The sequence below is a fragment of the Pseudarthrobacter niigatensis genome, assembly GCF_030812615.1.
Lineage (GTDB): Bacteria > Actinomycetota > Actinomycetes > Actinomycetales > Micrococcaceae > Arthrobacter > Arthrobacter niigatensis.
This window is the reverse complement of sequence record NZ_JAUSTB010000003.1, coordinates 341,264-396,052: the sequence shown is the minus strand read 5'-3', so window position 1 is coordinate 396,052 and position 54,789 is coordinate 341,264. Positions and strand designations below refer to the sequence as shown.

General features: G+C 66.3%; 59 protein-coding genes (2 of these 59 only partly in view). 30 read left to right on the top strand and 29 right to left on the bottom strand.

The features are described 5' to 3' along the window. The 3 genes from J2T23_RS07080 to J2T23_RS07070 form a co-directional block, all read right to left on the bottom strand. On the bottom strand, positions 1-378 hold the 5' portion of the coding sequence (locus J2T23_RS07080) for an HAD family hydrolase (RefSeq protein WP_307358414.1). 336 nt of this gene lie to the left of the window's left edge; the window shows 378 of its 714 coding nt (coding positions 1-378); its start codon is at positions 376-378; the stop codon falls past the left edge of the window. Beyond that, the gene (locus J2T23_RS07075; protein ID WP_141159327.1) at positions 378-668 is read right to left on the bottom strand and encodes a ribosomal protein L7/L12; all 291 of its coding nucleotides are present in this window, start codon (positions 666-668) and stop codon (positions 378-380) included. Before J2T23_RS07075 ends, J2T23_RS07080 begins: the two co-directional genes overlap by 1 nt. 113 nt (positions 669-781) lie before the next feature. Next, the gene (locus tag J2T23_RS07070) at positions 782-2,590 is read right to left on the bottom strand and encodes a glycoside hydrolase family 15 protein (RefSeq protein WP_307358412.1); all 1,809 of its coding nucleotides are present in this window, start codon (positions 2,588-2,590) and stop codon (positions 782-784) included. Between the two features lie 63 nt (positions 2,591-2,653). On the opposite strand from J2T23_RS07070, the gene J2T23_RS07065 reads away from it, so the two are divergent. Both J2T23_RS07065 and J2T23_RS07060 read left to right on the top strand, forming a co-directional pair. Then, positions 2,654-3,385 carry a DUF72 domain-containing protein gene (locus J2T23_RS07065; RefSeq protein WP_141159325.1) on the top strand — a complete coding sequence of 244 codons (732 nt, stop codon included), beginning with the start codon at positions 2,654-2,656 and terminating at the stop codon, positions 3,383-3,385. Positions 3,386-3,417: 32 nt separating this feature from the next. Then, on the top strand, positions 3,418-4,530 hold the full coding sequence (locus J2T23_RS07060; protein ID WP_141159324.1) for an App1 family protein phosphatidate phosphatase: 1,113 nt from the start codon (positions 3,418-3,420) through the stop codon (positions 4,528-4,530). Between the two features lie 4 nt (positions 4,531-4,534). On the opposite strand, the gene J2T23_RS07055 is transcribed toward J2T23_RS07060, so the two are convergent. The 4 genes from J2T23_RS07055 to J2T23_RS07040 form a co-directional block, all read right to left on the bottom strand. Next, positions 4,535-6,079 carry a glycoside hydrolase family 1 protein gene (locus J2T23_RS07055; RefSeq protein ID WP_307358408.1) on the bottom strand — a complete coding sequence of 515 codons (1,545 nt, stop codon included), beginning with the start codon at positions 6,077-6,079 and terminating at the stop codon, positions 4,535-4,537. A gap of 97 nt (positions 6,080-6,176) precedes the next feature. Continuing rightward, on the bottom strand, positions 6,177-6,554 hold the full coding sequence (locus J2T23_RS07050) for a hypothetical protein (protein ID WP_141159322.1): 378 nt from the start codon (positions 6,552-6,554) through the stop codon (positions 6,177-6,179). Positions 6,555-6,644: 90 nt separating this feature from the next. Further along, positions 6,645-7,019 (bottom strand): J domain-containing protein, encoded by a 375-nt coding sequence (locus tag J2T23_RS07045; protein ID WP_141182481.1) that lies wholly within the window; start codon positions 7,017-7,019, stop codon positions 6,645-6,647. Positions 7,020-7,078: 59 nt separating this feature from the next. After that, positions 7,079-7,504, bottom strand: a complete 426-nt coding sequence (locus tag J2T23_RS07040) for an Hsp20/alpha crystallin family protein (protein ID WP_141161466.1) — start codon at positions 7,502-7,504, stop codon at positions 7,079-7,081. 146 nt (positions 7,505-7,650) lie between these two features. Between J2T23_RS07040 and J2T23_RS07035 the strand changes: the two genes are divergently transcribed. After that, entirely contained in the window at positions 7,651-7,968 is a 318-nt protein-coding gene (locus J2T23_RS07035) for a MerR family transcriptional regulator (RefSeq protein ID WP_141182482.1), read from the top strand. Positions 7,969-7,987: 19 nt separating this feature from the next. Here the strand turns inward: J2T23_RS07035 and J2T23_RS07030 are convergent, their stop codons facing one another. From J2T23_RS07030 to J2T23_RS07020, 3 genes are all read right to left on the bottom strand, one after another. Then, on the bottom strand, positions 7,988-8,785 hold the full coding sequence (locus J2T23_RS07030) for a phosphatase PAP2 family protein (RefSeq protein WP_141159319.1): 798 nt from the start codon (positions 8,783-8,785) through the stop codon (positions 7,988-7,990). A 255-nt stretch (positions 8,786-9,040) separates the two neighbouring features. Further along, positions 9,041-9,919 (bottom strand): NAD-dependent epimerase/dehydratase family protein, encoded by an 879-nt coding sequence (locus J2T23_RS07025; RefSeq protein ID WP_307358402.1) that lies wholly within the window; start codon positions 9,917-9,919, stop codon positions 9,041-9,043. 45 nt (positions 9,920-9,964) lie between these two features. Beyond that, complete coding sequence (locus J2T23_RS07020; RefSeq protein WP_307358401.1) at positions 9,965-10,558, bottom strand: adenylate kinase; 594 nt, start codon at positions 10,556-10,558, stop codon at positions 9,965-9,967. Positions 10,559-10,848: 290 nt separating this feature from the next. Here J2T23_RS07020 and J2T23_RS07015 point away from each other — a divergent pair, with 290 nt between their 5' ends. From J2T23_RS07015 to J2T23_RS07000, 4 genes are all read left to right on the top strand, one after another. Next, positions 10,849-11,592 (top strand): GAF and ANTAR domain-containing protein, encoded by a 744-nt coding sequence (locus J2T23_RS07015; RefSeq protein WP_141159316.1) that lies wholly within the window; start codon positions 10,849-10,851, stop codon positions 11,590-11,592. Positions 11,593-11,660: 68 nt separating this feature from the next. Then, complete coding sequence (locus J2T23_RS07010) at positions 11,661-12,071, top strand: response regulator transcription factor (protein ID WP_307358399.1); 411 nt, start codon at positions 11,661-11,663, stop codon at positions 12,069-12,071. Positions 12,072-12,224: 153 nt separating this feature from the next. Beyond that, complete coding sequence (locus J2T23_RS07005) at positions 12,225-12,602, top strand: ArsR/SmtB family transcription factor (protein ID WP_307358397.1); 378 nt, start codon at positions 12,225-12,227, stop codon at positions 12,600-12,602. After that, positions 12,599-13,645, top strand: coding sequence for a cation diffusion facilitator family transporter (locus tag J2T23_RS07000; RefSeq protein WP_307358395.1), 1,047 nt, complete (start codon positions 12,599-12,601; stop codon positions 13,643-13,645). The genes J2T23_RS07005 and J2T23_RS07000 overlap by 4 nt, the downstream gene beginning before the upstream one ends. A gap of 61 nt (positions 13,646-13,706) precedes the next feature. On the opposite strand, the gene J2T23_RS06995 is transcribed toward J2T23_RS07000, so the two are convergent. Together J2T23_RS06995 and J2T23_RS06990 are read right to left on the bottom strand one after the other, a co-directional pair. Further along, complete coding sequence (locus tag J2T23_RS06995) at positions 13,707-14,876, bottom strand: fatty acid desaturase family protein (protein WP_141159312.1); 1,170 nt, start codon at positions 14,874-14,876, stop codon at positions 13,707-13,709. Positions 14,877-14,889: 13 nt separating this feature from the next. After that, complete coding sequence (locus tag J2T23_RS06990) at positions 14,890-15,987, bottom strand: ferredoxin reductase (protein WP_141159311.1); 1,098 nt, start codon at positions 15,985-15,987, stop codon at positions 14,890-14,892. 203 nt (positions 15,988-16,190) lie between these two features. On the opposite strand from J2T23_RS06990, the gene J2T23_RS06985 reads away from it, so the two are divergent. The 4 genes from J2T23_RS06985 (at position 16,191) to J2T23_RS06970 (ending at position 18,589) form a co-directional block, all read left to right on the top strand. Then, positions 16,191-16,550: a YnfA family protein gene (locus tag J2T23_RS06985; RefSeq protein ID WP_141182487.1), complete on the top strand. Its 360-nt coding sequence runs from the start codon at positions 16,191-16,193 to the stop codon at positions 16,548-16,550. Positions 16,551-16,608: 58 nt separating this feature from the next. Then, on the top strand, positions 16,609-17,811 hold the full coding sequence (lhgD, locus tag J2T23_RS06980; protein WP_307358392.1) for an L-2-hydroxyglutarate dehydrogenase: 1,203 nt from the start codon (positions 16,609-16,611) through the stop codon (positions 17,809-17,811). A 91-nt stretch (positions 17,812-17,902) separates the two neighbouring features. Then, positions 17,903-18,253, top strand: coding sequence for a YidH family protein (locus J2T23_RS06975; protein WP_141161464.1), 351 nt, complete (start codon positions 17,903-17,905; stop codon positions 18,251-18,253). Positions 18,254-18,256: 3 nt separating this feature from the next. After that, positions 18,257-18,589: a DUF202 domain-containing protein gene (locus J2T23_RS06970; protein WP_307358390.1), complete on the top strand. Its 333-nt coding sequence runs from the start codon at positions 18,257-18,259 to the stop codon at positions 18,587-18,589. Here J2T23_RS06970 and J2T23_RS06965 read toward each other — a convergent pair. After that, the gene (locus J2T23_RS06965) at positions 18,586-18,984 is read right to left on the bottom strand and encodes a hypothetical protein (RefSeq protein ID WP_141182489.1); all 399 of its coding nucleotides are present in this window, start codon (positions 18,982-18,984) and stop codon (positions 18,586-18,588) included. The two genes, J2T23_RS06970 and J2T23_RS06965, sit on opposite strands and share 4 nt — an antisense overlap. An 85-nt stretch (positions 18,985-19,069) precedes the next feature. Here J2T23_RS06965 and J2T23_RS06960 point away from each other — a divergent pair, with 85 nt between their 5' ends. The 3 genes from J2T23_RS06960 (at position 19,070) to J2T23_RS06950 (ending at position 21,744) form a co-directional block, all read left to right on the top strand. After that, positions 19,070-19,306, top strand: a complete 237-nt coding sequence (locus J2T23_RS06960; RefSeq protein ID WP_141159307.1) for a DUF2630 family protein — start codon at positions 19,070-19,072, stop codon at positions 19,304-19,306. Then, positions 19,306-20,100 (top strand): carbon-nitrogen hydrolase family protein, encoded by a 795-nt coding sequence (locus J2T23_RS06955; protein ID WP_141182491.1) that lies wholly within the window; start codon positions 19,306-19,308, stop codon positions 20,098-20,100. Before J2T23_RS06960 ends, J2T23_RS06955 begins: the two co-directional genes overlap by 1 nt. A gap of 324 nt (positions 20,101-20,424) precedes the next feature. Continuing rightward, positions 20,425-21,744 (top strand): ammonium transporter, encoded by a 1,320-nt coding sequence (locus tag J2T23_RS06950; protein WP_141159305.1) that lies wholly within the window; start codon positions 20,425-20,427, stop codon positions 21,742-21,744. Positions 21,745-21,752: 8 nt separating this feature from the next. Here J2T23_RS06950 and J2T23_RS06945 read toward each other — a convergent pair whose 3' ends face one another. After that, positions 21,753-22,367, bottom strand: coding sequence for a PadR family transcriptional regulator (locus tag J2T23_RS06945; protein ID WP_141159304.1), 615 nt, complete (start codon positions 22,365-22,367; stop codon positions 21,753-21,755). Positions 22,368-22,546: 179 nt separating this feature from the next. On the opposite strand from J2T23_RS06945, the gene J2T23_RS06940 reads away from it, so the two are divergent. After that, complete coding sequence (locus J2T23_RS06940; protein WP_307358383.1) at positions 22,547-24,718, top strand: transglycosylase domain-containing protein; 2,172 nt, start codon at positions 22,547-22,549, stop codon at positions 24,716-24,718. 35 nt (positions 24,719-24,753) lie between these two features. Here the strand turns inward: J2T23_RS06940 and J2T23_RS06935 are convergent, their stop codons facing one another. The 3 genes from J2T23_RS06935 to J2T23_RS06925 all read right to left on the bottom strand — a co-directional run bounded on the left by J2T23_RS06935 (position 24,754) and on the right by J2T23_RS06925 (position 26,341). Then, on the bottom strand, positions 24,754-25,347 hold the full coding sequence (locus tag J2T23_RS06935; protein WP_307358442.1) for a DnaJ family domain-containing protein: 594 nt from the start codon (positions 25,345-25,347) through the stop codon (positions 24,754-24,756). A 151-nt stretch (positions 25,348-25,498) separates the two neighbouring features. Next, entirely contained in the window at positions 25,499-25,996 is a 498-nt protein-coding gene (locus J2T23_RS06930) for an SRPBCC family protein (RefSeq protein WP_141159301.1), read from the bottom strand. A gap of 12 nt (positions 25,997-26,008) precedes the next feature. Beyond that, a complete protein-coding gene (locus J2T23_RS06925; protein ID WP_307358440.1) occupies positions 26,009-26,341 on the bottom strand; it encodes an ArsR/SmtB family transcription factor in 333 nt (110 codons plus the stop codon). Positions 26,342-26,431: 90 nt separating this feature from the next. Here J2T23_RS06925 and J2T23_RS06920 point away from each other — a divergent pair, with 90 nt between their 5' ends. Beyond that, positions 26,432-27,160 (top strand): Type 1 glutamine amidotransferase-like domain-containing protein, encoded by a 729-nt coding sequence (locus J2T23_RS06920; protein ID WP_307358380.1) that lies wholly within the window; start codon positions 26,432-26,434, stop codon positions 27,158-27,160. 33 nt (positions 27,161-27,193) lie between these two features. On the opposite strand, the gene J2T23_RS06915 is transcribed toward J2T23_RS06920, so the two are convergent. Then, entirely contained in the window at positions 27,194-27,928 is a 735-nt protein-coding gene (locus J2T23_RS06915) for a GAF and ANTAR domain-containing protein (RefSeq protein ID WP_307358378.1), read from the bottom strand. A gap of 279 nt (positions 27,929-28,207) precedes the next feature. On the opposite strand from J2T23_RS06915, the gene J2T23_RS06910 reads away from it, so the two are divergent. From J2T23_RS06910 to J2T23_RS06890, 5 genes are all read left to right on the top strand, one after another. Next, entirely contained in the window at positions 28,208-28,417 is a 210-nt protein-coding gene (locus tag J2T23_RS06910; RefSeq protein ID WP_307358376.1) for a hypothetical protein, read from the top strand. Further along, positions 28,414-28,662, top strand: coding sequence for a hypothetical protein (locus tag J2T23_RS06905; protein WP_307358374.1), 249 nt, complete (start codon positions 28,414-28,416; stop codon positions 28,660-28,662). Before J2T23_RS06910 ends, J2T23_RS06905 begins: the two co-directional genes overlap by 4 nt. Then, entirely contained in the window at positions 28,662-29,429 is a 768-nt protein-coding gene (locus tag J2T23_RS06900) for a GAF and ANTAR domain-containing protein (RefSeq protein WP_307358373.1), read from the top strand. Before J2T23_RS06905 ends, J2T23_RS06900 begins: the two co-directional genes overlap by 1 nt. Positions 29,430-29,655: 226 nt before the next feature. Then, positions 29,656-29,850 carry a hypothetical protein gene (locus tag J2T23_RS06895; RefSeq protein WP_141159295.1) on the top strand — a complete coding sequence of 65 codons (195 nt, stop codon included), beginning with the start codon at positions 29,656-29,658 and terminating at the stop codon, positions 29,848-29,850. A 169-nt stretch (positions 29,851-30,019) separates the two neighbouring features. Then, complete coding sequence (locus tag J2T23_RS06890) at positions 30,020-31,057, top strand: nitronate monooxygenase (protein WP_307358372.1); 1,038 nt, start codon at positions 30,020-30,022, stop codon at positions 31,055-31,057. 15 nt (positions 31,058-31,072) lie between these two features. Here J2T23_RS06890 and J2T23_RS06885 read toward each other — a convergent pair whose 3' ends face one another. Next, positions 31,073-32,113 carry an NAD(P)-dependent alcohol dehydrogenase gene (locus J2T23_RS06885; RefSeq protein ID WP_307358371.1) on the bottom strand — a complete coding sequence of 347 codons (1,041 nt, stop codon included), beginning with the start codon at positions 32,111-32,113 and terminating at the stop codon, positions 31,073-31,075. Between the two features lie 144 nt (positions 32,114-32,257). Next, entirely contained in the window at positions 32,258-33,274 is a 1,017-nt protein-coding gene (locus J2T23_RS06880; protein ID WP_307358369.1) for a zinc-dependent alcohol dehydrogenase family protein, read from the bottom strand. A gap of 139 nt (positions 33,275-33,413) precedes the next feature. On the opposite strand from J2T23_RS06880, the gene J2T23_RS06875 reads away from it, so the two are divergent. The 6 genes from J2T23_RS06875 to J2T23_RS06850 all read left to right on the top strand — a co-directional run bounded on the left by J2T23_RS06875 (position 33,414) and on the right by J2T23_RS06850 (position 39,330). Then, entirely contained in the window at positions 33,414-34,307 is an 894-nt protein-coding gene (locus tag J2T23_RS06875; RefSeq protein WP_141159291.1) for a helix-turn-helix transcriptional regulator, read from the top strand. Positions 34,308-34,696: 389 nt separating this feature from the next. Then, positions 34,697-35,812, top strand: coding sequence for an ABC transporter substrate-binding protein (locus J2T23_RS06870; protein WP_307358366.1), 1,116 nt, complete (start codon positions 34,697-34,699; stop codon positions 35,810-35,812). Further along, positions 35,809-36,663 carry an ABC transporter permease gene (locus J2T23_RS06865; RefSeq protein ID WP_141159289.1) on the top strand — a complete coding sequence of 285 codons (855 nt, stop codon included), beginning with the start codon at positions 35,809-35,811 and terminating at the stop codon, positions 36,661-36,663. Before J2T23_RS06870 ends, J2T23_RS06865 begins: the two co-directional genes overlap by 4 nt. Continuing rightward, entirely contained in the window at positions 36,639-37,430 is a 792-nt protein-coding gene (locus J2T23_RS06860; RefSeq protein WP_307358364.1) for an ABC transporter ATP-binding protein, read from the top strand. The genes J2T23_RS06865 and J2T23_RS06860 overlap by 25 nt, the downstream gene beginning before the upstream one ends. A 19-nt stretch (positions 37,431-37,449) precedes the next feature. Continuing rightward, positions 37,450-38,817, top strand: a complete 1,368-nt coding sequence (locus tag J2T23_RS06855) for an LLM class flavin-dependent oxidoreductase (protein ID WP_307358361.1) — start codon at positions 37,450-37,452, stop codon at positions 38,815-38,817. Positions 38,818-38,907: 90 nt separating this feature from the next. Next, positions 38,908-39,330 (top strand): universal stress protein, encoded by a 423-nt coding sequence (locus tag J2T23_RS06850; protein WP_307358359.1) that lies wholly within the window; start codon positions 38,908-38,910, stop codon positions 39,328-39,330. Positions 39,331-39,401: 71 nt separating this feature from the next. On the opposite strand, the gene J2T23_RS06845 is transcribed toward J2T23_RS06850, so the two are convergent. The 5 genes from J2T23_RS06845 to ilvD all read right to left on the bottom strand — a co-directional run bounded on the left by J2T23_RS06845 (position 39,402) and on the right by ilvD (position 44,823). Continuing rightward, the gene (locus J2T23_RS06845; RefSeq protein WP_141159286.1) at positions 39,402-39,797 is read right to left on the bottom strand and encodes a (R)-mandelonitrile lyase; all 396 of its coding nucleotides are present in this window, start codon (positions 39,795-39,797) and stop codon (positions 39,402-39,404) included. Between the two features lie 43 nt (positions 39,798-39,840). After that, positions 39,841-41,058 carry an MFS transporter gene (locus J2T23_RS06840; protein ID WP_141159285.1) on the bottom strand — a complete coding sequence of 406 codons (1,218 nt, stop codon included), beginning with the start codon at positions 41,056-41,058 and terminating at the stop codon, positions 39,841-39,843. Positions 41,059-41,128: 70 nt separating this feature from the next. Beyond that, positions 41,129-42,025: a DUF817 domain-containing protein gene (locus tag J2T23_RS06835; RefSeq protein WP_307358355.1), complete on the bottom strand. Its 897-nt coding sequence runs from the start codon at positions 42,023-42,025 to the stop codon at positions 41,129-41,131. Continuing rightward, a complete protein-coding gene (locus J2T23_RS06830) occupies positions 42,018-42,836 on the bottom strand; it encodes an oxygenase MpaB family protein (protein WP_307358353.1) in 819 nt (272 codons plus the stop codon). The genes J2T23_RS06835 and J2T23_RS06830 overlap by 8 nt, the downstream gene beginning before the upstream one ends. A 127-nt stretch (positions 42,837-42,963) precedes the next feature. Further along, the gene (ilvD, locus tag J2T23_RS06825; RefSeq protein WP_307358351.1) at positions 42,964-44,823 is read right to left on the bottom strand and encodes a dihydroxy-acid dehydratase; all 1,860 of its coding nucleotides are present in this window, start codon (positions 44,821-44,823) and stop codon (positions 42,964-42,966) included. An 85-nt stretch (positions 44,824-44,908) separates the two neighbouring features. Between ilvD and J2T23_RS06820 the strand changes: the two genes are divergently transcribed. Next, on the top strand, positions 44,909-45,742 hold the full coding sequence (locus J2T23_RS06820; RefSeq protein WP_141182505.1) for a helix-turn-helix transcriptional regulator: 834 nt from the start codon (positions 44,909-44,911) through the stop codon (positions 45,740-45,742). Here J2T23_RS06820 and J2T23_RS06815 read toward each other — a convergent pair. The 3 genes from J2T23_RS06815 to J2T23_RS06805 all read right to left on the bottom strand — a co-directional run bounded on the left by J2T23_RS06815 (position 45,739) and on the right by J2T23_RS06805 (position 49,682). Further along, on the bottom strand, positions 45,739-46,974 hold the full coding sequence (locus J2T23_RS06815) for an amidohydrolase (protein WP_307358348.1): 1,236 nt from the start codon (positions 46,972-46,974) through the stop codon (positions 45,739-45,741). The genes J2T23_RS06820 and J2T23_RS06815 overlap by 4 nt on opposite strands. A 136-nt stretch (positions 46,975-47,110) precedes the next feature. After that, a complete protein-coding gene (locus J2T23_RS06810; protein WP_141182507.1) occupies positions 47,111-48,058 on the bottom strand; it encodes a polysaccharide deacetylase family protein in 948 nt (315 codons plus the stop codon). Between the two features lie 55 nt (positions 48,059-48,113). Continuing rightward, a complete protein-coding gene (locus J2T23_RS06805) occupies positions 48,114-49,682 on the bottom strand; it encodes a purine-cytosine permease family protein (RefSeq protein WP_307358343.1) in 1,569 nt (522 codons plus the stop codon). Between the two features lie 107 nt (positions 49,683-49,789). On the opposite strand from J2T23_RS06805, the gene J2T23_RS06800 reads away from it, so the two are divergent. Beyond that, a complete protein-coding gene (locus J2T23_RS06800) occupies positions 49,790-51,391 on the top strand; it encodes a PucR family transcriptional regulator (RefSeq protein ID WP_307358340.1) in 1,602 nt (533 codons plus the stop codon). A gap of 220 nt (positions 51,392-51,611) precedes the next feature. Beyond that, complete coding sequence (locus J2T23_RS06795; protein WP_307358338.1) at positions 51,612-54,011, top strand: Ig-like domain-containing protein; 2,400 nt, start codon at positions 51,612-51,614, stop codon at positions 54,009-54,011. A 21-nt stretch (positions 54,012-54,032) separates the two neighbouring features. Here the strand turns inward: J2T23_RS06795 and J2T23_RS06790 are convergent, their stop codons facing one another. Then, positions 54,033-54,789, bottom strand: the 3' portion of a protein-coding gene (locus tag J2T23_RS06790) for an IclR family transcriptional regulator (protein ID WP_307358337.1). Its footprint extends 80 nt past the window's final position; the window shows 757 of its 837 coding nt (coding positions 81-837); the start codon falls outside the window, past its right edge — the gene reads right to left on this strand; the stop codon is at positions 54,033-54,035.

The following is a 54,789-nucleotide window of genomic DNA, read 5'->3' as shown; positions in this document are numbered from 1 at the left end:
GACTTCCAGGTCCCGCTGCCGCGCAGAGGAGGCCAGCGCCACGGCAACGCCGCCGGTATGGCACCGGCCCAACAGGTCCTTGGCCCCGTCCAGGGCGCGCAGCGTTGGCCAGTGCGAGGCGTAGAGTGCGCCGTGGCTGGCCATGATGTCTTCGTCTTCCTCCCGGTCGCGGCCGGACGGCAGGAGTTGATCCACCAAACGGGCGCCACCCATGCCCACGAGCCGATGGATGGCCGCCATGGGGACGTCGTGGCCGTACTGGCGGAACGCACCCCACCAGGCGACGGTGTGGATGTACGACGAGTCGATCAGCGTCCCGTCGACGTCAAACAGGACCCCCCGGCGGGAGCCGCCAGGGGGTGTGGTGGATTCGGCCATCAGCCCACCGCCGCCCGTCGGGCGCCGGGAGCCTTTTTCAGTTTGGCCGCTTCTTCCTTGGGTGAACTGACGGGCCGCACGCGTTCACGGATGACGGACCCGGCGCCGTCCAGGCTCTTGTCCCGGATCAGGCCCGTACCGGCAATTTCCCGGGCCATGGCAACGCCTGCCACCGCGGCCCGCTTGGTGGGGAAGGTAACCGAGATGGCCATCAGGTTCCCGCTTCCGTCCATCATCCTGATCCGGTAACCACCGTCAGGGGCATCCACGAGTTCAAAAAATCCGGCCATAACTATCACTCCTCCGTCAATCACGGCACTGTGCTTGGGAGCACTCCATGAGGTGTTAGTAAGTATACTTATCTATCCTGCGAAGGAGAAGTTCCAGCCCCGTCCGCGCCGCCTCAGCGCGTATCCGCATTGTCGTGCGGAAAGGGAGTGTCACTGCGGCGAACCGTATCCTGATGGAGCTCCAGGGCGCTAGTCACAAGCGCAAAGTGGCTGAAGGCCTGTGGCGTATTGCCCAGCTGCCGCCCGGCTTTTACGGCCCATTCCTCGCTCAGCAGCCCCACGTCGTTGCGCAGTTCCAGCAGCCGCTCGAAAAGTTCGCGCGATTCCTCGTGGCGCCCCGCCCCCAGCAGCGCCTCCACCAGCCAGAACGAGCAGGCCAGGAAGACCCCTTCATCCCCCGGCAGGCCGTCGTCGCTCTCTTCCGGCTTGTAGCGCAGCACAAATCCGTCCTGGGTCAATTCCCGTTGGATCGCTTCGATGGTGCCCACTACCCGGGGGTCGTCGGGAGGAAGGAATCCCACGCGGGGAATCAGCAGCAGGCTGGCATCCAGTTCCGGGCGGCCATAGGACTGCACGAACGTGTTTCGCTGGGCATCGAACCCATTGGCCATGATATCGGCGTGGATCTGGTCCCGAAGGGCCTCCCAGCGTTCCACCGGGCCCGGCAGCCCCGATTCACGCACGCCCTTCACCATGCGGTCGGCGGCAACCCACGCCATGACTTTGGAGTGGGTGAAATGCCGGCGTGGTCCCCGCATCTCCCAGAGTCCGTTGTCCGGCTGGTCCCAGATGGTTTCCAGGTGCTCCATCAGGGCGATCTGCACATCCCATGCTTCGTCCGTGTGCTTCAGCAGCGAGTTCCGGGTCAGGGCCAGGCAGTCAAGGACCTCGCCCCAGACATCCAGCTGGAACTGCTCCGCCGCGGCATTTCCGATCCGAACCGGGGTGGAGTTCTCGTAGCCCTTCAGCCACGGCAGTTCCATCTCCGGCAACCGCCGCTCGCCGTGGATCCCGTACATGATCTGCAGGTCGGCGGGGTCGCCTGCGACCGCCCGGAGCAGCCAGTCCCGCCAGGCGGCAGCCTCCGCGGTGTAGCCGGCGGCCAGCAGGGCCTGCAGGGTCATGGCGGCATCCCGCAGCCAGCAGTATCGGTAGTCCCAGTTCCGCTGGCCCCCGGGCTGCTCGGGGAGGGACGTGGTGACGGCCGCGACGATGCCCCCTGTGGGTGCGTAGGTCAGTGCCTTGAGCGTCACCAGGGAGCGGACCACCGCGTCCTGGTATTTCCCCTTGACGGTGCACTGCGAGGACCAGCCCCGCCAGAATTCGAAAGTGCTGTCCAGGACGTGCTCGGCCTCAACGCTGACCGGACGTCCCACGTGGCTTGGCGCCCAAGTCAGCACGAACGGTACCTTCTCGCCGGCACTCACCGTAAAGTCGCTGACCGTGCGCATATTTTCGCCATGCAGCGGCGCCGGCGTCACCAGGTAGACGGCATCCGGGCCGGCGATGGCATGCAGCCCCCGCTTGTCCTTCCGCACCCATGGCACGATATGGCCGTAGTCGAACCGCATGACCAGCTCTCCGTGCATCTTGACGGTGCCGCTGACGCCCTCCACGATGCGGACGATGTCGGCAACGGAATCCCTGGGCGGCATGAAGTCGGTGACCCGGACCGTTCCGTCAGGCGTCTCCCACTCGGTGTCCAGCACCAGGCTGCCGTCCCGGTAGCTGCGGCGCGTGCAGGTTCCCCCTCCCTCAGGCGCCAGCAGCCAGCGTCCCGCGTCAGGGGTGTCCAGCAGCGCATTGAAGCAGGCAGGGGAATCGAACCGCGGGAGGCAGAGCCAGTCGATCGAGCCTTCCTTGCTGACCAGGGCCCCGGTGTGAAGGTCGCCAACCACCGCATAATCTTCAATTCGCGCCATGACAACACCCTGCCACACAGAGCTCCGAACGGAAGGGGAATATCCAGGTGTAGCGTGAGGCAAATGGCGATCCATATCGGCACCTCCGGCTGGAGCTATGACCACTGGGAGAACGTCCTGTACCCGCCCGGACTGCCCGTCCGGGACAGGCTCCAAAGCTACGTCTCCAGGTTCAACACGGTTGAGTTGAACGCCAGCTTCTACCGGTGGCCCCGGGACACCACCTTTGCCGGCTGGAACCGGCGGCTGCCGCCCGGTTTCACCATGTCCGTCAAGGCGCCCCGCGGCCTGACCCACGCACGCAAGCTCTATTCACCGGAGGTCTGGATTGAGCGCATTGCCCGGTGCTGGCATGAGCTGGGGGACAAGCGGGCGGTGCTCCTGGTCCAACTGCCCCCGCAACTGGAGCGCGACGACGCACGGCTGGACTATTTCCTTGCCGCGCTTCCGTCCTGGATCAGGGTGGCCGTGGAGTTCCGGCACGCCAGCTGGGACTCGCCCGAGGTGTACGCCTTGCTGGAGCGGCACCAGGCGGCTTACTGCGTCATGAGCGGCGCCAACCTTCCATGCATCCTGCGGACCACCGCGCCTTTCGCTTACGTCCGGCTGCATGGGCCGGACCACGAGCACCTGTACGGGGGTTCCTATTCGGATGCGGACATGCACTGGTGGGCGGACCGCATCCGCGAGTGGGACAGTGCGGGCATCGACGTTTTCGCGTACTTCAACAACGACGGCGGCGGGAACGCTGTACGGAACGCCTGGACCCTGCGCGGGATCCTGGGCGCAGGCTGAAGGCTGCCGCCGCCCTGTGGCAGAGTTAGGGCATGGACACGGCTCCGCAGAACCCAGCCCGGGACAACGCCCACGCGCCACGGCAGGACAAGATAGGCCAGTACGCGTTGTCCGGAAGCCGCTTCTTCCGTTTGGCGCACTGGGTGTCCGACTCGGTCAACGATGTCCGGATCACGCTGGCCAAGCGGTGGAAGTTCGTGCCGCAGACCATCGCCTACCAGGGCTACGGTTCCACCACGCGGGTCAGGGTGCTGGGGCGCGTGCTGCTGACCCACAAACCGCTGCCGGGGAGCAAAGCCGAGCACGAGGCTAAAAACGGAAACCAGAACATCCGCGGCTGGCGCGCCTTCACCGGGGTGCCGCTGCAGTTTACCGACGTCGAGATCACCATCGGGGACGTCGTCACCCACGTCACGGCGGACCGGGGCGGACTGGTCGACACCGAGGTGGATGTACAACTGTCCCCCGGCTGGCACACCGCAATCCTGCGCGCGGAGGGGACCGACCCGGCGGAGGCTTTGATCCAGGTGATCGCACCCGGTGTGGAATTCGGCATCGTGTCCGACATCGACGACACCGTCATGGTGACCGCCCTGCCCCGTCCCTTCCTGGCGCTGTGGAACACCTTCGTGCTCAGCGAACGGGCACGCATGGCCACGCCCGGCATGGCCGTGCTGCTGGACCGCCTGACACTTGAACATCCCGACGCCCCGGTCATCTACCTCTCCACCGGCCCCTGGAACGCAGCCCCCACGCTGGGACGCTTCCTGACCCGCAACATGTACCCCAAGGGCACGCTGCTGCTGACGGACTGGGGCCTTACCCAGGACCGCTGGTTCCGCAGCGGCCAGGACCACAAGCACCGCAACCTGGAGCGGCTCGCCCAGGAGTTCCCGGACATGCGGTGGCTCCTGATCGGCGACAACGGCCAGCATGACGAAGCCATCTACTCGGCTTTCGCCGCCGAAAACCCGGAAAAGGTCGCGGCAATCGCGATCAGGCAGCTGTCCGTCAGTGAATCGGTATTCGCCGGCGGCCACTCCGAGGACGGGGACCACACTACTTCCCGCGTGCCGTGGATCTACTCCCCCGACGGCGCCGGCATCGCCAAGCAGCTGGCCTTGCTGGACCTGCTGCGCGGCTGACTACTCAGGGGTTGGCCAACAGGTCATCGGCGCCGGGGAGGTCGTCGCTGGGCAGCATGTCCGGAACCACCGCCTGGGCGATTGCGGCCTCGGCAGCGGCTGCCAGGTCGCGTTCTTCGATGAGTTCCTGGAACCAGAAGTAGGAGGCCTTGGGCGTGCGCTCCAGTGTTTCGAAGTCAACGTGCAGCAGCCCGAACGGCTGCTTGTAGCCGGCGGACCATTCGAAGTTGTCCAGGAACGACCACACATAGTAGCCGCGCAGGTCCACGGACTCGGCGACCCCACCGGGGGCGGTGGCCCGCAACGCCGTTTCAAGGTGGTCGGAAATGTACTTCAGCCGGCGTTCATCCGGGATGAACCGGGTGTTGGTGGACTTGTCCCGGACAATGATGTCCTCGAAACTGGCACCGCCTTCGGTGATGATCACCGGCGGCAGGTTGGGGTACCGGTCCGCCATCTCCTTCAGGGCCACCGCCATGTACTCCGGTTTGACCGGCCAGCCGTACGCCGTGATGTCCGCCTCCGGCCACGTCTCCACGTGGAACGGTGTTGCCCCGCTGCCTGTTGCGCTGAGGTCGCTGCCCATGGCTTCCGCCATGCTTGACGGCACGGTGCCGCCGCCGGGTCCAGCCGCCACCTTGGTAGGCATGTAGTAGTTGAGCCCGTAGAAGTCCAGGGGCTGGGAGATGATCTCCATGTCTTCGTCCGGGTGCTCGAAGGAACTGAAGAACTTGGCCGCACGGATCAGGTCCGGGTATTTGCCTGTCAGGACCGGGTCCGCGTACAGCCGGTTCTGGCCAAGGTCCATGACCCCGGCGCTGATCTTGTCCAGCGGATTGATCGAGTTCGGCACCATGGGTGAGTACACATTGGTCATCCCGATCTCGCCCGGCACCTTCGCTGCGCGCAGCGCCTGCACGGCGAGCCCATGGCCCAGCAGCTGGTGGTGGACGGTGGGAAACGCGCCCAGGGCCAGTTCCTTGCCGGGCGAGTGCAGGCCGAAGGCGTAGCCGTTCGCGCTGACCGTTGCCGGTTCGTTGATGGTGACCCAGCGGGCCACCCTGTCCCCGAACGCCTCGGCCAACAGGGCGGCATATTCGCCCAGCCGGTAGGCCGTATCGCGGTTCATCCAGCCGCCCGCTTCGTCCAGCTCCAGGGGCGTGTCCCAGTGGTAGATGGTGGCCATGGGCGAGATCCCGTTGGCCAGGAGCTCGTCCAGGAGCCGGTCGTAGAAGGCCAACCCCGCGCGGTTGGCCGGGCCGGTTCCGCCGGGCTGGATGCGCGGCCAGGAGAAGGAGAACCGGTAGGAGTCCACGCCAAGCTGCTTCAGCAGGGCCACGTCCTGCGGCATCCGGTGGTAGTGGTCAGTGGCCACCACCGGGCTGTGGTCCTCCACGATGGCACCCGGTTTGGCGGCGAACCTGTCCCAGCCGGAAGGTCCACGGCCGTCTTCGTCCAGGGCTCCCTCGATCTGGAATGCAGCGGTTGCGACGCCAAGCGTGAACCCCGGGGGGATGAGCGCTGCGAGGTCCTTGGCGGTGATGTGCATGGGGGTCCAGCCTTTTGGTCACGGAAGTTTGGTACGTCCCAGAATGTCACAGCGCAGGACCGCTGACGAGCAGCAACTCCGCGCCGGGCACCGGCGCCTACTGTGACCCGAAGAGGAACTCCTTGGCGTGCGCCACCGCCTTGCGGAAGGCGTCATTGCGCAGGGTCACCAGGTGCTCGGAGTCGCCGTCGGTCGGTTCAAGATACCCGGTATAGCCGGGCCGCAGGACCCAGATGTCTCCCGCCGGCGGCAGGTAGAACACGCCAAAGGACCGCTGCTGACTCTCGTCGGCCGTCCAGACCGGGACCACCGCCAGGGCAGCTCCCGTGGCCGGATTGATCCATTGCGCCCGCGGCAGCGGCTGTTCGTGCGCCTCGGGATCCAGGAAGGGTGCGGTTCCCGGGCCCCAGCGCTGTTCAAAGCGCTCATGGAATGCGGGAATGAGGTGTGAATCGTAGCGCCGCCAGTCGCTCATACAGCTTTGCGCCTCCTTGGATGATGGGGACTGCTTTTGATTGGTTCCCCGGTTCAGGGCCGGGGCCGAGTTCAGGCGCACTGCCCGGCGTCAGGCCCACGGCCCGCTTTCCCACCGCACCGGGGTGATGCGGATGACAGGTCCGGGCCCGCGGCCGGGACTGCGGACTTTTCGGACCGGAACCACGGTGGGTGCCCCCGCAGCCAATCGCCTGTCGTAGTCCGCACGGCGCCCGGGATCACTGAGCACGTAAAACGCCTGCATGATTCCCAGGAGTTCGTCACGCTGCGCCGGGGCGCCGTCCGTTACCGGGTTTCCCGGTGGCCGTTCGTGCACGTCCTTGCGCCCGCCGCCCATGTCGGGATGGTGGCTGCGCATGAGGACCCGGTACGCGTGGGAGATCTCCTGCCGGGTGGCTTCCCGGCCTACGCCCAGGACGGCGTAGTAGTCGGGGACATCCGTCATCCCAGCCTCCTGTTCCACCGGCGCCCCTGCCGGGATGGGCAGGGGCCCGCGGGAAGAACCTACGTATTGATCTCCTGCATCCCGCCCTGCTGGGTCTGGATCTCGATCTTGCGCGGCTTGGCCTGTTCGGCAACCGGAATCCGCAGGGTGAGGACACCTTGGTCGTAGCTGGCCTTGATCTTCTCGGTATCCAGGGTGTCACCCAGGATCAACTGGCGGCTGAATACGCCGCGGGGACGTTCCGAGGCCACGAGCTCCACATTGGGCTGCGTGGGGTCCTGCCGCTCGGCCCGCACGGTCAGGACGTTCCGTTCAACGTTCAGGTCAAGCGAGTCCACCTTCACGCCGGGAAGGTCGAACGCCACGACGAATTCGCCGTCCTCCTGCCAGGCGTCCATGGGCATCGCGGCCGGACGCGCGGCGGTTCCGAAGACCTGCTGCGTGAGCCGGTCCAGCTCACGGAACGGGTCGGTACGCATCAACATCATTTCCCACTCCTTCAGCTTCCAAGGTGATGGATCTGCGTCTTCTGTCCATTGCCACCTAATCTATGGCAGTGAATATAGATTTTTTATAGCACTCGTGGAAAACTGAAGCAAGGCACCGGCCGGAACGAATTTTGGGAGTACAGATGGCAGATCCTGGGGCGGGGCGGCCCGCGCGTCCACCCGGTTCGCGGGCCCTTTACGCCATTTCGGTGGCCGCGGAGCTCACGGGCACCGGGCAGCAGAACATCAGGCTTTACGAGACACGGGGGCTGTTGACGCCCTCCAGGACGGCCGGCGGTACCCGGCAGTACAGCGACGACGATATCGCCGTCCTGCAGCGGATCGGGGAACTCCTTGAGGAGGGGCTTAACCTGGCAGGCATTGCCAAGGTCCTGGAACTGGAGGCAGCGAATGTGGAACTGCACCGGGCCCTGAAGCGGGCAAGGTCCCGGCCGCAGTGACGCGGCTCCGCGGGCGGTCTTAGTCCAGGCCGGATTCTTCCTTGGAGAGCTCCCCCGTTACCGGTTCGCCCGGAATCCTTGCCGTCCGCCAGGTATCCAGGGCGATGACTCCGCCCAGGATGAGCAGCGACAGCGAGAAGGATGCCAGGGTGTCGGTGGGCCAGTGGTAGCCCAGGTAGAGCCGGCTGACGATGGCAAGGATGATCCCGATCCCGGCCCCGATGAATCCGAACACCGCTGCCCGGGGGTTCCGGCGCCGGGAGAAGATCAGGTAGGCGCCCACCAGCAGGAAATCGCAGGCCCCCAGGACGTGCCCGGACGGGTAGGAGAAGGTCTGGTCCGCGCCGAACAGCATTTGGTCCACCGGCGGCCGCGAGCGCTGGACGATGTGCAGGATGATCTGGGAGACGATCACCCCTGCCAGCATCGCGGACGCCAGCAGGATGGGGCGCCAGGCATGCTTGGCTGCGAATCCCCAGATAAGGATCACCACCAGCACGATGATGGGCAGCGCGATGGGGCCGAAGAATATGGCCAGGAAGATCATGAAGGCGGTAAGTGCGGCTGAGCGGGTTGTGAGCAGCCAGTCATGCACCGGGTGGTCCGCGACGGTGAGGCCGTCCGCCTGCAGCACGCTGACCAGTGTGGCAATGAAGAGCGCCAGCCCCACGACGGCCAGGATGACCGATGCCCGGTAAAGTCGGCGCCGGTCGGCGGCATCGACGTAGCGTTCCTCCACGACGAACTTTTCATGGAAGGCGTGCCACCTGCCGGACTTAGCCCCCGCGGCTGCGGAACCTGCTGATTTCTGTGCCAATGTGCTGCCCGTCCCTGCGCCCTGGTGAGTGCACGCCGGATGGGCGTGCTGTGTGAATGCCTAGCCTGAAGATTATCCCCATGTAAGGCCGTTCGCTCCATCACCGGGCCGGAAGGACGGCCGGCGGCCACGGCGGCGGCCAGTAGGAGCCGGCAGTGGACCGGACAGGAGCCGGAAGCTCACGGCTTCCGGCTCCTTGGACGATCCCGTGCCAACCCCTGGCTGGCCTTCGGACCGTTTGCTGCGTACCTGGTCCTAGGCCTGGTCCTCCCCGGCGCCCGGGCCGCCTGCTGCGTGGTTCCGCCAGCTGTGCTCGGGCTCGTAGCCCAGCAGCCGGCGCGCCTTGTCGATGGAAAGCATCGTTTCGTGCTCGCCCAGTTCCTTGGTGACCTTGACGCCGGGAAACACCTCGGCGGCGAGGCCGGCGCTGGAACGGCTCATCACGGTGTCGGCATTGGCGATGATGAAGGCCTCGAACCCCGGCTTGGCGTTCTCCAGCGCCCGGGCTACGGCCTGGGCGCCGTCCCGGCCGTCGATGTAGCCCCACAGGTTCCACTTCCGCAGCGTCGGGTCGGCATCGAAGGAGGGGAACTTTTCGTAGTCGGCTTCATCCATGACGTTGGAGAACCGCAGGCCCGTGATGCTCAGCTCCGGGTCCCACCGCGTCATTTCCACGGCCATCCGCTCCTCGAGGGTCTTCACCAGGGAGTACGTGCTTTCCGGACGCGGCGGGTATTCCTCATCCACGGGAATGTAGGGCGGGTCGATGTCGAACGGAAGCCCCAGCACGGTCTCGCTGGAGGCGTAGACCACCTTCTTGATCCCGGCTCGCCGCGCGGCCTGGAAGACGTTGTAGGTGGACAGCATATTGTTCTCGAACGTTGCTGCGTCCGGAAGGATGCCCGGGGCGGGAATGGCACCCAGGTGCACCACGGCGTCGAACCCCTCATGCCGGTCGTCCACCCCCAGCAGGGCGTCAACAACATGCCCGTAGTTGCGCAGGTCCACCACCAGGAGTTCGGGGCTGCGTTCACCTGCCCGGTCCAGGGTGAGGACCTGGTGGCCGTCGTCGGTGAGCCGGCGCACCACGTGCCGTCCCAGTTTTCCGGTTCCGCCTGTAACGGCAATTCTCATCAGTGTTTCCTTCTGTTGGAGTGCGTTCACCGTGCGGTGTTTCGGTCAGGACGGAGGGCGCGGGGCTGCAAGGAACTGTTCGACGGCGGCAATTGCCGCTGCGGTAATCCCGCCCGGATCGCCGCTGCCGTTGACGGACACCAGGATGCCCCGCCCCGCGTACACCGAGACTACTTCATGGGTCTGCCGGCGGTAGAGATCCAGCCTGCGCCGAAAAACGTCGATCGTGTCATCGGTGCGGCCCTGCTCCAGGGCACGCCGCTGCATCCGCTCCTCCAGTTCAGCGTCCGGCGCCGTCAGTTCGATGACAGCGTCCAGCACGTGGCCGTGGTCCGCGAGCATGCTATCCAGTTCCAATGCCTGCGGGGCGGTGCGTGGATAGCCGTCCAGCAGGAATCCTTTCCTCGCATCGCTTTCCAGGAGCCGGTCCTTCACCAGCGCGTTGGTGAGGTGGTCCGGGACGAAATGGCCGTCATCGAGGTACCGGGCGGCCTGGTTCCCCAAGTGCGTCTTCCGCCTGACGTTGCTCCTGAAGATGTCCCCGGTGGACACGGCCGGGACCTGGAAATGCCGCGCCAGGTGCTCGGCCTGCGTTCCCTTGCCGGAGCCCGGTGGGCCGATGATAAGGAGCCTGCTCATGTTCCTGTCCTTCCGCAGCGGGAGCACGGTCTATGGTCCAGTCGGAGGCAGCACCGGATCCCGCTTCATTGTGCCGGTTGGCCCCTGTCCGGCGCCAGCAACCGGTGTTACGGCTGGCGCGGGAATGGGATTCGCCCCACCGGGGAATGTATATACTCTGGTTATCGGTTTAGCAGCAGGCCGTTGGAAAGTTCGTCGATCCAGCGACCATCACCGGCTCCCCGCCCAACTGTGGGGCCGCCTATGTGTTGCAGGCTCGTTTTGACCTGAACGAATGGCACCAAGAAACCGTGGCCGGCGAGTCAACAGCAAAAACCGATACATCCATCACCGAACACCTGCATGAACTGGTCCTCAACAGCTCCGACGTTGAGGACTTCCTCAACGAACTGGCACAGGTGTCCGCACGTAACCTTTCCGAGCCCGGCGACGAGATGCTGTGCGCCATTACCCTGCTCCGGCAGCGGAAGACAGCGACGATAGCCAGCAGCAGCCCCGAGGCAAAGTCCATCGGACGGCTCGAGCACAGGTTCGCCGAGACTCCGAGCCTGACCGCATTCACGGCGCAGGAGACTGTCCACGCGCCGGACCTCGACGACGACGGGCGCTGGCCAGACTACTCCCCTGCCGTCCTGGCGAAGGGGGTCCGGTCGGTTGCCGCCCTTCCCTTCCGGCTCGAAGGTGAAACCAAGGCAGCACTGCTGCTGTACTCCCGCCGAGCCCATCGCTTCGGGGGCCGGGTACTGAAGTTCGCCGAGGATTTCGTCAGCCAAACATCCCTGGCGCTCCGCCTTGCAGTGCGCTTTGCGCATTACAGCGAGACGGCGGCAAACCTCCGCGCCACCCTGGAGTCCCGCACCGTAATCGACATGGCGGTGGGCATCATCATGGCCCAGAACCGGTGCAGCCAGGAGGACGCTTTCGCCATCCTGAAGACCGCGTCGAGCACCCGCAACACCAAGCTCCACGATGTGGCCGCGGCCGTGGTGAACGCCCTGGGCCAAGGGCCTGCGCGCACCCATTACGACGGCTAGGCCCCGCGGCCTGCTGCATCCCCGCCCGCCCAGTAGAATGGTGCCAACTTTTCGCCGGGGGGCTCAATTTGGAACAGCAGCGTGTTTGCCTTGTCGTAGAAGATGACGACGATATCCGGGGCCTGATCTCCGTGGTCCTTGCCCATGCGGGCTTCAAGGTCACCGCCGTGGCCACAGGCGCGGAGGGCATCGCCGCAGCGGCCGATCCCGCCATCGCCCTGGTCACCCTGGACCTTGGCCTTCCGGATATGGACGGGCACGTGGTGGCGCAAGCCATCGGAAACCTCACCACCGCGCCCCTGCTGTTCCTCACCGCCCGCTCCGAGGAGGACGACGTCCTCGCCGGCATGGCGTCCGGGGCCGCCGGCTACCTCACCAAACCCTTCCATCCGAAGGAACTGAAGGAGCTCGCCGCGCAGCTGTGCCCGGCGGCGGCCGCCTCAGGGGAGCCGCACCTACCCGGCAAATCGCACTGCTGAGCCCGCCGGCCGCGCGGCAGAACGCCTCGGCGGCGGGACGGCGACCGACGGCGGCGCGTTGCCGCCGTCGGACGCGCGCCCTTCCTACTGCCGGCCGCCCAGGGGGCCGAGGATCCGTGTGCACCACGGCCGAAGATATGACACTATATGCGCATGAATGCAGATAAGAATGCTTGCGCCCTGGGCACCGACAGCCAGTACGTGGAGCTGGCCGTGGAGGTGTTCGCCATGCTGGCGGATGCCACCAGGGTGCGCATAGTCCTTGCGCTCCGCGAGGGGGAGATGGCGGTGGGCGCCCTTGCGGACGTTGTGGGCAAATCTCCCGCCGCCGTATCCCAGCACCTGGCAAAAATGAGGCTGGCACGAATGGTGTCTACCCGCCAGGACGGAACCCGGGTGATGTACCGGCTGGAGAACGAACACGCCCGGCAGCTGGTGGCCGACGCGATTTTCCAGGCCGAGCATGCCCTCGGCGGGGAACCGGCCCACCACCGGGTCGCCAACCACACCGCGCAACGGAGTGCCTCATGAGCCGGCCGCACCAGGAGTCAACACACACCCACGGGCACGGGCATGACCACGACCATGACCACCATCACGACCACGACCACGACCACCACCATCACGACCACCATCACCATTCCGGGTTCAAGGGCTGGCTGTTCGAACTGTTCGTGCCGCACACGCACGACGCCGCAGATTCCATTGACGACGCGATGGAAGCCAGCACCGAGGGCATCCGTGCGCTGAAGATCAGCATGTTCGTGCTGCTGGCCACCACCGTGCTGCAGTTCCTGGTGGTCCTGTTCAGCAGCTCGGTGGCCTTGCTGGCGGACACCATCCACAACTTCTCCGATGCCCTGACCGCGGTGCCCCTGTGGGTTGCCTTCATCCTCGGGCGCAGGGCCGCCAACCGCCGGTACACCTACGGCTACGGCCGGGCAGAGGACCTGGCCGGCCTGTTCATCGTGGCTGTGGTGGCGCTCTCCGCCGTCGTGGCCGGTTGGCAGTCGGTGGACCGGCTGATCCATCCCCAGCCGCTCCAGAACCTGGGCTGGGTCATGGCCGCGGGCCTTATAGGGTTTGCAGGAAACGAGGCCGTAGCCATTTACCGCATCCGGGTCGGCCGCAGGATCGGTTCCGCAGCGCTGGTGGCCGACGGCGTGCACGCCCGGACCGACGGTTTCACCTCGTTGGCTGTGGTGATCGGCGCCGTCGGCGTCATGCTCGGCTTTCCGCTGGCGGACCCCATCGTTGGCTTGGTCATTTCAGCAGCCATCATGGTGCTGCTCTGGGGCACCGTCCGGAGCATCGGCCGGCGGCTCATGGATGGCATCGAACCAGACCTGGTTTCGCGCGCACAGCTGGCACTGGAGGAGACGCCGGGCGTCCTCGCGGTAGGAAACCTGCAGCTGCGGTGGTCCGGCCACCGCCTCCAGGGTTCGGCACGGATCGAACTCGCTGACACGGAGTTGTCGCAGGCCGAAGAGATCCTTGACCGCGCCGGCCACCGGCTCCGGCACGCACTGCCCAAGCTTGACCATATGCTCCTGGCTCCCGCCACCCGGCGGTAGCAGGCACAAAACGCAGAAGTGGCCCTGCCAGACGGCGGGCCACTTCTGCGTCAATGGGAATCTAGGCCCGGGCAGGCTTTCCAGGCAGCGCCAGTTTGAAGACCTTGGCCCAGGACGAGCCCACCTGCTTCAGCAGCGGACCGGTGGTGTACTTCAGGCCGTAGCGCTGGCAGATCTCACGGACCCTCGGCGCCACCTCCGCGTACCGGTTGGAGGGCAGGTCCGGGAAGAGGTGGTGCTCAATCTGGTGCGAGAGGTTGCCCGTCATAAGGTGCATGAATTTCGAGCCTGAGATGTTGGCTGAGCCAATCATCTGCCGGACATACCAGTCACCGCGGGTTTCGCCGTCCACCATCTCTTCGGTGAAGGTGTCGGTTCCTTCCGGGAAGTGGCCGCAGAAGATGACCGCGTGGGCCCAGACATTGCGGATGGCGTTGGCAGTGATCGTGCCGAACAGCGCCTGCTTGGCGGATCCGGTCAGCATGGCGACGGCAGGAGTGGCCGCGTAGTCCTTGGTGAACTGGGTTACGACCTTCTTGCCCAGCGCCTTGAGGTCCTTGAGCAGGGCTTCCTTGGACTTGGTGCCTTCCTTGTACTCGGTCAGCTCGAGGTCGTAGATGGCGATGCCCCACTCGAAAACCGGCGCCAGGATGGCGTTGAACAACGGGTTGGCCAGGTTGATGGGCTTCCACGGCTGGTTCTCGTCCATGCGCAGGAGGTTGTATCCGACGTCGTTGTCCTTGCCCACCACGTTGGTCCACCGGTGGTGCAGGTCGTTGTGGGTGTGCTGCCAGGACCGCGAGGGGGTGACGAAGTCCCATTCCCAGGTGGTGGAGTGGATGTCCGGGTCCCGCATCCAGTCCCACTGGCCGTGCAGGATGTTGTGGCCCAGCTCCATGTTTTCCAGGATCTTGGCCAGGCTGAGCAGGGTGGTCCCCGCGACCCAGGCGGCTTTGTTCTTGCTGACCAGGAGGGCGGCGCGGCCGGAAATCTCCAGTCCACGCTGGATCTTGATCATCCGGCGGATGTAGGCGGCGTCCTCCGCCCCGCGCTTGCCCAGGATCTCGTCCCGGATGGCGTCGAGCTCACGGCCCAGCTCCGCTACCTGCTCATCGCTGAGGTGTGCGGCTGCGGGGGGCCGGACGGCGGGGCTGCCGGATTCGGCAAGCTTCCCGGGCCGGGTTCTCGAGCTTCCCGCGGGGGTGACCTTGCTTGGTGTGATTACAGACATTCCGTGGTGCTCCTCAGATTTCGAGGTTGACGGGTCCGGCGGCTGCCGAGACACACGTTTGGATGAGTTGGCCTGGTTCCCCGTGGATTTCCCCGGTCCGCAGGTCGCGGACCTGCCCCGCCAGGAGCGGTGTGAGGCAGCTGTGGCAGATGCCCATCCGGCAGCCACTGGGCATCAGCACCCCGGCGTCCTCGCCGATGTCCAGGATGGGGGTGTCGCCGTCGGCTTCCACCTCCCGGTCGGATGCTTCGAAGGTGACCAGGCCGCCGTCGTGCCCTACGCCGGCGTTGAAGGTGGTGTTGAAGCGTTCGATCATGAGGTTGCCGGCGTCTCCGGCAACGGCGACGTCGGTTCCGGGTGCCCTGGTGGTCAGGGCGGCGCGCTTCCAGAGGGCCTCGGCGTCGTCCAGGAAGCTGTCCGGGCCGCAGGCGTAGGCCGCCCGTTCCTTCCAGTCGGGGCAGATCTCGTCCAACTCTTTGGTGCTGGAGAAGTCCATGCGGCCCTGTTCACCGGTGTACCAGTGCGCCAGGCGGAAGTTGGGGAACTGGTCCGCGAGCTCGGCCAGCTCTTCACGGAACAGGCTGTCACCCGGGGTGCGTGCGGAGTGGACCAGCACGACGTCGGCATCCGGACGCCGCGGCACAAGGGTACGGATCATGGACATCACCGGAGTGATGCCACTGCCGGCGGTGACCATGAGAAGGGGGCGGGGGTGCTCCGGAAGGACGAAGTCGCCCTGCGGCGGAGCCAGAAACAGGACATCGCCGGGCTTGGTGGTGCGCACCAGCGTGCCGGACACTGCGCCGACGTCGGTGACGGTGATGGCAGGATCCTTGCCTGCGGGAGCGCTAAGGGAGTAGGAACGCCAGTGCCGCACGCCGTCGAGCTCGACGCCGATGCGGGCCCACTGCCCCGCCAGGTGCGCCTTCCACCCGCGGCCGGGGCGGAAAAAGATGGTTGCCGACTGCGCGGTTTCCTGCACCACGCGGGTGACCACGCCCCGAAGCTGGCGAGCCGAGTAGACAGGGTTGAACAGGGCCAGAATGTCTTCCGGCGCCAAGGGGGTGGTAAGCACTGAGGCCGCCTGGGCCAGCTGACGTAGCCGGATCATACGGTTAAGCCTAGAGCGGTGTGAGCCATATTTCTCTCTCTCCGTCATATGACCGTTCCGCAGTCACACGCTAGTTATCGGCGCGAAGCCCCCACGTCGCCCTCTAAGAGTAACGGTTAGGTATCAAGGAAGGTTCCCGCCGTCCATTCGGCTCCCTCCCAGGGCCCCCGCCGGGCCGCATTCCCGGCTGGCATGATGGCTTCGTGGGTATCCCTGGCGAGTCTGTCAATGTTTTCAAGACCATCGTGCTGTTCGTGCTGGCCGCCGCCGCGGAAATAGGTGGGGCCTGGCTGGTGTGGCAGGCCGTGCGCGAAGGCAGGGACTGGTGGTGGGCCGGGCTTGGCGTGATCGCGCTGGGAGCTTACGGTTTCGTGGCCACGCTCCAGCCAGATGCCCATTTCGGCCGGATCCTTGCGGCCTACGGCGGCGTGTTCGTGGCCGGTTCCCTGGCCTGGGGCATGGCCTTTGACGGCTTCCGCCCGGACCGGTGGGACATCACCGGGTCCCTGGTGTGCCTCCTGGGGGTTGCCGTGATCATGTTTGCTCCCCGCAGCGGCGGATAGCAGGAGCGCGTGGGCAGCGGCGGTGGCTAAGATCTACCCACGACGAAAGGCGGGCCCTGTGGACCGGGTGGACTACTGCGTTATCGGCGGCGGAATCATAGGCCTGGCAACCGCCTACCAGCTGCTGCAGAAGCAACCGGGAGCTTCGCTGGTCCTGCTGGAGGCCGCGGAGTCCCTGGCATCACACCAGACCGGACACAACAGCGGCGTCATCCACTCCGGGATCTACTACGCCCCGGACAGCCTCAAGGCACGGTTCAGCAAGGCGGGGTCGCAGCAGACCAAGGAGTTCTGCCGGGAACACGGCATCAGGTACGCCGAGCCGGGCAAACTGCTGGTGGCAACGTCCGCGGTGGAATTAGACAGGCTGGACCGCCTGGAAGAACGCGCGGCCGTCCATGGGCTGCCCTGCGAGCGCATTGGCCAAGGCGAACTCAACCGGCGCGAGCCCAACGTTTCGGGCCTGGGCGCCCTGTTCATTCCCAGCACCGGAATCGTGGACTACCGGGACGTGGCGCGGAAACTGGCTGACCTCATCTCCGCTGCCGGCGGCCGGCTCATCACCGGAGCCAGGGTGGACTCCATCGTGGAGCATTCAGACCGGGTGGACGTTGGCACAGCCCACGCCCTCTATTCCTGCCGCCGCCTGGTGGCCTGTGCGGGCCTGCAGTCGGACCGCCTGGCGGAAATGGCCGGAATGAACATCGACGTGCAGATCATTCCCTTCCGCGGAGAATATTTTGAGTTGCCGGACGCCAAGTCGGATTACGTTACGCACCTCATCTACCCGGTACCGGACCCGGACCTGCCTTTCCTGGGGGTACATCTCACCCCCACCATCCACGGCAGCATCACGGTGGGACCCAACGCGGTGCTGGGCCTGGCCCGGGAGGGCTATCCCAAATTCTCGGTGGACCTCAGGGATGTGGGCCGCTACGTGCGCTTTCCGGGGCTGTGGCGTGTGGCCCGGTCCAACGCAGCCACCGCGGTGCGCGAGGTCCGCAACTCGCTGTTCAAGGGAAGCTACCTGCAGGAATGCCGCAAATACGCTCCGGGCCTGGCCAAAGCGGACCTGCTGCCGTATGAGGCAGGCATCCGTGCACAGGCTGTACGCCGGGATGGAACGCTCCTCCACGACTTCCTGCTGGCGGAGACAGAGCGGATGATCCACGTCCTGAACGCCCCTTCCCCCGCCGCAACAGCCGCCCTGCCCATTGGGGATCACCTTGCCGGCAAAGCCGCGCTCCGCCATATTTCCTGACCGGCAGCCCCTCACCCGCCGCGGCTAAACTGGCCCGGTGATCAACAGTGAGCAGCCCCCCAGGCCCACCGTCCCGCCATCGCGCGGAAGGATGGCCGAACGGCTGCTCCCCGGCGGCGAGGAACCGGACCCGCGCTTCACGCTGGCGAACGAACGCACCTTCCTGGCCTGGATCCGGACGTCGCTGGCGCTGCTGGCAGGGGGCATCGCCATCGAGGCATTCACCTCCGGCCTCTTCATCGAACCTGTCCGGAAAGGCCTGGCCATCCTGTTGCTGCTGCTGGGCATGATGCTCAGCGGTGGCGCCGCCCTTCGGTGGCTTCGGGTGGAACGGAGCATGCGCAATAAGGCGCCGCTGCCGCTGCCGCTTTTTGTGCCCCTGTTGGCCGGCGCAGGCGCGCTGGCCGCCGCCGTCGTACTGGTCTTCATCCTCTGGCGCTGAACTGTGGCAGCCCATGCTCCCAGCCCCCACGGCGATCCCGGCCTCCAGCCCGAGCGGACCGCCCTGGCATGGGGCCGCACCATGCTGGCGTTGGTGACGGCGAGCGCCTTCTTCCTGCGCTGGCTACCCGTCTACGGGTTACCCATCCTGATGCTGCCGGCGATTTCCGGCGGCGCCGCCCTTGCCATCTACCTCACGCAGCGCCGCCGGTACCGGGCCAGGTCCCGTGGCCTGGCAGGCGAAAGCATCGAGGCCGACCTGCCCGCCGTCCTTTGGACTGCCTTTGCGGGCGTCGCCCTGGGGTGCCTGGGAATAGTGGTGGTCCTGGTCAGCTAGAACATCGGCAGGACGAAGCCGGCCAGCAGCGCCACGGCGCCGATTGCCGTGAGGCAGCGGCCCAGGACCGAGGCCGTCCTGCCGGCCTCTTCCGGCCTGGTGGTCTGCCACTGCGTGGGGCGCTTGGGGTGGTAATAGATGGGCAGGGTGTCCCCCGCGGCCATGTCCCGGATGTCGTAAGGGGACATTGGGGCGTGGTGCACCTGGTGCTTCCGGTCGAGCCAGCGGAAGCCCACACCGGTGGAATCCGAGTACACCACGCCCTCGGCAACATCCCAGGGGTGCACGAAGCGGCGGAGGAACCCGGTGTAGAAGAGCAGCCCCAACCCTGCGGGCAGGCACAACCAGGTGAGCACTTCCAGGATGGGACCTGCCATATCGAGCGCAGTGGGCATGAAGTTGATGGTACCGCTCAGGGGCTGGCTCCTTCAGCACCGGGTACGTACGCTGAAGGGGACCGGAGCAGAGTTAGGGGAAGCCATGAATGATCAGGATATTTTGTCGCACATCCAGGCCCTGGTGGAGGAGGAGCACTCGCTGCGCGAAGGCTCGGGTGACGGGCAGGCGCCGGACCAGGCACGGCTCAAGTATGTGGAAGAAAGCCTGGACCAGTGCTGGGACCTGCTGCGCCAACGGCGGGCCAAGAAGGATTCGGGCGAGAACCCGAACGACGCCGAGGCCCGCCCGATCAGCGAAGTGGAGGGTTACAGGCAGTAATGCGGATTGCAGTAGCGCAGATCATCAGCGGCGCCGACCCCACGGCAAACCTGGAACTCGTTTGGGAGTATGCCGCCCAGGCCAAGAACGCCGGCGCCCAACTGGTGGTCTTTCCCGAGGCGACCATGCGCGCCTTTGGCCATTCCCTGAAAGACATTGCCGAGCCCGTGGACGGGCCGTGGGCCGGCGAGGTCCGCAGGATGGCTGCCGAGCTGGACCTGGCGATCGTGGCCGGCATGTTCACGCCGGGGAAAGACGGCCGGGTCCGTAACACCCTCCTGGTCACCGGGCCCGGGCTGGAGGCGGCGTACGACAAGGTCCACCTTTTTGACGCTTTTGGCTTCACGGAGTCCAGGACGGTGGACGCCGGGGAAGCCCCGGTGACGTTCGAGCTCGATGGGACCGTGTTTGGCCTGGCCACCTGCTACGACGTCCGCTTTCCAGGGCTGTTCACGGCAAACGCCAATGCAGGCGCCCAGGTGAATATCGTGTGCGCCTCGTGGGGCGCCGGTGAAGGCAAGGCGGAGCAGTGGGACCTGCTGGTGCGCGCCCGGGCTCTGGACAGCACCACATTTGTGGTTGCGTGCGGACAGGGCGATCCCCAAACGGTGGGTGCCGGCCCGGCGGGCACAGCACCCACGGGCATCGGGCACAGCGCGGTGATCACACCCCTGGGGAAGCCTGTGGTTGCCCTGGGCGGGAAACCTGAACTCGCCGTCGTCGACATCGACCCGTCAACCGTGGAGGACGTCCGGGCCACACTGCCGGTCCTCGCCAACGCCCGCACCTTCTGACGGGGTGAGGTGCCGTTCACGGCTTCGAAACAGCCGGCACAGGGGCGGACGACGGCGGAGCTCACCTGCCGCAGGCCCCTCCAGCCTGCGGTTGCAGGGAACGGGCCGGGTGAAGGGATGTCGAAGCAGCCGCCGGAGGAGAGGCCGTTTACACGCCCGAAACATAGTTGATACGTGAACTTCACGCACGGGCAATTTGTGTAACGTGGCCGCAACTTTAGGCGGCATTGATTGAAACACACGCCGCGAAAAATGGATCCCGGGGGAAATGCCGCGGGGCCACACGGGTCCCGCACCACGTTCACATCGCGAAGGGACCCACCGGTGGAAATCACTGCCCAACACGTCTGGCTGATGATTTCGGCCGCAATGGTCCTCCTGATGACCCCCGGGCTTGGCCTCTTCTACGGCGGCATGACCCGCGCCAAGGCTGCCCTGAACATGATCATGATGAGCTTCATCTCGGCGGGGATTGTCGGGGTGGTCTGGGTCCTCTGGGGCTACTCCATGACCACCGGGAACGGCATCCTGGGACTGTTCGGCAACCCCTTTACCAGCTTTGGCCTGCAGGACCTGATGGGTTCACCGGACCTCCTCAAAGCCGGCTACAGCGCTACCTTCGCCATTGTCACCGTCGCCCTGATCAGTGGCGCCATCGCCGACCGTGCCAAGTTCAGCGCCTGGGTCCTGTTCGTGCCCGTATGGATCACCCTGATCTACTGCCCCCTCGCCTACATGATCTGGGGTGGCGGACTGATGAGCGCTGGCGGGGCCGTCACGGAAATCTTCGGCCAGGTCATTGATTTCGCCGGCGGCGCCGTGGTGGAAATCAGTTCGGGAACTGCAGCCCTGGTGCTCGCCGTTATTGTTGGCCAGCGCCACGGATTCGCGAAGGACCCCAACCACCGCCCCCACAACCTGCCTTTCATCATGCTCGGCGCCGCAATCCTGTGGTTTGGCTGGTTCGGCTTCAACGGCGGAGCTGCCACCAGCGTGGAACAGGCCGGCCTCATCTGGATCAACACCCTTGTGGCTCCTGCCGCGGCCATGCTGAGCTGGCTGGTCACCGAAAAGATCCGCCACGGACACCCGACCTCCCTGGGTGCAGCCTCCGGCGTGGTCGCCGGGCTGGTGGCCATCACCCCGTCCTGCGCCAACATCAGCCCGGTGGCCGCCATCGGCCTGGGCCTGGTGGCGGGAGCCGCCTGCTGCGTGTTCGTGGACCTCAAGTACCGGTTTGGCCTTGATGACTCCCTGGACGTGGTGGGTGTCCACCTGGGCGCAGGCCTTATCGGCACCCTTTCGCTGGGGTTCATCGCCCTCCCGGTGAACGGCCAGGGCGGCGGTCTCTTCTACGGCGGCGGAGTCCAGCAGCTCATCGCCCAGGTGGCCGCGGTAGTCATCACGCTCCTGCTGTCCGGCGCAGGAACCGCGGTCATCGGCCGGGTGATCCACAAGACTGTTGGCTTCCGTGTCAGCCACGAGGCTGAGACCGCCGGCGTGGACCTGGCTGAGCACGCCGAGACGGCCTACGCCTTCGGCGAGATCGGAGCGGGCTTCAATCCCCTGCGCCACGCCGCGGCCCACATTCCAACGGCCCCGGCTCCCGCTGAACGGCACGCCAAGGAAGACTCCTTCGCGTAAGTCCTGCCCTAGTCCGCAAGGATCTTGTAGAGCGCGCGGCGAAGTTCGTCCATCTTTTCCATCGCGGCGGCCCGCTGCTCCTCGCTCACCCCGGTGCGGAACTGATGGATGGCGCCCATGAGCTTGGCAATGCTCTGGTGGAAGTCCCTGTCGGCACTGTCCGGTTCAGCGTTCCAGGCGTTCTCCATCTCCTCAGCGTGTTCGGCGACGTAGGCCTTCCCGGCGTCCGTCAGCGCAAACTCTGTTCCCCGGCCCTCGCCCACGGCCTCGATCAGCCCCTCGTCCACCAACTGCTGGAGCGTGGGATAGATGGATCCCGGGCTGGGCCGCCACATTCCGCCGGTCTTTGCGGCGATGGTTTTGATCAGTCCGTAACCATTGGACGGGGCCTCCGCCAGCAGCGACAGGATGGCTGAGCGGACGTCACCCCGGCTGGCACGCCGGCCGCCCCGTCCGAAACCCGGGCCAAAGCCCGGCCCAAACCCAGCTCCGAATCCGGGGCCAAAACCAGGCCCGAAGCCGGGACCCCGGTGCCCGTGCGGCCCCCTGTGGCCCCTCCCCCGCTCGAAGCGTCCCTTGCCGAATTCCGGGCCGGGATTCTTGTCATCAAATATGCCTTTCATGGTGGCATCGCCCTTTCATTTTTCAGGTGCTCGCTGCGTCTTCAGCGATAGTTAACGATATGTCGGTAACTATCGCTAGGTCAAGGGTTCAGCGTGACCAAATCCTGACCCTCCACCCCCTGTTTCACCTCTTTGCAGGGGCGTATTCTGATCCCACCTTCGAGGACGAGGGCCGAGGAATGGTGAAGAAGCGGAAGCGCAGGCGCGGCTTTGGCTTAGCCCTGGGAAGGCTCCTGGGTTTCCTTGCTGCGAGTGTTATGTGCGGAGTGCTGGCGGCCAGCCTGGTGGTTCCTGCCGTGGCAGCCGCTGGGATGGGCGTCAGTTCCTCCATTGGTTTCTTCGAAAGCCTGCCCACGGAGCTGACCGTCCAGCCGCCGTCGCAGGCCACCAGAGTCGTCACCTCCGACGGGCAGGTTATTGCCACTTTCTACGCGGAAAACCGCGTCAGGGTTCCACTGGACCAGATGTCCCCCTTCATCAAGGACGGCATCATTGCCATCGAGGACAGCCGGTTTTACACCCACGCCGGCGTGGATCCGCAGGGCATCCTGCGCGCACTGGTGTCCAACCTGACCAAGGGCGGCGAGCAGGGTGCGTCCACCATCACGCAGCAGTACGTCACCAACGTCCTGAACGAGGCGCAGCTCTCGCAGGACCGGCCGGACGCGGTGGTGCTGAACGGGCAGAAGGACTTCGGTGACAAGCTGCGTGAAATGAAGCTCGCCATCGCGCTGGAGAAGAAGTACACCAAGGACCAGATCCTTGAGGGCTATCTCAACATCGTGTTTTTCAGCAGCAACGCCTACGGGATAGAAGCCGCGGCGCGCTACTTCTTCAGCACGACCGCGAAGGACCTCACCCTGCCCCAGGCCGCGTTGCTGGCCGGGCTGGTCAACAGCCCCACCCTGTACAACCCGGCCACCAATCCGGACAAGTCGATCGTGCGCCGGAACCAGGTCCTGTCCGAGATGCTCCGCCTGCGAAGGATCACGCAGGCCCAGTACGACGCCGCAGTGGCCACCCCTATCGAGCTGAAGATCACGCCGCAACAGCAGGGCTGCGCCAATGCCGCAATGGCGCCCTACTTCTGCGACTACATCTCCCACCTGATCCTGAACAATCCTGCCTACGGCGCCACCGAAGTGGAGCGCGAGCGCAGGCTGTACCGCGGCGGCCTCACTATCGTCACCACCCTGGACAGCAGGCTCCAGGCGGCCGCCCAGGCCCAGGTGGACGGTACAGCGGGTGCAAATCCGGACCGGTGGGCAGCCTCGCTCCTGACCCTGCAGCCAGGCAGCGGCAAGATCCTGGCCATGGCCCAGAACACGGTATTCCTCCCCCAGCCTGGCAAGTTTGATACCAACCTGAACTTCAACGTGGACGCCAGGGACGCCCAGGGCAATGACCTGAATGGCGCCGGCGGGTTCCAGCCGGGCTCCACCATGAAGCCCTTCACCTTCGCGGAGTGGTTGAACGAGGGCAAGCCGCTGACCGCGGAAGTGGATGCCTCACGCCGGGTCTATCCCCTGGGGTTCCCGTGGAAGGACAGCTGCGGGAAGGTGCTGGGCGCGTACAGCACGGCGCAGGCCAACCCGGCCCTTGGCGCTGCCGATGACCTGCAGAACGCCGAGGACGGCTTCTACCGGCCGATGCCCGTCAACTACGGCCTGTACAACTCCATCAACACCGCTACCTTCGCCTCGGCCGCCCAGCTCGACTTTTGCGGCATCCAGAAGATGGTGGACTCCGTGGGCCTGCACAGTGGTTTGGACAGCACCCCGGTCAACATGCATCAGCTGGGCAACCTGCTGGGCGGCACGGGCGTGGCTCCGCTTACCCTGGCAAACGCCTTCGCCACCTTCGCCACGGAGGGCCGCTACTGCGCGCCGATCGCCCTGGCCGAGGTGACCGATGCGGCAGGGGCGAAGCTGCCCGCCCAGGCCCCCGACTGCCACGACGCCGTCAAGCCCGACGTGGCCCGGGGCGTCAATTCAGTGCTCCAGGACGTCCTGAAGAAGGGGTCCGGTGTCTGGATCAACCCGAAAGTACAGGACACGGTGCCCAGCGCCGCCAAGACTGGAACCTCCAACAACAACGGTTCCACGTGGGTGGTGGGTTACACCACCGGCCTTGTCACGGCTTCCTTCTTCGGCGATGCACTGGAAGGCCAAAAGCGGGCCGGGCAGAACGTGACCATCAACGGGACCTTCTATCCCCGCCTCGACGGGTACATGATTGCCGGGCCGCAGTGGGCCAACTACATGCTCAAGGTGGCGCCGCTGTATCCCGCAACCCCGTTCGCGCCACCGCCCGCTTCGATGATCGGCCCTAACCCCAACTACAGGCCGTAGGCACTTGGCGCATCCATGGTGGATCTGGATGCCGCCTAACCCGTCCCCTTCCACAGCCGCTTCCACCACGGGCGTTCCGGCTCCGGCGTGGCCGGCGCCTCGTCCACCTGCACAGCACGCCGGCTGCGCCAACGCTCCACTTCCCCATCCACGTCACGGGTCTTGGTGACTACCGGTGGGCCGCCCTGCAACTGGCGGCGGGCATCAACCACCCTCCGGTTGAAATCCGCCACGACATCGCGGACCTGCTGCTCGGTGTATTGGGCGTCCAGTTTCGCGTCGAGCTCGGCGTCCTCAGCGCGGAGGAGGATGGCCGCCGGCCCCAGGCCGCTGATGTTCTCCCGCTGGATCAGCCCCTTCACCCACCAGTCGGGATCGTACGACTCGCCCAGGCCGGGAATTGGTTTTCCCGCATACTTCAGGTTGTCGAACTTGCCCTGCGCCATGGCGTCGCGGACCAGGTATTCCGCGCGGGCGGCATCGCTGACTTTCCTGCGCTTCTCCCGCTCCTGCGCGTCGAGGGCATCCAGCGCGGCTTCCTCCTCGGCGCTGATGCCGGCGCCACGGTATGACCGCACCTCGGCCGCACGCTCCAGGCGCTTGCGGAATTCCCCTGCGCCGCCGCTCATTGCTGCCACCGCCTTCCCTTGCCGGGTCCCAACCTCCAGTATTCAGCGGCGGGCCTGGGCGTTCAACGCCCAGGGTTGGCGGACGACGACGGAACGTCCCGCCGTCGTCCGCCCACCTGGCGCCGTGGCAAGGGAAGTGGCTGTTGCGCTGTCAGGCGTTGGCGTGCTCGGCAAGGAGGCCGTCGATCTGGCCGACCGCTGCCTTGAGGCCCTCCTCCATGCCCATCTTGATCATCTCTTCCAGCTGTTCTTCAGACTCGAAGGCGGACAGCATGGTCATCCGGGTGCGCTCCCCCACCGGTTCCAGCGTCACTGTGGCATGGCTGACGCCATGGTCACCGGTGGGGTTGCCGTCGCTGTCCGCGAAACCGTCGTTGAATTCAAGCTGGCGCGGCGATTCGATGCTGGTGAATTCCCACCAGCCGTGGAACTTCTCCCCATCCGGGCTTGTCATGTAGTAGCTGGCGCGGCCGCCCGGAACGAAGTCGTGCTTGTAGAAGGTAGCCGGATACGTGGGCGGACCCCACCAGCGCTCCAGCTGCCGCGGGTCCTCAAAGAGCTGCCAGACGCGTTGCATGCCGGCGTCGAACTCGGCAACGAGGGTGAGGCTCAGGGCCTCGGGGTTTTTATCCGTACTGATGACTGTCATGGCCGTGCCTTCCTAACCTTCAGTGAGAATGTCTGCCATCCGGGCGGCGCGCTGCCGCCAGAATTGTTCATATTCGTCGAGCAGCCGCCGGGCTTTCAGCAGACCTTCATGATTGCCCCGCACGATCTGCTCCCTTCCGCGCTTTTCCTTGGTGACAAGGGAGGCGCGCTCCAATATCGCCACATGTTTCTGTACGCCGGCGAAGCTCATGGCGTAGAGGGCAGCGAGACCGGAAACTGAAAACTCCTCGACGGTCACCCTGCGGACAATGTCGCGGCGGGTGGAATCGGCGAACGCCTGGAAGAGGCGGTCCAGTTCGGCCTCGCGAAGCTGATGTACAACCATTTGGTTGTACATTATCCCTTTAGGCAGCCCGGGTCAATGGCTTTTTCCGTCGTCCCCGCCAGGCAAGTTCTGGCCGGTATCTTGAAGCTCATGAGCATCTTCCTTGCCGGGGCGGGCCCTGATCCACTGGGCTTTCCGGATGTCTTTGACCAGTTTGCGGATGCAGTCCGCCGGCATGCGGCACCTGGCCGGGCTGTCCGGATTGCCGTGGCCGTACACCATCGAGGAGGAAGCCCGGAGGAACTCATTGAGACCTGCTCGGCGCCCCTCCAAGCCAGGCTTGACTGTGGGATCGTGGCCATCCCGCTGCGCGGGGACAAGCCGGCGGACCCTGCCGCCTTCGATGGCGTGGATGGCGTGGTGGTGGGCGGCGGGTTGACGCCGGCCTATTGGGAAGGCCTGCTCCCCGCGGCCGCCGCCATTTCCCGCCTGGTGGCCGCCGGCAGCCCCTACCTGGGGTTTTCCGCCGGGGCCATGGTGGCGCCGAACCGTGCACTGATCGGCGGCCACCGTATCAACGGGGTGGACGTGTGCGGGGAGGAATGCTCGGAAGGCCTGGAGGCAGTGGAGATCCGGCAGGGCCTGGGACTGGTCCCGTTCGCGGTGGATGTCCACGCGGCGCAAGCGGGAACGGTAAGCCGCGCAGTGGGGGCCGTAGCGGCCGGCCAGGTGGATTGGGCGGTCGCCATTGATGAGAACACGGCAGTGGTGCTGGAACCGGCAGGCGCCAATGGATACAGGGTTATCGGCAGCGGCAACGCCTGGGATATCCGCAACGCAGGGGGCGGCACTGTCGTCTCGATCCGCGCCGGCGCCTGACGGGGCCTGGACAGTTTGTGGTCCAGGCGCAGGCTAGGAGTCGAAGTGCGTCTGGACACTGCCTCCGGCGAGCTGTTCAATCAATTCCTTGGCCACGTCCCTCAGCTTCTTGTTGCGGTTGCTGGAGACCCTGGTGAGGATCTCCATCGCGTCTTCCTGGGAACAACGGTTTTGCGCCATGATGACGCCGCAGGCCAGGTTGATGGCGGTCCTGCTTTCCAGGGCGGCTTCCAGGTCATCAGCCCTGTTCTGCGCCGTGCTGATGCGGACCGAAAGGTGCAAGGTGTTGTGGGCAGCGGCGGCGAAGCCCACCGCTTTGTCATAAACCTCCGCCGTGAACACTCCCGGCCTCGTGGCGAAAAAGTTCAGTGCGGCACTGGCCTCGCCGCTGATCTCCAAAGGAACACCCAGGGTGCTGTGCACGCCCAGCCTCACCAGCTCCTGGTTGTATGTGGTCCACCGGCCGTCCTGCCCGACGTCGTCAATCAGCACGGGCGCCATCTCGCGCAGCGCCTTGATGCAGGGACCGTCCCCCAGCGCCTGCTCGATAAGGTCCAGTTCCAGCGCCCTGGCACTGCTGCCCGCAGCAGTGGTGGGGCGCCGGCGGAGCTTCATGGTCACCGCGCACTCAATGTCATCACCGGCTGCCTTGGAGACAGCCGCTGCCGCCAGTCCCGAGAGTCCGGAAAGGAACTCAACGGCATTCTCGGCCCCGACCAGGACCTCTTGGAGGTGCTCGACTGTCACACTGTTGGCAGGATTCAGCATGGGGTTCATCTTACGGTTACCGGCCCCTGCGCGGCAGCGGAGGCGAGGGCCCGGGCAGTCCAGCGGAGGCAGAACGGGACAACGACGGCGGCAGCGAACCGGGGACGACGACGGCGGACCCGTTAGGGGCCAAGCTCCGGGCCGAAGGAGCCGCTGTATCAGATCCATCACCAAGGGCGTAGTGTCAAAGGTAGGAGATTTCGGGATGGTGTCACTATCCGGAAGTTGAATAAACGGGCCCACCGTGCGAAGAGCGGCGGCCGCCAGCCAGGACAGGCAATGACTGGCGCAACTATGGATCGAGGCCCGATGGCCGGGAAAAACGCTCTGGCCGCCGCAGACGAATACCAGGACCTGCTGCGGGAATGCCCCGGAATCCCTGGGTTCCTCCTCGCGCTGGGCACCAGCTCTGCTTCGGGGCTCCGTACGGATGCCAGCACCCTGGACGGCGGGGAATTGTCCGCACCGCCGGTTGGACCGCGCGGATGAACGCCGACTGGACCGGCGGCCCCGACAAACTGCTGGAGGCCGACCAGCAGCGGAAGGACGTGGCCCGGCGGTTCCGCAACACCCAGGTCCCGATGATAAAACTGTGGACTTACTACTACGGCCTTGGCGGCGACGCCGACGAGATGTCGCTTGACGCCTACCTCAACGAAGCGCTCCATCTTCCAGCTGCCCAGGTGGGCCTGATTGCGACGGCCATGAGGGAATTGTCCGAGGGCGAGGATTAATGACCGCCGGCGAAGGGCAGCCGTTCCAGGAACCCGACGGGCAGCCCCTGGAAGATGTGGAACAGTCCCTGCAGCAGCTGGTGCTGGAAAGCCCGGACATCAAGGGTTTCCTCACCGAACTGGCAATCCTGGCCAGTTCGCGGCTGTCCACCCCGGGCAACTCCATCCACAGCGGCGTCACCGTAATGAGGCACAAAAGACCCAAGGCCGTAGCAGCAAGCGATGCTGCGGCAAAGGCCCTTGACGAACTGCAGAACGGATTTGGCCAGGGCCCCTGCCTTACGGCGCTCCGGCAGGGAACCACCCTCCTGGTGCCGGAGCTTGCCGCCGAAACCCGCTGGGGAGCCTACGCCCGGGCCGCAGCCCGGCACGGCGTCTCCTCCATCCTCGCCGTCCCGCTGGATCTTGCGGGCGAGGCGGAGGCGGTATTGAATCTCTACTCGGGCAGGAGCAACGGGTTTTCCGCCGAGGACATCGCCACCGTTGAGGCGTTCGCAGCCCAGGCCGCCAGTTCGCTGAGGCTGATACTGCGGATATCCCAGCTCAGCGAAGCCAGGGATGACCTGGCCGCCGCCATGCACTCACGCACCGTGATCGACATGGCCGTGGGGGCGGTCATGGCCCAGAACCGGTGCGACCGGGAGACGGCCTTCAGCATTCTTACCCGCGCGTCGAACACCCGCAACATCAAGCTCCGCGAGGTTGCAGGAACCGTTATCACCTCGATTTCGGGCGAGCAGAAGATCACCGCCTACTTCGACGAGTAGCTGTGCTGTGCATCACACGTGATGAGATTCACTCGCAATAAATGAGCGATTTGGTTGAGTCGGTTGATCAGCCACGGGCACTATGGATAGGCAGGGCCGGACCATCCGCCCTTGACATCCTGGTGACGCAACGAGGCCCACCGGTGAGCGCAGGCCACCGGCCCTCCGAGCGCGGACAGGCCACTGCCGGACGCTGCGCCGGCTTGACACAGGAAAGTACTGAACAATGACGTTTAACACTGCCGAATCCGTGACGCTGAAGATCTGGGACCGGGCTTCCCTCCACGAGACCCTCGACTCCGCGGTCTCCGACCTCTCCGCGCGCCACAACACCACCACCTGCCGCATCGCCGTCACCTGCAGCGGACCCAACACCTTCACGCTGAGCGTGCGCGGGAACGAGCCGGCACTGGCCCTCTAAGCGGCCCACCACCAAAGGGGCGTGGACGACGGCGGGACTTACCCGGCGTCGTCCGCGCCCCTTTTCCGTCCAGTCAATCGTGCGGCACGACCGCACCTGCTCCCGTCCCAACTACCCCTGCAGGCCGGCGTAGCATTCGTCAGGGATACCCAAACGACGGGAAGGGCTCATGGCAACGCAGCAGAGGCACGCACGGTTCAAGTTCGAATCGCTGGAGCTCCCCGTCATCCAGGCACCGATGGCCGGCGGACCTTCCACCCCGCAACTGGCCGCGGCGGTGAGCGCAGGCGGCGGACTGGGCTTCGTAGCGGCGGGCTACAAAACCGCCGCGGCCATGCGGGCCGAGATCGCGGCTGTGAGGGAACAGACGGACAAGCCCTTCGGCGTGAACCTGTTCGTGCCCCAGGCCTCGGTCGTCAGCCCTTCCGCCCTGCAGCAATACGCCGGCGCGCTGGCCCCGGATGCCGAACGCTTCGGGGTGGCCTTGGGCGAGCCGAGGCATGACGACGACGGCTGGGAACCAAAGCTCGAAGCACTGCTGGACCTTGCGCCCGCGGTCGCGTCGTTCACCTTCGACTTCCCCGAAGCCAGCGTGGTGGAAGCCCTCCACCAGCGAGGGATTTATGTGATCGCCACCGTCACTGCACGCGGCGAAGCGCTGCAGGCGCTCGCCGCCGGCGCCGACGCCCTCTGTGTCCAGGGCCCCGAAGCCGGCGGCCACCGGGGCACGTTCAAAGCGGATGCGCCTCCTCCCCTGGTGCCCCTCCACGGGATCCTTGGCGAACTCGCCGACCTGGAGGTGCCCCTGGTGGCAGCGGGCGGTATTGCCACGGCGGATCACACCCGTGCCGCGCTGGCCCTCGGTGCGGTGGCAGTCCAGGCAGGAACTGCGTTCCTCTGCGCGGACGAAGCAGGCACCAAGGCCGCGCACCGGGCCGCGTTGGCAGCACCGGACCGTTTCACCACCACGGCCGTCACCCGGGCTTTCTCGGGCCGCAATGCCAGGGGCCTGGACAACGAGTTCATGCGCCGCCATGACGGCGAGGCGCCCTACGGATACCCGGAAATCCACCATCTCACTACGCCCTTGCGCGCCGCCGCGGCGGCAGCAGGAGAGCCTGACTGGCTGAACCTATGGGCTGGCATCAACTACCGGAACACGGTGGAAGGCCCCGCAGTATCCATACTGCGGAGCCTTCAGCCTTAGAGGATCGCCCGTGCCTTAGAGGGTGGCGGTGTCGATTACGAAGCGGTATCTCACATCCGATGCCAGCACGCGTTCGTAGGCGTCGTTGATCTTCTCAGCCGGGATGACCTCGATCTCGGCGCCCAGGCCGTGCTCGGCGCAGAAGTTGAGCATTTCCTGGGTCTCGCGGATGCCGCCGATCATGGATCCGGCAAAGGAACGGCGTCCGCCGATCAGCGCGAAGGCATTGACGGGAAGCGGTTCCGCGGGGGCGCCGACGTTGACCAGGGCGCCATCGAGCTTCAGCAGGCCCAGGTAGGCGCTGATGTCGATCGAGGCGCTGACCGTGTTGATGATCAGGTCGAACGAGCCGGCGAGATCGGCGAAGGTGTTCTCGTCGCTGGTGGCGTAGTAGTGGTCGGCGCCGAGCTTCAGGCCGTCCTCCTGCTTCTTCAGCGACTGGGACAGCACGGTTACTTCGGCGCCCATGGCGTGGGCCTGCTTGACGGCCATGTGGCCCAGGCCGCCAAGGCCGACCACTGCAACGTTCTTGCCGGGCCCTGCGCCCCAGTGCCGCAGCGGTGAGTAGGTGGTGATGCCTGCGCACAGCAGCGGTGCGGCGACGTCCAGGTCGATGCCCTCGGGGATGGTGACAACGAAGTCTTCGGTCACCACAACGTGGGTGGAGTAACCGCCCTGGGTGATGGTGCCGTCCCGGTCAACAGCGCCGTAGGTGCCGATGTTGCCCTTGAGGCAGTACTGCTCCTCGCCCTTCTGGCAGTTGACGCACTCCTTGCAGGAGTTGACCATGCAGCCAACGCCAACACGGTCGCCCACTGCGTGCTTGGTGACGGCGGAACCTACCTCGGTGACAATGCCGGCGATCTCGTGGCCGGGAACCAGCGGGTACTGCTGCGGGCCCCAGTCACCGCGGACAGTGTGGATGTCCGAGTGGCAGATGCCGGCGAACTTGATGTCGATCAGGACGTCGTGGGGACCCACTTGGCGGCGCTCGATGGTGGTTGCCACCAGGTCCTCCGTGGCGGACGGGGATGCATAAGCCTTGACGGTAGTCATGGTTCTCCTGTGATCTGTTGGGGGATATTCACGATGCTACCGGGGTTGTTCGGAGCAAACCCCGGAAAAGGACGGGCCAGCGTGGCCCTGCTGAAACTGGTCTTGGGAGTCCTACCCTTGGCGATGTTCCTGGACGGAACCTGGTCACGGGCGGAGGAGCACCTTGATGGCGCGGCGTTCGTCCATGGCCTTGTACGCCTCCGCAGCTTGTTCCAGCGGCAGTTCAAGGTCGAACACTTTGCCGGGGTTAATGTCGCCGCGGAGGATCAGGTCGATCAGGTCCGGCAGATATTGCCGCACCGGGGCAGGGCCGCCGTGCAGGTGGACGTGCGAGGAGAACAGGTCGCGGCCGGGCAGCGAGACGTCATGGGAGACGCCCACGAAACCCACATGCCCGCCGGCCCGTGTGGCGTGGATGGCTTGCAGCATCGACTCCTGCGTTCCCACGGCTTCGAGGACGGAATGCGCGCCGAGGCCGCCGGTAAGTTCCTTGATCTTCTTCACGCCCGCGTCACCGCGCTCCACCACAATATCGGTGGCACCAAACTCGCGCGCCAGTGCCTGCCGGTCCGTGTGGCGCGACATGGCGATGATCCGCTCGGCGCCCATTTGCCTGGCTGCCAGGACCCCCAAAAGTCCGACGGCGCCGTCGCCCACCACTGCCACTGTCTTCCCGGGGCCCACCTGGGCCGCCTTCGCGGCAAACCATCCCGTGCCCAGGACATCGGAGGCGGCCAGCAGCGACGGAACCTTGTCGGCGTCGGGTATGCCGGGCGTGGCCACCAACGTGCCATCCGCCAGCGGGACGCGGAGGTACTCCGCCTGCGAACCGCTGACGCCCTGGCGGTGGACGCATCCGCTCTGGTAGCCGGAACGGCAGATCTCGCAGGTGTTGTCCGATGCGATGAAGGACCCCACGACGAACTGGCCGGGCGTAACGTTCTTCACGTCGGCTCCGACTTCCTCGACGACCCCCACGTACTCGTGGCCCATGGGAACGGGCCTGGAGATTTTGTCGGCGCCGCGGTAGGGCCAGAGATCGGACCCGCACACACAGGCGGCCGCGAGTTTGATAACTGCGTCCGTCGGCTTCTGGATGGTGGGCTTGTCACGATCCTCGACGCGGACGTCTCCGGGCGCGTGCATGATGGTTGCGCGCATGCTGGTCCTTCCAAGAATGAAACGGCTGAACGGGACATCTCCATCAAACCCGGCCCCGGCATTCAAAGCGAGGGTCCTGCTGTAACTGGTTCTGGCAGAACCTCCTTACGGTCCCGCCATTCGTCGTAACGTGTTCCCTATGGATAACCGAGCCGAGGTCCGGCAGTTCCTCTCCTCACGCCGTGGACGGATCACCCCGGAGCAGGCAGGCATCGAACCCTACGGCGGCCGCCGGCGCGTGCCGGGGCTGCGCCGCGAGGAAGTGGCCCGGCTGGCAGGCGTCAGCGTGGACTACTACACGCGGCTGGAACGGGGAAACCTCCACGGTGTTTCGGACAGCGTCCTGGACGCCATCGCCGGTGCCCTTGAACTGGACCGCGCCGAGCATGACCACCTCTACGACCTCGCCCGGGCGGCCAACACGTCGGGCCGCAAGCGTGCCGCAGGCGCCGGAGGTTCCGCGCCGTCGAAGGTCCGGCCCGAACTGCAGTACCTGCTGGACGCCATCACGGAAGCGCCGGCCTTCATTGGCAACAACCGCCTGGACATCGTTGCCGCCAACACGCTGGGTTATGCGCTGTATTCGGACATGTACCGCAACCCGTCACGGCCGGCCAACCACTCGCGGTTCATTTTCCTCGACCCCCGCGCCCACAACTTCTACACGGACTGGGACCGGGCTGCCCACACCAACGTAGCCATCCTCCGCCGGGAGGCCGGCCGCAACCCCCATGACAAGGGCATCGCCGAACTCATCGGTGAACTCTCCATGCGCAGCGACGTGTTCCGCACGCTCTGGGCGGCCCACAACGTCCGCCGCCACTACGCGGGCACCAAGTTCTTCCAGCATCCCGTGGTGGGGCTCCTTGAGCTGAACTACCAGGTGCTTGGGCTCGAAGAAGATCCGGGGCACACCCTCACGGTCTATCCCGCTACGCCCGGCAGCACGTCGGCGGAAGCCCTCAAGCTCCTCGCCTCCTGGGCGGTCACCGAGAACATCGTGGAAACGGCGCAGGCAAAGGTCGGCAGCTAAGAAGGCTGCCCTGTCCTGGGCGCCGGCCGGGCTCGCAGCCGACGAGCCAGTGGAGTCCGTACATGAAGCGGCGTTGCAGTCCCCTTAACCCAGGTTTCGGTTCGTGGCGCCGCGTTGCCTGCTTTGTCTCCAGGATGGCGCCATGAGTAGCGCCGTTGCGCAGGGTTTAGCGTCCGTTTCATACCGGTGGCCAACGCACCGCGAGCCGTGTTTAGGTGTTTCCACGGCACCGGCCACGCCGCAGGCACCACCCCACAGTCCCGCCAGTACGCATCATCCCGCAGCACCCTGATCCCGCCGTTTGGGCGGACCAACCACCCCTTCACGCCCGCCCGGGCACACACCCCGGGTGCCGTCGTCGTACCCGGATCCTCCTCGAAAGGAACACCATGACCTTCCCAGCACCCCCACCCCAAACGAGCCATCGTGCTGCCTTTAGCCGGCGCCGTGCGCTGGGCGCACTCCTGGCTGTTCCCGCCGTCGGCCTGCTGTCCGCCTGCGGCGGGACCGCCACCGCAGGCGGAGCCCGCATCAGCCAGGGCGCCCTTGAACCGCTGGCGGCCTCGGTGCCTGCCGGCACCTCCATTAAGGTGGGCGATCCCAGCATCAAAGTGGCGCTGGAACTGTCCGGCCTGGTCAAGGACCTGGACGGCTTTACGGTGGAGTTCGCCAACATCTCCGGCGGCCCCCAGACCACCGAGGCCTTCCGCGCCAACGCCCTGGACGTCGGGTCAGTGGCGGACATTCCGCCCATCCACGCCACCTGGACCGGGCTGGACGTCCGCATCATCGCCGCCGGCTACCGGCAGGACGCGGTGAACCATCCCATCTACGAGCTCGGTGTGGCACCGGGAGCCGGCATCGGCAAGCTCGAGGAGTTGCGCGGGAAGAAAGTGGCCTACTCCCCCGGCCAGGCACAGGGCGCCCTGGTGCTGCGCATCCTGGACAAAGCCGGCCTCAAGCAGGAAGACGTCAAGCTCGTGGAGCTCCCCAGCACCGGGGACGCCTACGCCACCGCGCTGGCCAGCAAGCAGGTGGACGCGGCTCCGCTGGGTGGCGTCCAGATCAAGCGCTACCTGGCCAAATACAAGGCCGACGGCGCCACCACCCTCCGCCACGGGCTCCGCGATGATCCCAGCCTCCTCTACTCCCCCGCCAAAGTCCTGGCCGATCCCGCCAAGGCAGCCGCCCTTGCCGCCTACGCAAAGGTCTGGGGCAAGGCGCAGCGCTGGATCGAGGACCACCCGGCCGAGTGGCTGGACGGCTACTACGTCAAGGACCAGGGCCTGTCCCGCGAGGACGGCCAGTACCTGATCGATGCCACCGGCAAGCGCGACCTGCCGACGTCCTGGACGGAGGCCATCGCACGGCACCAGGAAACGATCGACCTGCTGTCCCGCGAGCAGAAGAAACCTCAGTTGAAGGCAGCGGACCTCTACGACACCCGCTTCGAGGCGATCGCCGGCACGGCGTTCGCCTCCGCCGCCAAGGGTGGCGCGGCATGAGCGCGGTACTGGACCGTCCCGTCGTCGCACCCCACCAGGACCCGGCGCAGGCTGGCCGTCCGGACGTGCGGCCCGCGGGCAGGAGGCTGGGGCCCGGACGACGACGGCGGCTCGCCTGGGTGGGTCCGTCCGCTTTGCTGCTGCTGTGGACAGCCGCGTCCGCCACCGGGGCGCTGGATCCGCGCATCCTCTCCGAACCCTGGACCGTCGTGGCCACCGCCGGTGAGCTCATCGCCGACGGCCGGCTCCAGGAGAACCTGGCGATCTCCGCCCAGCGCGCCGGCCTGGGAATGTTCTTCGGCATCCTGGTGGGAGCGGTGCTGGCCCTGCTGTCCGGGCTGAGCCGGATCGGTGAAGCACTGATTGACGGTCCGGTGCAGATCAAGCGCGCCATTCCCGGCCTGGCCCTGATCCCGCTGCTCATCCTGTGGTTCGGCATCGACGAGACCATGAAGGTCCTCACCATCACCCTGGGCGTCTTTGTCCCCGTCTACCTGCAGACCCATGCCGGGCTGCGCGGCATCGACCTGCGGTTCGTCGAACTTGCCCGGACGGTGGGCCTGGGCCGGGCCGGCTTCATCCGCAAGGTGGTCCTCCCCGGCGCCCTGCCCGGCTTCTTCCTGGGCCTGCGCTTCGCGGTGACCGGCGCCTGGGTGTCCCTGGTGGTGGTGGAACAGATCAACGCCACCAGCGGGATCGGCTACATGATGGAGCTCGCCCGCACCTACGGCCAGACCAACATCATCATCCTGGGCCTGGCCGTCTACGGCATCCTTGGCCTCCTCTCCGACGGAATTGTCCGTTTCATCGAACGAAAGGCCCTCTCATGGCAGCGCACCCTGGCGGGCTGACCGCCGTCGCCCCCTCCCCCGCCGGCACCAAGTCCGGCGCCGCCGTTTCAGTCCGCGGGCTTATCCGCAGCTTCGGTACCAAGAGCGTCCTGGACGGCGTGGACCTGGACATCGCGCCCGGCGAATTCGTGGCCCTGCTGGGACCCAGCGGCTGTGGCAAAAGCACCCTGCTGCGCGCCCTGGCCGGCCTGGACCACGAGGTCCGCGGCAGCGGCGTGATCAGCGTCCCGGACCGCGTCTCCGTGGTCTTCCAGGATTCCCGGCTGCTGCCGTGGGACACCGTGCTGGGCAACGTCACGCTGGGCGTCCGGGAGCACGACGCCGATGCCCGGGCCCGCAAGGCACTCGCCGAAGTGGGACTCGCCGGACGTGAAAAAGCTTGGCCGCACCAGCTTTCCGGCGGTGAGCAGCAACGCGTGGCGCTGGCGCGGTCCCTGGTCCGGGAACCGCAGCTGCTGCTGGCCGACGAGCCGTTCGGCGCGCTGGACGCCCTGACCCGGATCAGGATGCACGGGCTCCTCCAGGACCTGGTGGCGGCCCACCGGCCAGCCGTCCTGCTGGTCACCCACGACGTGGACGAGGCCATCGCACTGGCCGACCGGATCGTGGTCCTGGACCGCGGCCGCATCGCCACCGTCCGCCCGGTGCCACCCGCAATCCGATCTTCCGCCGATGCTGCGGGGCACGAAGCCCTGCGCCGCGACCTCCTCACGGCGCTGGGCGTCGAACCCGTCCACACACCTGAACCGGCCGCCGTCGGCCGCTAACTTCCAAAGGAGCAAACCCTTGACTACCCGGAACCCATCCCTACGCCAACTCCACCTCAACGCCTTCCTCATGAGCACCGGCCACCACGAGGCCTCATGGCGGCTGCCGGAAAGCGATCCCCATGCGGGAACCAAGGTGGAGCATTACCAGCAGCTCGCCCGGACTGCAGAGCGCGGCAAGCTGGACTCCATTTTCTTCGCCGACTCCCCTGTCCTGTTCGGCGAGGTGGGGCGCCGTCCTGCCGGGAAGCTGGAGCCCACCGTGCTGCTCACGGCCATCGCCGGCGCCACCGAGCGGATCGGGCTGATCGCCACCGCTTCCACCACCTACAATGAACCGTTCAACCTGGCCCGCCGCTTCGCGTCCGTCGACTGGGCCAGCGGCGGACGGGCCGGCTGGAATGTGGTGACTACGGCAGGCCCGGACGCGGCGCGCAACTTCGGCGTGGACGACCAGCCCGCCCACGCCGTCCGGTACGAACGCGCCGCCGAGTTCATCGAGGTGGCGCAGAAGCTCTGGGACAGCTGGCAGGACGACGCCGTCCTCGCGGACAAGGCGGAGGGCGTGTGGGGCGATGCGGACAGGATCCGCACCGTCGACCACGAAGGCAAGCATTTCAAGGTTCGCGGGCCGCTCAATGTTCCGCGGTCACCCCAGGGACACCCCCTGATAGTCCAGGCAGGTTCGTCCGAGGACGGCAAGGGCCTGGCCGCGAAGTACGCCGACGCCGTCTTCACCGCGCACCAGACCTTGGCCGACGCGCAGGAGTTCTACCGCGACTTGAAGGCCCGCACCACTGCCGCCGGCCGCGATCCGGAATCCATCAAGATCCTTCCGGGCATTGTCCCGGTCATCGGTGCCACCGAGGAGGAAGCCCTGGAACTGGAACGCGAACTCGACCGGCTGATCAAGCCCGAGTACGCCCGGATCCAACTGGCCAGGACCCTGCGCGTGGACCCGGAGGACCTGCCGCTGGACCGGCAGCTGCCGGACAACCTGCCCAGCGAGGATGAGATCGAGGGGGCAAAGAGCCGCTACACCCTGATCGTCCAGCTGGCGCGCCGGGAGCAGCTCACCGTGCGGCAGCTGATCGGCCGCCTGGGCGGCGGCCGCGGGCACCGCACCTTCACCGGCACGCCCGTACAGGTGGCGGACGCCATCCAGGAATGGTTCGACGGCGGGGCCGCGGACGGCTTCAACATCATGCCGCCGGTGCTTCCCTCCGGGTTGGAGGCGTTCGTGGACCAGGTGGTGCCGATCCTGCAGGAACGCGGGCTTTTCCGGACAGAGTACGCCGGAAAGACGCTGCGGGAGCACTACGGGTTGGCCCGGCCCGGCAACAGGTATGCGGATGCTGCCGTACCCGGGCTGGCTGGGATCGGTTAAACCAAAGGCCGTGATACCCGTACTCCGCGCGGGTAGTCCCTAAACTGGCAGATGGATTTGAATGCCAGGACTATACGAAGGAGCGAGTGAATGGCCAATGTAGTGGTTGTAGGGGTGGACGCCAGCCCGTCCGCGCGGAAGGCAGCGGAAGTCGCGCTGGACCTGGCCGGGTCGCTGGGGGCCTCACTGCACGTAGTGACCGCCTTCGAGATGGAGAACGCCGAAACCTTTGGTGTGGGCTCGGACAAGGTGAGGATTTCCAACGCCGACAGCTCCGAGATCGTGGCGAAGTCCCTGGGCGCATCCCGGCCGGGAGTGGACATCACCCACTTCGCAGCCCGTGGCAAGCCGGCGGATTCGCTGATCAAGGAAGCCATCCGCCTGGACGCCCGGGTGATCGTGGTGGGCAACCGCAGGATGCGCGGGATTGGCCGGCTGCTGGGCAGCGTCGCCAACAGCGTGGCGCACAACGCCCCGTGCGATGTCTACATCGCGAACACGTACGAGGACTGACCTGCCTCACGCACAAGGAGGGCGGACGACGGCGGACCTTCCCGCCGTCGTCCGCCCTCCTTTTTGTGTGGTCAGGCGCTGTATTCCTCGTCAGTGACGTGATCGAGCCAGGTGACGACCTGCCCCTCAGCATCCGCTTCCTGCATGGCGACGTGCGCCATGAAGCGCTCCGGGGTTGCCCCGTGCCAGTGTTCTTCCCCGGGTTCGATGTAGACCACGTCACCGGGACGGATTTCCTGGATCTCCCCGCCCCGGCGCGCTACCAGCCCCACGCCGTCGGTGACATAGAGGGTCTGGCCCTTGGGGTGGTGGTGCCACGCGGTCCGGGCACCGGGGGCGAACCGGACGTGCGCGCAACCGATGGCTGACTGTTCGTCAGGATTCCGGATCCCGTCGATCTGCACGGTCCCGGTGAACCATTCCTTAGGGCCGGCCGCCGTCTGGCCGCCGCTCTTGGTGTACTTCATGTTCTCCTCCTGTTGGGTGGGCTGGATTGAAATCTTCAGACGGTCAGGCGGTCCGGCCCGTGACCCTGGCAGTCAGGTACGCGAGGACCGACGAAACCGCAAGGATGGCTGCGGCCGCCAGGAAAGCCCCGCCATAGCCGGCGGAGTCGAAAAGCACGCCGCCCAACGTTGAGCCGACCGCGATCGAGGTCTGGACCACGGCCACCATCAGGCCTCCGCCGGCCTCGGCGTCGTGCGGCATGGCCTCGGCGATCCAGCTCCACCAGCCCACCGGGGCGGACGTGGACATCAGTCCCCAGAAAGCCAGGAGGACCACGACGGCGGCAAACCAGCCGCCGGACGGAACGAGGGCCGCCGCTATGACGGCCATGAGGGCCGGAATGGCTGCCAAGGTCCGGTACAGGCCCTTGCCCAGGAAGCGGCCAATGAGCATGGTGCCGGCAAAGCCCGCCACACCGATTACCAGCAGCACCAGGGATATCGTGGCCACGTCCACGCGGGTCACCGTCTCCAGGAAGGGACGGATGTAGGTGAACAGGACGAACTGCCCCATGAAGAAGGACCCGCAGGCGGCCATCCCCCAGGCGACGGTGCGGCTCTTGAATGCGGCGAAAATCCCAAAAACCGTGCCCGTGGCCCGCGTCCCGGCCTTCATTGACGGAAGGCTGATCCATTGCCAGGCCAGGGCGAGCACCGCCACCGGAACCAGGCAGAAGAACGCTCCACGCCAGCCGATGACCGAACCCAGGTAGCTGCCCAGGGGCGCAGCCAGGACGGTGGCCAGGGCGTTGCCCCCGTTGAAGATCGCCAGGGCACGCGGCACTTGGTGGGCGGGCACCAGCCGCATGGCGGTCGCCGCGGACATGGACCAGAACCCGCCGATCACCACGCCAATGAGGGCGCGGCCAACCATGAAGAGCAGGTATCCCGGGGCCATCGCCACCAGGGCTCCGGAGACCGCCATCAAGGTGGTCAGGCCCAAAAGGAGCGGCTTGCGGTTCAGGTTGCCGGCCAGCGTGGATACGGACAGGCTGGTGAGGACGGCAAAGAGCCCGGAGATGGCAATGCCCTGCCCCACCATTCCCTCGGAGACCTGTAGTTCGGCGGCCATGGGGGTCAGCAGGCTGACCGGCATGAACTCGGACGCGATCAGCGCGAAGACGCACAGGGACATGGCGAAGACGCCGCCCCAGTGCGCGGGCTGCTGCGCGCGGGGTTTTTGGGGCGCGCTGGTACTGGTGAGAAGTTTTTCGGGGGCCATGGGTCCATCAAACCGTGCCGTCCAAGCCCTAGCGAGGGCCCTGCTGAACCGGGTTTTGCCAGAACCCCCTTTAGCGCAGCCCGGCGGGCCGCCGGACCTCCCGGCGTGGGGCGTTCTCCGGTTCCGGCGGCCGCGGCTTGTAGACCCAGGCCACCAGCACCACGGAAATGATCATCAGCAGGAACCAGGCCACGAGTTTTTCCAGGCCCACCGGGTGCCAGCCGTCCACCTGGCTGGGGTAGAGCCACGCGCCGGACCACGTGGCGATGTTCTCGGCCAGCCAGATGAACAGCGCCACCAGCAGGAAGGACACCACCAGTGGCATGCGGAACTCCCGCCGGAAGACGCGGAAGTGCATCACGCACCGGCCGAAGATGAGCACGACGGCGGCGAGCAGCACCCAGCGAAGGTCCCACAAGTAGTGGTGGGTGAAGAAGTTGGCGTAGATGGCGGCGGCGAGGACCGCGGTGTGCAAGCGGCGCGGGTAGGCAGCGAAGCGAAGGTCGAACAGCCGGTAGACGCGCACCATGTACGAGCCCACGGCGGCATACATGAATCCGCTGAAGAGCGGCACGGCCCAGATGCGCAGGACGCCTTCGGCCCCGTAGGACCACGAACCCATATCGGTTTTGAACAGCTCCATCACCGTGCCCACCAGGTGGAACAGGACGATCACCCGCAGTTCCCGCAGCGTTTCCAGCTTGAACGCCACCATCAGGATTTGGATCACGACGGCGGCGACGGTCAGGAAGTCGTTGCGTGCCAGCCCTGTACCGTCCGGGTACCAGAGCCTGGCCGCCATCAGCACGGCCAGGAGTGCGGCGCCGAAAATGCAGGCCCAGCCCTGTTTGAGTCCGAAGACAATGAATTCAGTGAGTTTGGCCCTGGCGCCATTGGCGGGGGCCGTGGCCAGGAAGCGGTGGGCGCGTTCATCGATCCGCCGCTCCAACGGGGTGGAACTACGCACGGATGCCTTGGTGTTGTGCCGCCTGCGGGCTACGGCGGAGGTCCTTTTCCAGTTCGGCCAGGCAGTAGTCCTTGAACCAGTGCCTGATGCGCAACGGCAGCATGGGGTAGGCCACCGCAAGGATGCGCCAGGTCCGGTCGTAGCGGCGCTGGTGGCGTTCGCTCCAGGCGAGCCCGAAGTCCTTGCGCAGCTGCTCCGGGAGGAGCCCCGCGGTAAGGAACCGCGCGGACGGCATGATGGCCCGGTACCAAAGGGCAGTGTGCTTGGGAAACAGCAGTCCGCGGCCAACGCGCACGCCCTCTTCCTCGGCGTGGAGGGTGGATACCTGGTCTTCCCAGTAGCGGCCGAAGGCTGCCCGGTCCTTTGGCCACATGTCGGGGGGAAGCTGCAGCGCGGTGCCGATCCGTGCGTAGTCCTGGTACATCGCGTCGGCGGCGGCGTCGTCGAGCGGGCCGTGGATCTTCTCGATGATGGTCAGCGCTGTGTCGTAAAGCGTGGCTGCCACCCAGAGCTGAAGTACCGGGTCGAAGGCGTTGTAGCCTGCGGACGACCCATCCTCCGGACGGCGTACCGGAACGTGGGCACGGTTGACCCGGCGCCGGACTTCCTTGACCTGCTCCTCGGTTCCGTACACCACGCCGTACACGTAGGTGAGCGTGCCCTTAAGCCGGTTGACGGGGCGTTCGGTGAACGTGCTGTGCGCCGCCACCCCACGGCCGATCGCAGGGTTGGCCAGCTGCAGCAGGATGGCCCGTCCTGCCCCGGCGAGCAGGATGCCTTCTGCCCGGTAATCGGCGGTTCCCTGCACCATGGGAAAAGGCTACCGGAGTGCTGCCGCAGCGGGACGGGGACTTTTGGCCCGTCGTCGTGGGTGCCGCATGCCCGGGCGGAGGAGGCCGGAGGACCCGACCTGTTTCCTCCCCCGCCCGGTGCGGGCCTTACCGCTCCAGCAGGGACACGTCCCGGACAGCGCCCTTGTCCGCGGAGGTGGCCATCGCGGCGTATGCGCGCAGTGCAGCGGACACCTGCCGGTCCCGGTCCTTGGGCTTGTAGCCGCCGTTGACCAGCAGCTTCTCGCGGCGCTCGGCCAGGAGTTCATCGGATACCTCCAGCTGCAGCGAGCGCTGGCTGATGTTGATGCTGATGATGTCGCCGTCCTCCACCAGGGCGATGGCGCCTCCGGACGCTGCCTCAGGGGAGATGTGTCCGATGGACAAGCCGGAGGTGCCGCCGGAGAAGCGGCCGTCCGTGATGAGGGCGCACTTCTTGCCCAGGCCGCGGCCCTTGAGGAACGACGTCGGGTACAGCATTTCCTGCATGCCCGGACCACCCTTGGGGCCTTCGTAGCGGATCACCACCACATCGCCTTCCTTGATGGACTTGTTCAGGATCTTTTCGACGGCCTCGTCCTGCGACTCGCACACCACGGCCGGCCCGGAGAACGTCCAGATGGACTCGTCCACGCCGGCGGTCTTCACCACCGCGCCGTCCACTGCGACGTTGCCGCGGAGCACGGCCAGGCCGCCGTCCTTGGAGTACGCGTGTTCCACCGAGCGGATGCAGCCTTCTGCGGCGTCGGTGTCCAGGGAGGTCCACTCGTTCGACTGGGAGAACGCCGTGGAGGAGCGGACGCCGCCGGGAGCGGCGTGCCACAGCGCCTTGGCTTCCTCGGTGGCCATGCCGCCGCGGATGTCCCAGTCATCCAGCCAGCCGTCCAGGTCGGCGGAGTGCACGGAGTGGACGTCCTTGTGCAGGAGGCCGCCTCGGTTCAGCTCGCCCAGCAGGGCGGGGATGCCGCCGGCGCGGTGCACGTCCTCCATGTAGTAGGTCTTGTCCTTGGCCACGTTCGGAGCCACCTTGGCCAGGCAGGGCACCTGGCGGGACTTGGCATCCATCTCGGCCAGGCCGTAGTCCACCCCGGCCTCCTGGGCGGCGGCCAGCAGGTGCAGGATGGTGTTGGTGGAGCCGCCCATGGAGATGTCCAGGGCCATGGCGTTGTCGAAGGCCTTGGCTGTGGCGATGGAGCGGGGCAGCACCGACTCGTCGTCGCCGTCGTAATAGCGCTTCACGAGCTCGACGACGGTGGCGCCGGCTTTCTCGTACAGCGCCTTGCGGGCGGTGTGGGTGGCCAGCACGGAGCCGTTGCCCGGCAGCGACAGGCCGATGGCTTCGGTGAGGCAGTTCATGGAGTTGGCGGTGAACATCCCGGAGCAGGAACCGCAGGTGGGGCAGGCGTTCTCTTCGATGAGGTTGATGTCGGCATCGGAGATGGACTCGTCCACGGCGTCGGCGATCGCGTTCACCAGGTCCAGGGAGCGCACGGAACCGTCGGTCAGGGTCACGCGGCCGGCCTCCATGGGGCCGCCGGAGACGAAGACCACCGGGATGTTCAGGCGCAGGGCGGCCATGAGCATGCCGGGGGTGATCTTGTCGCAGTTGGAAATGCACACCAGGGCGTCGGCACAGTGGGCGTTGACCATGTACTCCACGGAGTCGGCGATCAGGTCGCGGGACGGCAGCGAGTAGAGCATGCCGGAGTGGCCCATGGCGATGCCGTCGTCCACGGCGATGGTGTTGAACTCGCGCGGCACGGCGCCGGCGGCCAGGATCGCGTCCGAGACGATCCTGCCCACCGGGGCCAGGTGGGTGTGGCCGGGGACGAACTCGGTAAAGGAGTTGGCCACGGCGATGATGGGCTTGCCGATGTCGGAGTTGGCAACGCCGGAGGCGCGCAGCAGTGCGCGGGCTCCGGCCATGTTGCGGCCGTGGGTGACTGTTTTTGAGCGAAGTGCAGGCATGCTTACCATGCTGCTGGTTCGGCGCTCCCGGCGGAAGACAGCCCTGCTACTAGTAGTGGGAGTACCAGAGTAATAGTATTTGGGAGTGAACAATCCCGGACGGCGCAAGGAACTGGGCCTCTTCCTGCGGGCCAGGCGCGACCAGGCGCTGCGGGCTGACTACGGCCTGCCGCCCGTCGGCCGCACCCGTGAGCGGGGGCTCCGCCGCGAGGAAGTGGCGTTCCTTTCCGGCGTCAGCGTCACCTGGTACACGTGGCTGGAGCAAGGGCGGGACATTAGCCCTTCCCGGCAGGTTTTGGAGGCCATCAGCCGTGCGCTGCATTTGTCCAGCACCGGCCTGGGCTACGTACTGTCGCTGGGCGGCTATGCCACCGCGGCGCCCGCCGGGCCGGCAGCCGATACCGCGCCGCCCCACATCCAGCGCCTCCTGGACGCCCTCGATCCCAATCCATCCTTCGCGTTGTTTCCGGACTGGGGCGTGGCCGGGTGGAACACGGCTTACGCGGCGTTGTATCCCAATATCGCCAAGGTGCCGGCGGCAGACCGGAATCTGTTGTGGCTGGTGTTCACCGACCCGTATGTCAGGAACCTCCTGCCGGACTGGGAGACCACCAGCAAGCGGTTCCTGGCCGAGTTCCGGGCCGAAACCGGGCAGCGGCTGGGCGATCCGGACATCCAGTACCAGGTGGAACGGCTCAAGGAAGCGAGCCCGGAGTTCCGGCAGGGCTGGGACCTTTACGACATCCTGGGTTTCGAGTCCCGCGAGCGTCTGTTCCACCACCCCGCCGTGGGTGTGCTCCAGCTGGAACACCACCAGGTGTCGCCATCGGACCGGCCGGACCTGCACATCGTGGTTTATACGCCGGCCCCGGGCAGCGGCGCCGCGGCGCAGATGAAGTCGCTCCTGGCAGCAGCCTAACCGGGCGGCACTGCGAGGTAGGCGAGCGCGGCCGCCGCCTGGGCCCGCGTTGCCACGGCGAGGGTGGGGTCGACGGCAGGGAGGAACGACGGCGAGTGGTTGGCCGGGATATCGGCGTCCACCGTGCCGTTCGCCACCGCCCGCCGGTAGGTTTCCGGCGGCACGGAGCCCACCACCCAGTACACGTACGGAATTCCGAAGGCGTCGGGGATCCGGCTGAAATCCTCGGACGCTGTCTGCGGGGCAGTCTGGTAGACGGCATCCGCGCCGAAGGCCTGCGTGAATGCGGCGGCCACCCGGGCGTTGGCTTCCGGATCGTTGCTGGTCAGCGGGTACTGGTCGTAGTACTCGAACTCCGGCTCCTGGGGCGAGCCCGCAGCTGCACACTCACCCCGGACGATCCGCTCGATCGCAGCCATGATGGCGGCACGCAAATCCACGTCGTAGGTGCGGAGGTTGAGCAGCAGCTCGGCCCGGTCCGGGATGATGTTCGCCGTGGCGCCCGCCCGCAGGGAGCCGACGGTCAGCACGGCGAACTTCCCCGGCATGGTTTCTCGGGACACGACGGTCTGGAGGCGGAGGACGATCGAGGCGGCGAGCACCACCGGATCAACCGCCTTGTGCGGCATCGAGCCGTGGGCACCCCGGCCGTGGACGGTGATCCGGACTGAATCACCAGCCGAGAGGATGGGACCCGGCGTAGTGCCGATGGTTCCCGCCTCGGTGGGCATGACGTGCTGGGCCAGCGCCACGTCCGGCCGCGGGATTCCGGCGGCCAGGCCGTCGTCGAGCATTGCCTGCGAGCCCGCCGCCGTTTCCTCTGCCGGCTGGAAGAGGGCTGTGTAGGTTCCCCGCCAGGCATCCCGATGGTCGGCGAGGTACTTGGCCGCCCCGAGCAGGGCCACCACATGCATGTCGTGCCCGCAGGCGTGCATTACCCCGGCGTTGGCGGAGGCGTAGCTCGCGCCTGTTGCCTCCGTGACCGGAAGCGCGTCCATGTCCGCCCGGGCCAGGACACCAGGGCCGGTCCCGTTGGCAAGCACACCCACCACGCCGGTACCGCCAAAGTGCCGGACATCGAAGCCCCAGGCGGCCAGCTTCTCCGCAACTGCTGCGGAGGTCTGGTGTTCGGCGAGGCCGAGTTCCGGATTCCGGTGCAGCTGTTCATAGAACGGGACCTGCCAGTCCAGCTCCTGCCCGATGCCTTCCGCAGTGTTGTTGGCCAGTTCCATGTGAAGTCTCCTTCCGGCCGGCGCTGCCAGCCCTCCCGGCCACATTAGGCAGCACCGGTGGATGGTGTCCATGGGCAACTAAAAAGCGGCCAGCGGCGGGTAATCCCGCTGCCGGCCGCTTCCCTTGCCACGGACGCTAGGCCAGCACCCCCTGCCGCACGACGGCCGGCTTGAACTGTGCACCCGCGCCCGGGAATACCGGCACCTCGATCCGTGCGTGTGTGTGGACCTCGGTGACCGTGGCCTTTGTGTGCCGGGCAATGTCCTCCATGGTGGTCACCCACATGCCGTCCATAGCCTTTACCCGCTCCATCAGCTGCTCCAGCGCGACGGCCTTGGAGGGGCGGCCGGAAATGAAGGGGTGGTTGGTGAGGACGAAGCAACTGCCCTGGGAATGGTGGGCTTCGGCTTCGAGCGTCCACATTTCCAGGACCTTCGCCGGGCTCTCGATCACGCCGCTGCCGGTGACTCCGGGGTAGAACGCGTACTGCTCCCAGTCGTCAAGGGTCCAGTCCACGGGAATCTCCACGATGTCCCGGGGATCGTCCGCGGCGACAGCGAAGCGGTAGGGGGCGTCGCCGTCGAGCAGGCTCGAATCGTAGAGGAAGCCACGGTCCGCCAGGAGGCCCGGCGAGTGCCAGTTGAGCTCCCACCAGGGCGCCCGGTAGCCCACGGGCCGGACACCTGCGACTTTGGCCAGCGCCTCCAGGCCGCGGTCGATGTAGCTGGCCTCGGTGGCGGCGTCGATGCCCTGCATGGGCTCGTGCAGGTAGCCGTGGTGGGCCACCTCGTGGCCGCCGTCAACAATCTGCCGGACCACGTCGGGGTAGGACTCGGCGGTGAAACCGGGGATGAAGAAGGTGGCCTGGATTTCCTGGCGGGCCAGGATGGCGAGCAGCCTCGGAACCGCGATCTTGGGGCCGTAGGACTGGTGGCTCATCAGCGACATGCGCCGGGTGCTGGTGGGATCGTGGGCGATGGTGCAGGACTCGGCGTCCACATCGAAGGTGAAGGACGCTGCGGCCTTGAAGCCTTCGGGCCAGGTGATGGGGTGCAGGGGGTCCGCGATGGCGGGCTGGTTCACGGGAAATCCTTTCGGCGGGCGCCGGGCGCCCGCCTGGTTCTACGGGATGGTGAGCTTAGAGGGCGGGAAGGACGGGCGTGCTTTCCGCGCCTTTGCTCTCTGCTTCCGGAGCGGCTGCGGCGTCAGGGGCGGCTTCCGCCTGCTGCGTGGTGCGCGGCTCGAGGGCGAGGTAGCGGATGTGCTGGCGCGGGCCGAGGATGGCGTACACCCCGGCGCTGGTCAGGCCGCCGGCGAGCCAGGACAGGTCCCAGCCGCCCAGGGCCACGGCGATGGGGCCCTGCATGATGGGGATCAGGCCGTACATGAACAGCCACGTTGCAAAGATCCCGGCCACGAGGGAGATGACGCCGGCGAAGTTGACCACCGGCAGCCGCTTCGTGCCGACGCCGTCGAACAGCCTGTCGGTTCCGCCCGGCCAGCGCTTCTCCAGCCAGAAGTAGTGCACCAGCATGATTCCGCCCCAGGCGGCCACCCAGGCCACCAGGCCGATCAGCCAGGCGTCGAGTACTGCGGCGAAGTCCTCCTGGAAGATGAAGAAGACGACGGCGGCGAGCGAGAAGACGCCGACGAACAGGTTGAGCTTGCGGCGGCTGATGGAGATGTCCAGGGCCTGGGTGGCCACTGAGAACGTGTAGATGTTCAGGATGTTGGTGGCAATGGGGCCGTGGAGCACCATCAGCAGCACTGGCAGCGCCATGGCGCCGAAGTTCAGGACGATCAGCTTGCCGGGGTCGATCTCGCCGCTGTTGGTGGCGAGGCTTGCACCCAGGACACCGAGCCACACCACGGGGATGAACTGTCCCAGTACCGAAGCGAGGTAGACCTTTTTCTTGGGGACGCTGGTGCTGACGAACCGGGAGTAGTCCGCGGCGTAGGTGAACCAGGTGATGCCCCAGCCGATGCCGATGGCGGTCATGACGGCACTCATGGCGGCGATGCGCTCGGAGCCTTCCAGGACGGCGCCGGCAGGACCGGCGTAGCTCCAGTCAATGTCCATACCGAACCACGCCACCGCGGACATGACGGCCAGGATGAGGATGGTGGGCGGTACGGTCCATTTTTCAAAGGCGGCAATCGCCTTGTAGCCGAACCAGGCGATGGCCACCTGGAGCGCCATGATGAAGGTGGCGACGCCGATCTTCCAGGCATAGTTGGGGGCGTCCGGGTCAACCCAGCCGAGGGTTCCGAAAAGTGTCATGACCAGGTCCAGGATGATCCAGGTGTTTACTGCGCACCAGCCGATCACGAGCAGGGCCTGGATGGCGGCCGGCAGGTAGTTGCCGCGCCGGCCGAATGCCGCCCGGGCCAGGACCATGCCGGTGGCTCCGGTCTTCTGGCCCAGGAGGACGAAGCAGCCAAAGAGCAGCATGCCGATGAGGTTGCCCAGCACCAGGACTGTGATGGTGTCCGCCAACCCGAGTCCCAGCTGGATCCCGAGCGCCCCCAGCACCCAGTTGATGGGTGCCAGGTTGGCACCGGCCCAGATCCAGAACTGGCCGGATACCTTGCGTGTACGTGCTGATTCGGGGATGGGCTGCAGCCAGGCTTCGTGGTCCACGGCGTTGTGGTCCTCTGTGGCCTGGGCAGGTTGGCCGTGCGTGGCTGTTGAAAGCTTTTCTTGCATGGGGGCCTCCGTGAGGTGAATAAGTACAAACAAGGCTATGTGGCCCTCATCACAACCAACAAGATACAATGTGTCGAACAAATCCTCCTCCTACGTTACGGACTGTCGTGTCAGTGTTTCTCGGCGAAATACTCGCCCACCCCGCCCTTGCCGCCGCAGATCCAGTGGTCCACCCGGAAGGGGTCATGGCCGACGCGCAGCCGGTCCGCTGGGTGCACTCCAGTGAAGTGCTGGACATCGCTCCCCTGCTGCGCGGCGGTGAACTGCTGCTCTGCGGCGGGATCACCCTGGCCACCGCCACCCCGGCCAAACGCGGGGATTACGTCCGCGAACTGGCGCAGCGGGGCGTCGCAGCCCTGGCCATCGAGACCGGTGGCGCGCTGCCGGAAATCCCTGCCGACATGCTTCAGATGGCTGAGGAGTACGGCCTCCCCGTGGTGGAACTACGGAAGGTGGTCCCGTTCGTCGGCGTCATGCAGGCCATCAATTCCATGCTGGTCAGCGAGTCCGTGGGGCACCTGCAACAGGCAGATGCCGCGACGCGCGCCATGGCCGCCGAACTTGCCCACGGAGCGGCACTGGACAAGATCCTCGGCGTACTGGCCGGCATCACCGCGTCAGCCGTAAAACTCACCTCCCCGTGGGGCGTCACCATGGGCAGCGCGGTCCCGGACGGCTGGAACGACGGGGCGGACGCGGATGCCGGCGAAGGAACAGAGGACGACGACGGCATCGCACCGGGCGGGCACGGCGGCTTCTACGCGGTGGCCGACGGAACGGTGATCACCGTGGACATCCCCGTGCGCGGGGTCCTGATGGGGCGGCTGGAAGTCCAGGTGCCCGGCGCTGCGGACGCGGCCCTTGCCCAGGTGGCCGGAGAGCGGGCCGTGGACATCCTGGGCCTGGCACTCCTGCAGCACACACCCCCGGGGCTGCATGCCCTGGCAGGTGCCGAACTGATGCGCGCCGTGCTCAATGCCGCGCCGGAGTGGCGCCTGGAGCAGCTGGCCCCCGGCGCGGGTTTCCCCACGGACTCCCCCGCCGTGGTGGCAGCCATCCATGCGGCGGCACCTCAGGAGCTGCGCGGCGCCGTCGAAAATTTCCTGAGCGCGCAGCGGATCCCGTGCGCCGCATACCTGGACGACACCGAACTGGTGGTGATGATCGGGCTGCCATGCACGGAAACTGCCGGCGAGCGGCGGCAGCTCCTGGAATCCTTGAAGGACCTGGAGGGTGACCACGATGCCGTGATCGCCGTGGGGCCGCTGGCCGGCGGGGTGGCGGAGGCGGCCTGGTCACTGGCGGAAGCGCGGCGCGCCCTGGAGGTACGGCAGATCCAGCGCAGGAACGCATCGGCGCGCAGGCGGCACCCGGCACGCGGCCTGGTGGTGCTGGACGCCCAGGACACCGCCGTGGAAAGCCTGGCCCTGACCTGCCTGGATGCCTCATCCCGGGAGGCGTTCGTCAACAGGCAGTTGCGGGCGGTCCTGGAACACGATGCGCAGCGCCAGTCCCAGCTGCTCGAGACCCTGCAGGTGTGGCTGGACTCCGGCTGCAACACCGCGCAGTCGGCGCGCGAACTGCACCTTGAGCGGCAGTCGATGCACCACCGGCTGCAGCGGATTTTCGATCTCTGCGGCGGCGATCCGCGAGGCACCGGGCGGCTGGCGGCCCTGCATCTGGCGGCGCGGATGGCCGGGCTGCCCTGAGCTGAAACCGGAGCCGGGGACGGGCGGCCGGTGCCGGTGTTCCGCGTCAGCTGGCCAGTCGGCGGTAGCCTGCCGTCGAGCCATAGGGGCACGAATTAGGGGCTGCCCGGAATTGTTTCGGATGCCCCGGGCAACCACACTGATCGGATCAGGAATTGGTGGCGGCTTCACCTTGGGGGCGAAATTGAGAAAGAATCCGTTTTTCCGTGGTCTGCTGACAGTGGCATTGATTGCTCTGGGTGTCCTGGTGGCACCGGTAACGGCATCCGCCGCGACAGGCGATGTCGGCGTCGAAGGCCCGTCGCATGCTGGCACTGCGACGCCGACAGGGACCAAGCGCGCCACCAGTGTGTTGTGGTTCAACGACGGATCCTGGTGGGGGAATTTGTGGGACACTTCCTCCTCCAAGTTCCACATCTTCAAGTTCGACAGCGCCACGGGTTCCTGGGTGGATACCGGCGTGGTGACGGAGACACGGGCCAACACGCACCATGACGTGCTGTGGGACGGTAAGACGCTTTACGTCGCAAGCTACCGGTTCGTGAATGATGAACTCCCGGCTGAGCCTAATTTCCCCACAACGATGCGCCGCTACAGCTACGACTCCGGCACCAAGAAGTACACGCTGCTCGGTTCCAGCCAGATTAACAACTCCAAAGTCGAAGTCCTGACCATCGATAAGGACTCCACAGGCAGGGTCTGGTCCACCTGGCAGGAGGACAACAGGATCTACCTGAACGTGACGGCCACGGACGGCAAGACGTGGGGCACGCCGTTCCAGGTTCCGGGATCGCTGAGCAACGTGTCCGTGGATGACACATCGGCGGTGATTTCCTTCGGCGGGAAGATCGGTGTGATGTGGAGCCGGCAACTGGGGGACTCTACCGATGGAATGTACTGGAGCTACCACGTCGACGGCGCATCAACGACGGCCTGGAGCAGTCCCGTGGCTGCCGTGTCCGGGCAGCGCAGCAGCGATGACCACATGAACCTGAAGTGGCTGGATTCCTCTGGCGGACGCGTGTTCGCGGCGATCAAGACCTCGTACACGTCCCCGTCGCAGCCCCTGATCCAGTTGCTGGCACTGAACGGCACAACCTGGTCCGCGCACACAATCGCTACCGTCGCCGAGTGTCCTAACCGGGTGATCGTCATGATCGACGAGAGCACCCAAAAGCTGCGTACCTTCGCCACCTATCCCAAGCCGTCGGGCACCACCGACGCCGGCGTCTGCACCGCCTCTGGCGGCGCAATCTACGAAAAGTCCACGCCGCTGGACAAGATCAGCTTCACCACCACCAAGACCGCCCGGATCGTCGATGCCGACCAATTCGTGCACAATGTGACGTCGACAAAGCAGAACGTCAACAGTGCTGTCTGGGGTACCGCCGACAGCGGCCTCCTGCTGCTGGCAGACGCCAATGCCACCAGCCAGTACTGGCACTACTACGACCCGACCGGGGGTGGCAGTGACACCACGGCTCCGACCGTGACGGCCACGTCTCCCGCCGCGGATGCCACCGGCGTGGCAGTGACAGCCACTGTTACGGGCACGTTCCCGGAGGCCATGGACGCCTCCACCATCACAGGGGACACGTTCACGTTGACCGACGGAACGGCTCCCGTGGCCGCGACTGTGTCCTACGGCTCCGCCGGCAAAATCGTGACCCTGAATCCTGACGCCGACCTGGTTTCAGGGACGAAGTACACCGCCACGATCAAGGGCGGCACCAACGGTGTGAGGGATGTAGCCGGCAACGCCCTGGCCGCGGACAAGACATGGACATTCACCACGGCCGTGCCTCCGCCCTCGCAGAGTGCCATTGCAGAAAAGGCAGCGTCCCTTGATGGTGCACTCGGAGCCGCCGTGACCCCGGAGGTGTATGGCCTCAAGGACAATGGGGGGTACCAGTGTTTTGAACGCGGATGCATCCTCTACTCGCCGGCAACCGGGGCGCACGTGTCAACTGGTGCTATTCGTGCATTTTGGGCAACTACCGGATTCGAAAACGGCAGGCTCGGCTACCCCGTCACCGACGAAGTGGGCGGACTCAAAGACGGCGGCGTCTACCAGAACTACCAGGGCGGGACCATCATGTGGTCACCGGCAACAGGCGCCCACATCACCACCGGCGCGATCGGCGGCGCCTGGGCAGCTGCCGGGTTCGAAAACGGCAGGCTCGGCTACCCCGTCACCGACGAAGTGGGCGGACTCAAAGACGGCGGCGTCTACCAAAATTACCAGGGCGGGACCATCATGTGGTCACCGGCAACAGGCGCCCACATCACCACCGGCGCGATCGGTGGCGCCTGGGCAGCTGCCGGGTTCGAAAACGGCAGGCTCGGCTACCCCGTCATCGACGAAGTGGGCGGACTCAAAGACGGCGGCGTCTACCAGAACTTCCAAGGCGGGACCATCATCTGGTCACCGGCAACAGGCGCCCATATCTGCATCGCCGCCATCCGTTCCATCTGGGCCTCCACCGGGTACGAACCAGGGCGCCTCGGCTACCCCACGAGCGATGAGTACGCGACGGGCAATGACGGCAGCGTTGCCCAGAACTACCAGGGCGGAGTTATCCACTGGAGCCCCACCGGCTCCTACATCACCTGGGGATAAGGACTGCGCCCGCCGGCCGCCTCAGCTGGCCGGCCGGCCACCCAGCCGCGTGGTCACCTTGGCGGCGGCGGCCACGCAGGCTTCGGCCAGGCTTTCGAACTGTTCCTTCGATACCCGGAAGCGGGGGGCTGGGATGAGGACGGCGGCCACCATGTCGCCGCGGTGGTCCCGGACGGGGGCGGCGACGCCCACTTCGTCGATGGACGATTCGCCGTAGTTCCCCGCCCATCCCCGTTGCCCAACCTCCTGGAGCCGGGCCTCGTAGGCCGCCAGGCCGTCGTCGTCCAGCCCCGGGAATGTAATGGTGCCGCTCTTCAGCAACTCCCGCACCCGCTCTCCGGGAAGGGTGGACAGGAATACCTGGACGGAGGCGCTCATGGCGTCACGGTAGCGGGCACCCAGCGGGGTGGTGTGCTTGATCTGGTGGTGGCTGGCGATCTGCTCCACGCAGATGGCTTCGTCGCCGTTCCAGAGCATGAGGGCACTGGTTTCCCCGGTCTGCTCGGTCAATTGCCGCAGGACGGGATAGGCCACGCGGCGCTCCTCCATCTCGGCCAGCAGTGGACCGGCGACGGCAATGAGCCCCAGGCCCAGCCGGAACCGCTTGGTTTCCGGGTCGCGTTCCACCAGGTTTTCCTGCTCGAAGGTGGCCAGGATCCGGGAGACGCTGCTCTTGTGCATGCCCACGCGGTTGGCGATTTCCGTAACGCCCAGCAGGGGTTCGTCGGCGGTGAAGGTGCGCAGGACGGCGATGGCGTTGACGACGACGGAGGCGCCT

Excerpts from the sequence above, each read along its gene's own strand:
- J2T23_RS07075 (WP_141159327.1), bottom strand. The coding sequence starts at position 668 with ATGGCCGGATTTTTTGAACTCGTGGATGCCCCTGACGGTGGTTACCGG.
- J2T23_RS07070 (WP_307358412.1), bottom strand. The coding sequence starts at position 2,590 with ATGGCGCGAATTGAAGATTATGCGGTGGTTGGCGACCTTCACACCGGG.
- J2T23_RS07065 (WP_141159325.1), top strand. The coding sequence starts at position 2,654 with ATGGCGATCCATATCGGCACCTCCGGCTGGAGCTATGACCACTGGGAG.
- J2T23_RS07060 (WP_141159324.1), top strand. The coding sequence starts at position 3,418 with ATGGACACGGCTCCGCAGAACCCAGCCCGGGACAACGCCCACGCGCCA.
- J2T23_RS07055 (WP_307358408.1), bottom strand. The coding sequence starts at position 6,079 with ATGCACATCACCGCCAAGGACCTCGCAGCGCTCATCCCCCCGGGGTTC.
- J2T23_RS07050 (WP_141159322.1), bottom strand. The coding sequence starts at position 6,554 with ATGAGCGACTGGCGGCGCTACGATTCACACCTCATTCCCGCATTCCAT.
- J2T23_RS07045 (WP_141182481.1), bottom strand. The coding sequence starts at position 7,019 with ATGACGGATGTCCCCGACTACTACGCCGTCCTGGGCGTAGGCCGGGAA.
- J2T23_RS07040 (WP_141161466.1), bottom strand. The coding sequence starts at position 7,504 with ATGTTGATGCGTACCGACCCGTTCCGTGAGCTGGACCGGCTCACGCAG.
- J2T23_RS07035 (WP_141182482.1), top strand. The coding sequence starts at position 7,651 with ATGGCAGATCCTGGGGCGGGGCGGCCCGCGCGTCCACCCGGTTCGCGG.
- J2T23_RS07025 (WP_307358402.1), bottom strand. The coding sequence starts at position 9,919 with ATGAGAATTGCCGTTACAGGCGGAACCGGAAAACTGGGACGGCACGTG.
- J2T23_RS07020 (WP_307358401.1), bottom strand. The coding sequence starts at position 10,558 with ATGAGCAGGCTCCTTATCATCGGCCCACCGGGCTCCGGCAAGGGAACG.
- J2T23_RS07005 (WP_307358397.1), top strand. The coding sequence starts at position 12,225 with ATGAATGCAGATAAGAATGCTTGCGCCCTGGGCACCGACAGCCAGTAC.
- J2T23_RS07000 (WP_307358395.1), top strand. The coding sequence starts at position 12,599 with ATGAGCCGGCCGCACCAGGAGTCAACACACACCCACGGGCACGGGCAT.
- J2T23_RS06995 (WP_141159312.1), bottom strand. The coding sequence starts at position 14,876 with ATGTCTGTAATCACACCAAGCAAGGTCACCCCCGCGGGAAGCTCGAGA.
- J2T23_RS06990 (WP_141159311.1), bottom strand. The coding sequence starts at position 15,987 with ATGATCCGGCTACGTCAGCTGGCCCAGGCGGCCTCAGTGCTTACCACC.
- J2T23_RS06975 (WP_141161464.1), top strand. The coding sequence starts at position 17,903 with ATGGCCGAACGGCTGCTCCCCGGCGGCGAGGAACCGGACCCGCGCTTC.
- J2T23_RS06965 (WP_141182489.1), bottom strand. The coding sequence starts at position 18,984 with ATGCCCACTGCGCTCGATATGGCAGGTCCCATCCTGGAAGTGCTCACC.
- J2T23_RS06960 (WP_141159307.1), top strand. The coding sequence starts at position 19,070 with ATGAATGATCAGGATATTTTGTCGCACATCCAGGCCCTGGTGGAGGAG.
- J2T23_RS06955 (WP_141182491.1), top strand. The coding sequence starts at position 19,306 with ATGCGGATTGCAGTAGCGCAGATCATCAGCGGCGCCGACCCCACGGCA.
- J2T23_RS06945 (WP_141159304.1), bottom strand. The coding sequence starts at position 22,367 with ATGAAAGGCATATTTGATGACAAGAATCCCGGCCCGGAATTCGGCAAG.
- J2T23_RS06940 (WP_307358383.1), top strand. The coding sequence starts at position 22,547 with ATGGTGAAGAAGCGGAAGCGCAGGCGCGGCTTTGGCTTAGCCCTGGGA.
- J2T23_RS06935 (WP_307358442.1), bottom strand. The coding sequence starts at position 25,347 with ATGAGCGGCGGCGCAGGGGAATTCCGCAAGCGCCTGGAGCGTGCGGCC.
- J2T23_RS06930 (WP_141159301.1), bottom strand. The coding sequence starts at position 25,996 with ATGACAGTCATCAGTACGGATAAAAACCCCGAGGCCCTGAGCCTCACC.
- J2T23_RS06925 (WP_307358440.1), bottom strand. The coding sequence starts at position 26,341 with ATGGTTGTACATCAGCTTCGCGAGGCCGAACTGGACCGCCTCTTCCAG.
- J2T23_RS06920 (WP_307358380.1), top strand. The coding sequence starts at position 26,432 with ATGAGCATCTTCCTTGCCGGGGCGGGCCCTGATCCACTGGGCTTTCCG.
- J2T23_RS06915 (WP_307358378.1), bottom strand. The coding sequence starts at position 27,928 with ATGCTGAATCCTGCCAACAGTGTGACAGTCGAGCACCTCCAAGAGGTC.
- J2T23_RS06910 (WP_307358376.1), top strand. The coding sequence starts at position 28,208 with ATGACTGGCGCAACTATGGATCGAGGCCCGATGGCCGGGAAAAACGCT.
- J2T23_RS06905 (WP_307358374.1), top strand. The coding sequence starts at position 28,414 with ATGAACGCCGACTGGACCGGCGGCCCCGACAAACTGCTGGAGGCCGAC.
- J2T23_RS06900 (WP_307358373.1), top strand. The coding sequence starts at position 28,662 with ATGACCGCCGGCGAAGGGCAGCCGTTCCAGGAACCCGACGGGCAGCCC.
- J2T23_RS06895 (WP_141159295.1), top strand. The coding sequence starts at position 29,656 with ATGACGTTTAACACTGCCGAATCCGTGACGCTGAAGATCTGGGACCGG.
- J2T23_RS06890 (WP_307358372.1), top strand. The coding sequence starts at position 30,020 with ATGGCAACGCAGCAGAGGCACGCACGGTTCAAGTTCGAATCGCTGGAG.
- J2T23_RS06885 (WP_307358371.1), bottom strand. The coding sequence starts at position 32,113 with ATGACTACCGTCAAGGCTTATGCATCCCCGTCCGCCACGGAGGACCTG.
- J2T23_RS06880 (WP_307358369.1), bottom strand. The coding sequence starts at position 33,274 with ATGCGCGCAACCATCATGCACGCGCCCGGAGACGTCCGCGTCGAGGAT.
- J2T23_RS06875 (WP_141159291.1), top strand. The coding sequence starts at position 33,414 with ATGGATAACCGAGCCGAGGTCCGGCAGTTCCTCTCCTCACGCCGTGGA.
- J2T23_RS06870 (WP_307358366.1), top strand. The coding sequence starts at position 34,697 with ATGACCTTCCCAGCACCCCCACCCCAAACGAGCCATCGTGCTGCCTTT.
- J2T23_RS06865 (WP_141159289.1), top strand. The coding sequence starts at position 35,809 with ATGAGCGCGGTACTGGACCGTCCCGTCGTCGCACCCCACCAGGACCCG.
- J2T23_RS06860 (WP_307358364.1), top strand. The coding sequence starts at position 36,639 with ATGGCAGCGCACCCTGGCGGGCTGACCGCCGTCGCCCCCTCCCCCGCC.
- J2T23_RS06850 (WP_307358359.1), top strand. The coding sequence starts at position 38,908 with ATGGCCAATGTAGTGGTTGTAGGGGTGGACGCCAGCCCGTCCGCGCGG.
- J2T23_RS06845 (WP_141159286.1), bottom strand. The coding sequence starts at position 39,797 with ATGAAGTACACCAAGAGCGGCGGCCAGACGGCGGCCGGCCCTAAGGAA.
- J2T23_RS06840 (WP_141159285.1), bottom strand. The coding sequence starts at position 41,058 with ATGGCCCCCGAAAAACTTCTCACCAGTACCAGCGCGCCCCAAAAACCC.
- J2T23_RS06830 (WP_307358353.1), bottom strand. The coding sequence starts at position 42,836 with ATGGTGCAGGGAACCGCCGATTACCGGGCAGAAGGCATCCTGCTCGCC.
- ilvD (WP_307358351.1), bottom strand. The coding sequence starts at position 44,823 with ATGCCTGCACTTCGCTCAAAAACAGTCACCCACGGCCGCAACATGGCC.
- J2T23_RS06815 (WP_307358348.1), bottom strand. The coding sequence starts at position 46,974 with ATGGAACTGGCCAACAACACTGCGGAAGGCATCGGGCAGGAGCTGGAC.
- J2T23_RS06805 (WP_307358343.1), bottom strand. The coding sequence starts at position 49,682 with ATGCAAGAAAAGCTTTCAACAGCCACGCACGGCCAACCTGCCCAGGCC.